Genomic DNA, 54040 nt, shown 5'->3' on the forward strand with positions numbered 1-54040 from the left:
TGCGCGCAAGAATAGACATGGCCTCGCCCAACATCAACCTGCGCGACCCCGCCATCTACCGCGTGCGCCGCGCCACCCACCACAACACCGGCGACAAATGGTGCATCTACCCGATGTACACCTTTGCCCACCCGATTGAAGACGCGCTCGAGCAAATCACCCACAGCCTGTGCACGCTCGAATTCGAAGACCAGCGCCCGTTTTACGACTGGTTGTTGGAAAAATTGTGCGAAGGCGGCCTCTTCGCCAGCCCGCCCCCGCGCCAATACGAATTCGCCCGCCTCAACCTCACCTATGTGATCACCAGCAAGCGCAAGCTCGCCCAGCTCGTGTACGACAACAAGGTCAACGGCTGGGACGACCCGCGTTTGCCCACCATCGTGGGCCTGCGCCGCCGCGGCTACACGCCCGAGAGCCTGAAGCTCTTTGCCGAGCGCATTGGCGTGACCAAGAGCGATTCGTGGATCGACTACGCCACGCTGGAAGGCTGCCTGCGCGAAGACCTGGAAAACAAAGCCCACCGCGGCATGGCCGTGCTCGACCCGGTCAAGTTGGTGCTCACCAACTGGGCAGAAGTCTTCGGCAGTGACGATTACACCGAAACCTGCGAACAACCCGCCCTGCCCCACAGTGCCATTGCGGAGGGCACCGAGCCGCCACCCGCCCGCCAATTCCAGATTGGCAAAGAAGTGTGGATCGAGCGCGAAGACTTTGAAGAAGTGCCGCCCAAGGGCTACAAACGCCTCTTTCCAGGCAATGTCGTTCGCCTCAAAGGCGGCTACGTGATCGAGTGCATTGGCGCTGGCGCCAAGACCGAGGAAGGCCAAGTGATCGAGGTACACGCCAAAGTGATCGCCAACACCAAGAGCGGTACAGCTGGCGCCGACAGCGTGAAAGCCAAAGCCGCCATCACCTGGGTGAGCGTGGCCGACGGCGTGCAAGCCGAAGTGCGCCTGTACGACCGCCTGTTCTCAGACCCGAATCCCGATGCGGGCGGGAAGGATTTCATTGAAGCGCTGAACCCTGACAGCTTGAAGGTCGTCACCGCGTTCGTGGAGCCTTCGCTGGCTTTGGCCCAGCCCGATCAGAAGTTCCAGTTTGAGCGGTTTGGGTATTTTGTGGCCGACCGGGTGGACCATGTGGCGGGTAGCAAGCCTGTTTTTAATCGGGTGACGGGGTTGAAAGACAGCTGGGGAAAGTGATGGCAACCAAACCACGACTGAACAGCAGCTCCAAGCGAGAGAGAAGCTATTGGGATCCCGTCTATAACCCAGGAAAAATCACTTCAAATTTTATTGAATTCGACTGGAATACACAAAACTTCCCATCAATTAGCAAAGCCGTTTGCCATTCAGATCAGCTAAAAACAAAGGTTGGCCAGTACGCATGGCACACAATCATCAACACAATCTTTGAAACTTGCGATTTCGAGGGCACCTTCGACTTCATAAATCTAACCTTCAGAAATTGCACATTCAAGAATTGCGACTTCAAGACAGCGATATGGAATGATGTGAAATTTTCTCAATGCACATTTGACGTAGCCTCCATATCCACATCAAAATTCATTGACTGTCAGTTTAATCAGTGTGCCTGGAAGAAAATTGGCATCTCATCAAATGAAATGCGATTTACAAAAACAATAATAACTAATCCGCATAGTTTTATTAGAGCCGCATCTACAAACATGGACAAGGATCTCCTAAGTCAATTTAGTACATCCCCCGACTACCAAAGATATCGCCTCGAAGGCACAAAATCGAAGGTTGCTCGAATGTTGCTCACCAGCATTCAAGATCAAGGTGATGACGATGCATACTTTGAAGCTGTAAAAGCGCACACCACCCAAGCACTAAAAGCAAAAATATCAAATCAAGAATTCCAACGAAAGCAGTCAAAATCCGTTTCACGGAAATTGCTTCATGGTGGAATTGAAATTGCACTTCAACTCGAGCGCGCAGTAACACAAATATCAGGGTCAATAAATGGATGGGGAGGAAAGCTTGGTAGAGCGATTGTCGCGGGAATAATATTGATGTCGATTTTTGGAATAATCTACTCAATTACTGGCACCTTCCAAGGCATTCCTCAATCTATTCTAGCAGCGATAGAGATCACTCTCTTAGTTGGGTATACAAAATATGCATCATTGACCAGCTCTCTACCTATGCAATCACTAATTGCTGTCAATATGCTTCTTGGCTTATGGTGGTACACAATATTCGTGCCAACAATAATAAACCAAGTAAATAGAATAAAATGATTAACATTTCATCCCTCATCATTTACGGCAGTTGCGCAAGAGGCACCAATACATCCACGTCAGATGTTGATCTATTATCGATCACATCGGAAGGGGAGTACCGAATGGTTGTGCAAAACAAGATTAATCTTGCCCTTTACCCAAGAAGTCTAGCTATAAAGATGGCAAAGAACGGTGAGCTCTTCATGCTACATATTGTCCGAGAGGGTCGCCCATTAATTGACTTCAACAACGATTTTGAGTTTTTACAAAGTAATTTCGAGTTCAAAAAATCCTATAGCAAAGAAATTGAGGACGCTACGAATCTCGGCGGTGCGATTCTCCAGTTCGGCTCAAATGTAAAAAATAAATCATTGGTCAACAAAAGACTGGCTTGGTGCGTCAGAACCATCACTATCGCCAAGGCAGCCGAACAAAAACTTTCCATATTTTCGGCCGTTGGTCTGAGTGAGTTCCTTCATGACAAATCGATATTAGATCTCATTGAGAACAAGAACAACCTCTCTGAAACTCCAAAAATTATGAAGAAGTTCGAAAAATTTCTTCATACTCATGGAAGCTCTACCAGAATCCTCTCAGCCAATTCCCTACTAGAGTATAAGTCGCTATTCAACACAAATTCGAACATCGTCGGATCGAAGACAATTGATGCATTCATCAGCGATAGAGAGTTTGACACCTACTAATCACATTTCATCCAGAATCCGCGGCTTCATAATTTATGAAGCCAGAAGCATTATTGAAAAAATTAGATTATTAATATGAGTGAATTTTTGCATTTTGCCTCTTGAATATTATTTAAAATAAAACTCAAGGTAGATACATGGGGAACTAATAAAGGTTAGTTTGATTTAATTTTCAGATAAGGAGGAAACCAATAAATGGCAAAATTCTTAACGACCACTGGCACCAACTACCAACTGGAAGAGTTGATCAAAGGTGCATCTGAAAGGCTGATTCTGATCAGCCCGTTTCTCAAGCTCAACGACCGCATGAAGGAGTTGCTGGAGGACAAGAACCGCCTGAAGATTGATGTGCGCATCGTCTACGGCAAAAGCGAGTTGCAGCCACAGGAAATTGAATGGCTGCGCGGGCTCAGCTTCGTGCGCACCAGTTTCTGCAAGAACCTGCACGCCAAGTGCTACATGAGCGAAGAGCTCTGCATCATCACCAGCCTGAACCTGTATGAGTTCAGCCAGGTGAACAACAACGAGATGGGCGTGCTGATCCAGCGCAGCGAAGACGGCCAGCTCTACAAAGACGCCTACGAAGAAGCCCAGCGCATCATCCGCATCAGCGATGAAGTGCGCATTTCGCTGGAGCGCGTCTCTGCAACCGCTGCCGCGACCACTGCGCCGACCGCTACAGAGTCCGAGAAGGACAGCGAAACAGAAAGCAGCGGCGACAAGCTCACCTCATCAAAAATCGCCGCCAAGCTGGGCATGAAAACCGCCCAGTTTCTGGATCGCGCAGCATCGCAAGGCTTCTTGGCACAGGAAGGCGACAAACACGTGATGACCCCCAAGGGCGAACAAGCAGGCGTCGAGTTCGTGGCCAAGTCCCGCTTCGGCCCCTACTTCCTCTGGCCGCAGGATTTTCATCCGGTTTGACATCATTCATCAATATCAAATGCACGACTGAAGGTTCTACGATGGAAGTTGCGGAGATAGAGGATCAAGATTGGCAGCGACTCCCTGCACCTTGGGTTTCAGAAAAAAGCAATATTACAAACCTAGTCGTCCGGGTACGTCCTTCGCAGAGATGGCGACGGGTGTATCTGTATTCAGGAGAGCAGGGATCAACAATAAATGGGAAGAAAATGTTCTGCTACGTAAAGACCAAGGACGACATTTGGACTGAGGTTGTTCTTCCTAGTGGGGTTTATCCATAGAAAGTCCTTGGGGTCAGATACCGTCTTGAAAGTCAAGCCGATTCCCCAAGAAAGTGGCATCAAACACGGTGCGTGACTTGAGCACCCCGTAGATCTGGCGGATCAACTTGTGCATGCAAGCCGCGATCACCGCCTTGGGTGCCAGGCCATCGGCTTTGAGGCGCTCGGCGAACACTTTCATCAACGGGTTGTATTTCAGCGCCACCATCGCGGGCTCGAAGTGCGCGTAATAATTGAGGTTAGACTCGAATTGTTCTACAACAAACTTTACCTTCGATATAGGGGCAATTTTCATCAAAGATACCTATAGACCCGACATTCTCAGCATGAACTTTTCCAAATCTGATACGGGAAAAAATTTATGATAAAAAACCTCTTCAGCTGCTACCTCGCAAGAGCATGAAATCCAATAGCTCATTGAAACTATATTTCGGCTTGTTTTGCTGCTTGACGCTGCTGGGAATTTTTACCAAACAGTGGATGGGCGAAGGTGATATCCCGAATCTTGATGAGCTTCACCAAATTGAGGGAAAGATTGAAACCGTCTGGGCTTCTGGAAAATATGGCAATACGATCAGAATCAAGCTGGAAAATGATCCCAGATATTTCGTGTACGGTTCAATTTCGGGAGAGATTGGATTGGTAAAGAGGCTAGCTCTAGTCGGATCAACTGCAAAACTGAATTTTCGCCCTTCAAATACACACACTCCCATATTTGACGACAATACATACCACACAATATATCAACTCACGATCGACGAAAAGCTCGTACGGGCTTACAGCCAAATAGCTCGTAAATATAGAGAAAACGCATCAGGCAGTGGAAGATTCGCCATCATTTTGGCGATCCTCGCATTTTCCATTTTTAGATCAATCGTTAAAGAAACGCGCACTCGGGGTCGGATACCGTCTTAAAAGTCAAACCGATTACTTGAGAAAGTGATATCAAACGCGGTGTGAGATCTGAGCACACCGCAGAAAATTGGGTGCAGATTCTAATTGAATAATTGAGGTCAGACTCTAATTAATTTGCATGATGTACACCCCAACTTAAAACTGACAACGGCCGCCCTCGCACAACACTCAATTCCTTAGATCATGAATACGCAAAAGCTGCTCTATGGCATTGCAGGAGGTCTGATTGCTTTCCCCTTTGGACTTGCCGTTGGCGGTTACATGGTAGAAGCTGAGTTCTGGGTGTCTCTGATGGGAATAGAATGGGTAGCCTACAAGTCAGCCGTTTCGGGCGTTGTAATGATTGGTTTTGCCCTCGGCATTTCTCTCTGTTCTCAAACAGGAAAAGCTCCAACTAAGGAGGACCAAGTAGACTCTTTTTACTAGGGAATCAGAAAATCCAAGCAGAGAATTGGGGTCAGACTCCAATTGCCTGAAGTTCACGCTACAAATCGCGTCGCAAACTGCCCATCCCCACTCAAGCCAATGATCAGCCGCTGCGTGGCCCGGGTCGCCCCCACATAAAACAGCCGCGCTTCATCTTTCTCGCTCTGGTTCGCCGCAGGCATGTGGCCCACGCCCACCAGCGCCACCACCGGAAACTCCAGCCCTTTGCTCACGTGCATGGTCAAGACCTTGATGGTGTCGGCGGCGGGGTAGAAGGTGCCTGAGCCTTTGCGCACATGGTGCGGCAGGCCGTGCTGTTTCAGCGCCCTGCCGCAGGCTTCCATCTCGCTCCATGTGCGGCAGATCATGGCCTTTTCGCCCACTAATTGGCTTCCCGGTGCGCTCAATCCACCTTCTCCCATTTGTTATTCGGATTGCTGTAGAGAAACGGTGCGCCGCCTTCACGACTGGTTGGTTTAACCAAGAGTCGAAATCGTGAGCCGACAGGAGCCGATTCGCGCATAGCCCGCGAGCATTCGACACGCATGCCCGTAGGAAACTCCTGACCATCGACCGGGCGCACGCGAACCTTCGCCGATGACGATTCGCCGCCCGAATAGAACGTCTCAACAATCACGTACACAAGGCCTCCTTCGAGATCAAATAGCTAGAGTCATCGCAAAGAAACGTCTTCGCAAGGGGTCAGCGAACAACTCGCTTCATTCGAATCTGCATGTTGTTCAGCACAACCCCGTCGGGTCGACTGAACGGCACATCTTTTGTCTCAACGTAGCCCAAAGCCCGCACCAGATCGCTCAGTTTCTTGAATCCAAAGTTGCGGGCATCGAAAGATGGGTCAATTTTTCCGATGTAACTACCCACGCCTCCCAGCGGCGCCCAACCGTCTTCTCTCGCATTCGCATCTATCGCAGCGATCACCAGTGGTTGAAGCTCCGCAAGCTCAGTTGTGGGCTCTGCACTGGGCTCGGCCTCAGGTGTTTCCACAGGCTTTTGTTTAAGAATTTCCGTATAGATGAACTTGTCGCAGGCTGCCACAAAAGGCTCTGGCGTGTGGCGCTCCCCGAATCCATATACAGCCAAGCCGGCCTCACGAATTCGAGTGGCCAGGCGCGTGAAGTCGCTGTCAGATGACACCAAGCAGAAACCATCAACGAGACCCGCGTGCAGCACGTCCATTGCGTCGATGATGAGCGCCGAGTCCGTCGCGTTCTTGCCTGTCGTGTAGCGGAACTGCTGCATCGGCTGGATCGCGTTGGCGTGGAGCACGTTCTTCCACTGCTGCAAATTGGGCGTTGTCCAGTCGCCATAAGCCCGCTTGATGGTGGCGGTGCCGTAGCGCGACACTTCCGACATGAGCTCGTGGACCAGCGATGCCTGCGCGTTGTCGGCGTCGATCATCACCGCCAGCCGCTCGTTGTTTGGCTTTGTTGCCATCTGCGTTTTCTCCCCTTTTGTATTTTTCGAATCGATCAGGCCGCGAAGCGGTTCGCAAACTGCCCATCCCCACTCAAGCCAATGATCAGCCGCTGCGTGGCCCGGGTCGCCCCCACGTAAAACAGCCGCGCTTCGTCTTTTTCATTCTGGTTCGCCGCCGGCATGTGGCCCACGCCCACCAGCGCCACCACCGGAAACTCCAGCCCTTTGCTCACGTGCATGGTCAACACCTTGATGGTGTCGGCGGCGGGGTTGAAGGTGCCTGAGCCTTTGCGCACCTGGTGCGGCAGGCCGCGCTGCTTCAGCGCCCGGCCGCAGGCCTCCATCTCGCTCCACGTGCGGCAGATCATGGCCATGTCGCCCCAGGCGTGGCCTTCCTGGTGGGCGGCGCTGAGCTGGTCCACCATTTGCGCCACTTCTTCGTGCAGGCTGGGCAGGCGAATGATGATGGGCGCTTCGCCATCGCGCCCGCCGCTCACGGGCTTGAGCAGCGGAATGCCGTCTTCGTCTTTATCTTCGGCGGTCAACAGCTCAGCGGCGATCAAGTTGGCCGTTTGCAAAATCTGCCGGGTGTTGCGGTAGTTGATCTTGAGGATGGTGGTGCGCCCCTGAGCCTGTATGCCCACGCTCTTGAAGCTGAACTGTTTGCTGCGGCTTCGCTCGTAAATGCTTTGCGCATCGTCGTAGAGCACGAGCAGGCTGTTGGTCGTGGGGTCAACCATTTGCGTCACGAGCTTGAGCCATTCGGGCGCGAAATCGTGGCCTTCGTCGATGAGCACGGCCTGGTATTGCCCGCTGGGGATCTGCTTGCGGTCCACGCCTTCGATCACGCGCTGCACCATGTCGTCGAAGAAGACATTCTTCGGCAGGTTGTTCGCCGGCAGGGTCTGCCCAAACGCCACCAGTTGATCGCGGCACCATTTGTGGAAATGCCGGGCGTGCACCTGGGCTGCCAGGCCTTTGGCCTCCATCACGCTCGCCAGCTTCACGGCCAGCGGCTCGTTGTAGCAAAGAATGAGAATGGGCTTGCTTGCCGCCGTGTGCGCCTTGGCCAGGTATTCGGCGCGGTAGCCCAGCACCATGGTTTTGCCCGACCCCGCCACGCCATGGATCACCCGGTGTCCATCGCCCAGACTGCGTGCCAGCTGCTCTTGCTGCAGGTCCATCACGCGCATGATGCTGGGCATTTCGGCTTCGGGGTCGTTGTCATCAAACAGGCTGCCCTGATCTGGCACCCGCACTTCAGGAAACATGTTCCAGCGGGCGCGGTCAATCTGCGGCAATGACATCACGCTGCCAAACGCATGGGGAAACATGTTCCACAGGCGCTGCTGGAAGGCTTCAACGTCGACCGATTCCGTCATCTCGTCGGAACAGATCACGTAATGCGGCTCAATGGCCTCACCCAGGCCCGCCATCTCGAATTGCTTGCGGGTGATGCGCGTGAACACCACGCCATGGCCCCAAGGGAAGGCCAGCTTGCCTTGGTGGGCGCCGCGGGGCTGAACCAGCTGGGGGTCGCGCTCCAGCGCGTTGACCACCTGAATCGCGCAATGGCGGGCCTGCGCCAAGGGGTTGATCACCACCTTGGCCTGGCCATCGGGCGTTATCTCCCACATCTGCCGCGTGGCCCGCTGCACCGTCTCCAGGCGCCAGTCTTTGGTTTCCAGAATCAGCAAGCCGCGGCGCGGATGCAAAACCACAAAATCGGGGTGCGTTTGTTTGGGACCAATGGGCACGTCGTACCAAAGCAGATAGTCGTCATCCAGCTTTTGTTCCAGCCGCTCGGCCAAGCGCCGCTCCCCGCTGGTCATGCGAGAAACACAACTGCCCAATGCCGGTATCAGCGTCGCCATCCCTTGAGAATCCCTGTAACGAGAAGTTATCAGCGCAGTTTGCCAAAGAAACGCCCACGATAGTGCAGCACCCTGTCACATCTGGCAACATTTTGACGACGTGACGCTGAAACTCAAGGTTCATCGGGCTCAGATTCCAGGTTGGCATCGGAACCTTGTGCCCCACCGAGGCTCAACAGCTAAGCCTGTGCAGCTGGGTGCGTTATTTTCCTTGCGGCATGCTGTGTGGCTCGATCATCAACCCGTTGTGAAGGAATCCCCATGCCCCGACTCACCGCTGCCGATTTCGACCAGGAACTGCTCATCTTGTTTGACGCCTATGTGCATGGCGACCTGTCCCGCCGGGGGTTTCTGGACCGCGCGGGCAAGTTCGCGGTGGGCGGCATGACGGCGGCTGGCTTGCTGGCCGCGCTCAGCCCCAACTTTGCCGCCGCGCAAGTGGTGCCCAAAGACGACGCACGGATCTCCACCGAGGTGGTGGACGTGCCCTCACCGTCGGGCTATGGCAGCTTGAAGGCCTATGTGGCCAAGCCCGCTGGCGCCACGGGCAAGCTGCCCAGCGTATTGGTGATCCATGAAAACCGGGGCCTGAACCCGCACATTGAAGACATCACGAGGCGCATTGCGCTCGAAGGCTACCTGGCACTCGCGCCCGATGCGCTGGCGCCCCTGGGCGGCTACCCTGGCGACGAAGACAAGGCCCGAGCCCTGTTTGCCACGCTCGACCAGAGCAAGACCCGGCAAGACATGCTGGCTTCGGCCAAGGCGCTCATGGGCCGCGCCGACAGCACCGGTCGCGTGGGCGTGGTGGGGTTCTGCTATGGCGGTGGCATTGCCCACATGCTGTCCACCCAGATACCCGATCTGGCCGCGGCCGTGCCTTACTACGGCAACCATCCACCAGCCGAAGACGCGGCCAAGGTGAAGGCGCCGTTGCAGATTCACTTTGCCGGTGTGGACGACCGCATCAACAACGCCTGGCCCCCCTACGAGGCTGCCCTGAAGGCGGCGGGTGTGCGCCATGAGGCGCACCAGTATCCGGGCACCCAGCACGGCTTCAACAACGACACCACCCCCCGTTTTGACGCCGCCGCCGCCGAACTGTCATGGGGACGGACCATGGGGTTTTTCAAAGAACATTTGAAGGGGTGAAGGCAGCAGGGGTTTCGGTGTCGGGTCCCCGGGTTTCCAACCAGCCACTGAGCGAGCCGCGCAACAGAGCGGCAAGCTTGGGCTGACGCGGGTTTTGGCCATCGGGCTCAGATACCGTCTTGAAAGTCAAGGCGAGCTCTCGATAGATGCGCATCAAACGCGGTGCGTGACTTGAGCACACCGCAGATCTGGCGGATCCGCTTGTGCATGCAAGCGGCAGTCACCGCCTTGGGTGCCAGCCCGTCGGCTTTGAGCCGTTCTGCGAACACTTTCATCAGTGACTTCGCGCGGCGAACAGCGGGAGCCAACTTTGGTGGACGATGTGGACCGGCGGGCTTTGCTGGATGTGTTGGGCTCGGGCCTGGAGCGCTTCAATAGCTTCAGGCTTATTCCTCTCCAGGCTCATCCAGCTCGATTTTTCCTTCGTCCACGTAACGCTGGAAGTCGGCAACGGGAATGGCTGTGGAGCCATGTGTATCGCCCTCCACCCAGCTCAAGGTGACGTCGAGTTCTGTGATCGCCACCTCCACAGGCCCTTCGCGAATCTCCATGGCTTGGCCGTCGCCCTCGCGGTATTCGATGGTTCCCACAATGCGTGCAGTTTGAGTCATCGGTGTTCCCTTGAATGGTTCGTGAACCGTGCATTTCAGTATGCCCCGGTTGCCCATCCCATGCAAACCAGCACCAGCTCCCTGCGCCAGGCCTTGGGTCCCGGGACCGGGGTCATCGGGATCGGGGCAGGTCTTGGTGTTCAGCCCGAAACTTCTCACCGGTCGAAAAAAACTTACCCCCACCGCCTGTGGGTGGACTTGTGGATAAGCTTGTTCACAAGCCGTCAAACCCTTGCGCCTGCTGGCTTTGCGAGCGGTGCTTAAATATTGAGCAGTGCCACGCCAACCCAACCTGGGGCCTTGGGGGTGTGGTAAGCGTAATGGAGCCGGCTTTCGCTCCACCCCATCTTTCAAGGCACGGTGTGCATCACAGGGAAGTCGGAGTGCGTCCGCTCAAGCTTTTCGTGCCCGCACGCCGGCTCTCCCGCTTGAAGGGCTGACCATGAACGTCAGACTCCAACGTTCACCGTCACCCGATGGCGAGACAGTTGCGCCGCCTAGGTCTCCAGCCACATGGCACGGCGCCTTTGAAACGGCCTCCGCGCTCAAGGTTCGACAAACCCTGTCGTCCGACACAAAGGTGCAGTTGAAGCTTTTTGCCAGAAAGCACATAATTTCGTCCGGGCCAACGCCAGGGTTTTGTCTGGCGCTCTCAGCGCAAGGTGCAACTGTCATGAAGCTCCTGAAATGGATCCTGCCGACCCTGCTGGTTTGCCACGGTGGCGCCCTTTGGGCGCAGCAAAACACCGCCTTGGTGGAACGCGGGAAATACCTGGTCAACGGCGTGGTGGCTTGCGGCAACTGCCACTTTCCCCGCGGCGACAAAGGGCAGCCGCTGTTTGAAAAGGGCCTATCGGGCGGCATGCCCTTCGACGAGCCCGGGTTCAACGCCATTGCCGCCAACATCACGCCAGATCCGGAAACGGGCATTGGCCGGTGGACCGATGCCGAACTGGCCAAGGCGATTCGCGAAGGCGTTCGGCCTGATAAAACCATCATTGGCCCGCCGATGCCGATGGGTTTTTACCGCAACATCTCAGACGACGATCTCGCGGCGATCATTGCCTATTTGCGTGCGCAACCACCGGTCAAACATGCGGTGGCCAAGTCCACCTACCGCATGCCCTTGCCGCCCAGTTACGGCCCCCCCGTCATGCATGTGAAAGCGCCGCCGCTGGCGAACAAGCAAAAGTACGGTGAGTACCTGGCCAATGTGGGTCACTGCATGGAGTGCCACACGCCGCGCAACGACAACGGCATGCTGGAACTCAACCAGCTGGGGGCTGGCGGACAGGTGTTCCCCGGGCCATGGGGCGAAAGCGTTTCACGCAACCTCACCCCGCATGCCACCGGCCTGAAGGGCTGGACCGACGTCCAGATTGCCACGGCCATTCGCGACGGCATGGACAAGAGTGGCCACCCCCTCAGGCCGCCCATGGGCTATGGCTTCTACAAGAGCATCAACGACGCCGATATGGGCGCGCTCATCGCTTACTTGCGTTCGCTGCCGCCGCAGGCCACGGTGGCGAAGAAATAGTGGGGTGGTGGCTGCGAGCACGGTACGCCAAAATCGACCCCCCATAAGCGGAACCTGACGGGTGATCCCGACCCGGATTGAACAGCCGGGAGAAAGACCACCGCGCGCAGACTCCGTCTTGAAGGGCCATCCGGGTTTCCAAGCCATGGGCATCTAACGCGCGGGCTGATACGAATACGCTGCAGATCTGGCGCACCAGGTGGTTCTTGCATGCAGGTATGCGATCACAGCCTTGGGCCTCAACCCCCCTCCCATGGGTCGCTTCGCCAGGACCTTCATTTAAAAGCTCGGGGTCCGTGGTATTCAGGGTCCGCTATTGGGGGTCAGACACCACAGAAATCGCTGCCCGATCCATCTGCCCTTTCGCCGATGGGTTGCCCCCGGTGGGCTCCAAAAATGCCATCAAGCGATCTATACTGCCTTTGATTCAACAAGTCGGCAAATGGGCTCGGTACACATTTGTTCAATCCGTCGGGTTCAATTTGGGGAGTTTTTATGAGAGTTTCACTGGCGCTCACTTCTTTCCTTTTTTGCCTGTGCAGTGCATCTGCCCAGACCACCTTTCCCACGGAATACCCCGCCGAAGCCACTGCCATCGCGGGCACCGACCTCACAGCCCGACTGGCTGGGAAGGTGTTCACGGTGAAGTCGGCAACCAATGGCAACTGGCGCCTTGAATTCGACAACAGGGGCTACGTATTTGTTGATACCGACCAGGGTTTTCGCGACAACGGGCCGTGGCTGGTCGAGGGCGAAAAGTGGTGCACCAAATTGCCCAAAGCTGGAGACAACTGCTCAGAACTGTATGCGGTGGGCAATGTGCTGTACTACAAACGCGCCAGGAATGGAGAAGTGGTCCCGATGACCCTTCGCTGACTCGGGGGCCAGCCCCCGAGGCCAAGGCCTCCAACTTCGCAGGGCTGCGACGACCCTGCCGATGGGGTCAGATTCAAAGCCTTCGGCTTCAAGCCAGGGTTGACCGGTCAGGGGCAGTCGACCGTCAAGTCAACGTCGTAGGCCGTGAGTTCGGGCTTGTCTCGCGAAGGCTTGAAGTTTGCTTTGAGGGCCAGTCCGGTGGGCGTCAGCTTGATGGCCTTGGTGGTGCCGAATTTGTAGACCCTGCCACCGGCGAGCACGTTGAAAGCACCCCCGAGTTGGGTCATGTCAGCGGAAACCGAGACGGCGATGCCATCGCCGTTGCGGTCTTTGGCATCGGCCTCCATGCCCGGGTCAGACATGGCCTTGAGTCTGTCCGACGTTCCGAGCTTGCTCCGCTCGCAGACGGCCTTCACGTCGATCGGTTTCCCGTCGACGGTCCCCTTGATCGTGCCGTTGTAGCTGGGCGCCGCGTTGGCGAACCCGCTCAACAACAGACAGCATGCTGCCGCGAGGGTCTGAATGGCTTTCATTTGTCGGCTTCCTGGTGAGTGAACGACATTCACTCTACTACCACCGCAAGACCTGGGCAATGGGCCAAATCGCCACCCGTCGAAGCCATCTGGGGCTGGTCTCGCCCTTTTTTGCCTGAAAACGCTCACTGGTCAAAAAAGACTTACCCCCGCCGCCTGTGGGCGAACTTGTGGATAAGCTTGTTCACAAGCCGTCAAACCCTTGCGCCTGCTGGCTTTGCGAGGAGCGCCTAAATATTAAGCAGTGGCAAGCCAGCCGAATGCGGTGGCTGGGGTGTGTGGTATGGGCTGCTCAAAGGCCGCTGAGGCCCATTTGACACGCAGAATCAAGCAAAAGAAGCGCTGCATTGACCGGTACAGGCTGGCGCGGGGCCCACCCCGGTCGCACCACCACGGCAAGAGGCGCCGCGGGTGGTGATGGCTCAAAACCGGGCGTTATTTTTTACCGCCTCCGTTGCCATTGCCATTGCCCTTTCCCCCGCCGTTGCTGTTGCCATTGTTGCCATTGCCGCTACTGCCGCCTCCGTCGCCCTTGCCGCTGCCGCTGCTGCCGCCTCCGTCGCTGTTGCCCTTGCTGTTGCTGCTCCCGTTCCCGCGTTCGTTGCCTCTTTTATCGCTCTGGGTTTCGCTGCCTTTGCGGCCGTCGCTTTTGCTTGTGCTTTTACTCTTGCGGCTGTCAGCAACTTCGGTGCGTTTGGGGTCGTCAGCGCGCTTGGCGCGATTGGCCGCGCTCACGACCGGACCCAGCTTAAGACCCAGTGAGTGGGCAATTTCGCCCCAGCCCATGCCGCTGGTTCGTTGCGCCTGAATGGATTGGACTGCTGCGTTCACCTCAGCCGGGGTGGGGTTGGTGATGCCTTGTTTGCTCAAGTCCGCCAGGGCGAGGTGGGTGGCGAAGTCTTGCTTGGGTGCAGTTGCCTGCCTGATTGGCGCTTCTGGCGCTTCTGGCACGGCCGGCGTTGTCACCGTTACCTGCACGGTGGTGGCCGCATGGGCCCCCAGACTGGCGAGCAGGGCCGCGGATACAAGGACCTTGAGCATTGAATGGGGAGCGAGGCGCATGGTGTCTCCGTGTCGTTTTGAGATAAAACGTTGTCGAAGGGCAGTGTAGGGCCGGGACCGTCAGCACCAGCAACCAACGTGTAACAAATCAACGTGGCCCCAGGGACGCCCCACCCCGGACTCAGGTTTCGCCTTTTGCCTCTCCGGGCGGATACCGGGTAGAGGTCGCTGCGAGGTGTCGACCCCTTCGCCGTGTCTGCCGCGCTCAGTTGCCAAAGAACCCATTGCACAGTTGCTGCTCACAAGGCACACCGTCCCCATCGCCGTCCATTTTGGGATCGGGACAATTTTGCAGAAAAAACTTGGCCTCTTCGCAAGAGCTCATCTGCGAGCAATGCTGCCGCCCATCGCATTGGAAGGCGGGTTGTTGCGGCTGCCGCGTCACCGATACGGCTCCACCCATGAGCGACTGCGGCACGCCCCTCACCCCTTCGGACACACCTGCATAGCGGGAATACACATACCAACCCAAACCGGCGAGAAGCGCGATGGCCACCAGCACCGAGCCAAGGGAAGTGGACTGAGAGCTTGAATGGGTGCGCCGATGCGCGCGCAAGTCTTGCGCCTGAGGCGAGTGGTTGGGGCGGGCAGCTCTTGCCGCCCGTTTTGCCCCGGGTCGCTGAAGGCGCACGGCCCGTTTGCGCTGGTCGCGGTCCAGTTCGATCTCAAAGGTCAGCGCCTCGCCCACGGTGGGTGGCCGTCCGTCGCGTGGAAAAGCCGACACGTGCACAAACAACTCCTGGTCGCCATGCTCGGCCACCAGGAAGCCAAAGCCTCGCTCAACGTTCCATTTTTTGAGCGTGCCGTTGAATCGGGGCGTGGGGGTGTTCATGGCCAAGGGCAAGGGTAAGGGGTCATTGAGGAAAAAAAGGGTGCGCTGCTAGACGCTTGACCAGAGCGAGCGGTGGCAGGCCGCATCAACCTCCGCCTTGGGCATCCACGGCCAGTTCGATCAGCCAGCGGTCACCCCAGTTGGAAAACACCTGCGCCTGGTTGAATGTAGGGATCAGTTCTGACGCCAACGCGGGCTTGCGCTGTTTCGAGCCCAATGCTTCAACGTCTTTCGCCGAATGGGTTTCTTCGCTAACTGCGTCTTCTCCCATAATTGGGCGATTCTAAGGAGTTGAAACGGCGACACCGCCATCACCACTGACAAGGCTGCTGGGTACAGTTCGCGGGATTCAAATGTGGATTTCTGGGGGCAGCCTCCTATTTGAAGACCGCAAGTCTTCGCTGCGGGCCACGGCCGCCCAGGCTTCTGGTTGATACAGCCTTTTCCCGAGGCATGCTGGACGCCAAAAAACCTGCATTTTTTTGGGCGCGGCAGCACCTGGGTGTGCCCTTGACACCTTGCGATCCACGGCGTTGGCGCAAGGCCCTGCGGTGGGCGCAGGCATCTGTGACACGCCAGCCATGGCACGTTGCGCGGGTACAAAATGCGTCCATGCCAATACGCCGCCTCATGCTTTCGCTGGGGGTCTTGCTGACCCCTTTTGCTGCCATGCCCGCGCTGGCCCAAGTGCCGCCCTGCCCTGGCCTGCTTTCACACAGTTTTGCCCGCTTGCAAGACGGCGCACCGCAAAACCTTTGTCAGTACGCCGGCAAACTGGTGCTGGTGGTGAACACCGCAAGCTATTGCGGCTTCACCCCACAGTACGAGGGGCTGGAGGCGCTGTACGCGAAGTACGGGCCGCGCGGTTTGGTGGTGCTGGGTTTCCCGTCGAACAACTTCGGCCAGCAAGAGCCAGGCAACGCCAAGCAGATTGCCGATTTGTGCTTCAACACCTATGGCGTGAAGTTCCCGATGTTCAACAAATCCGACGTGGTGGGCGCGCAGCGCAACGCCTTCTACACCCAGCTGTTTCAGGCCACGAAGGCCGCACCGCAGTGGAACTTCCACAAATACCTGATCAGCCGCGACGGCCAGCGCGTCGCCAGCTTTGCCAGCGAAGTCGAGCCGGGCAGCGCGGCGATGGTGACGGCGGTTGAGGCGGGCTTAAGCCAGAAACCTTGAAGCGGCTCGAGCGCGTGGGCGCACGCTGTCACTCACGCACGCGCGGGGTCCGGTTCGGCACAGGCCAACGTTATATAGCCCGTCTCGCGGAACACCACGCCGCCTTTCTCCAGCGCGGCCAAGGTGCGGTAGAGCGCTTCGTGGGTCACGGCCAGCTCGGTGGCCAAAGACTTCAGGCCAGTCCCGATGCGAAGGCGGCCATCCACACCTTCGGTTTCAATCATGTGCAGCAGCCGTTGGTCCACACCCTTGAGCGACATGCGCTCACACTGCGCCCGCAGCCGGCGCACCTCTGCGTTGAGCATGGCGATCCAGCGCAAGGCGAAGGCCGGGTCTGACGCCAGCGCTGCCCTGAGCGGCTCGATGGGCAGCGACACCGCCTGACCCGCGGCGATCACCACCGCGTCGCAGTGGTAGCTGCCCGATTGCAGGCTGGCCTCGGCCACAAAACCCTCGCGAACCCGCTGAAGCACCACGGTATTGCCCTGTTCACCCAGGCGCTCCAGCGCGATCTCGCCGCAGACCACGAAGACCATGCGGCGGGGTCTCTGGCGTTGCAGAAACAGGCGCTCTCCCTTGCGCAGTTCAACGCCAGATGCAAGGGCGGTGAGGCTGGCTGGGAGCAACTTGCGCAGCGTGTCGGGTAGCTGAAACGGTGGGCTCATAGGAACGTTGATGAATGCCGATGAAAGTTGGGCCGTATGATTCGAATCATATGTGAGCGGCCGCTTCGTACCGATAATCAAGCGCATCGGCACACGTTCAACCGGGGAAACCACATGCACATGTTCAAAACCACCCTCGCATCGCTTGGGCTTTTTCTGATGGGAACAGGCGCCGCGCATGCCCAGGCCATGGACCATTCCCAGATGGACCACAGCGCCCACATGGCCACTGCGGCTTCAGAGCAGCGTCAGGCAGGCGTTGCGCAGCGTGGCACAGACGTGATGCCCTTCAACCTGGCTGCGACCACCCATATCTTCACCAAGACGGCGCAAGGCGGTGTTCAACAGGTGGTGGTCAAGCAAGCCGACAACGCTGAGCAAGTCAAGCTGACGCGCCTGCACCTGCATGAGATTCGCGATCAATTCCTCAAGGGGGATTTTTCAGGGCCGGAGCGCATTCATGGACAGGACATGCCCGGCCTGGCCGCATTGAAGGCGGCCCGCCCGGGGCAGATCGCCATCACCTACAGGGAACTCAAGGACGGCGCCGAACTGAGCTACACCACAACCCAGGCCGCCCTCGTGGTGGCGCTGCACGCTTGGTTTGACGCACAGCTGTCCGACCACGGCAAGGACGCCATGGCGGGCCATGCCGCTCACGGTGCCATGCACAAACCGTGAGGGCGCTTTGAGGGAAGATACGAGGCTTGGCCTGGCCAAACCCCTGGACCGCGAAACCATGGCGCGGTCCGAGACGGTCTTCAGATCTGGGACTTGAAGTACTTGAATGAGTGAGAGAACGCGTCACGGACTTTTTCCATCTCAGCGACCGTTTTGTCCCAGGCATCGTCCCCAGCCGCCTGAAATTCCTTGAAATTGTCCATGGCCAGCTTGGACTGGGCCCGCAGCTTGACCATCTCAGCCTTGTAGGCGTCGCGGGCATCCTGCTTCGCCTCATCGGCCTTGGCCTCCAGCTCGTCCATCTTTTTGTTGAGGTCATCAAGCTGTTGCTTCATGCTGGCGGTGTATTCGTCGCGTTTCGTGGACATGTCGTGGTTCCTTGAAGTTGTTTGAGTGGGGATCGAAAGCGTCTTGCTTGCGACCGCAACGAACAACCAGCATAGGCCCTCGCGACCGGTCGAGGTTGCGCTAGGTCAATGGCCGCTCATGCGTGGTGTCGAATACGCCCAGCAGTGCTTTGATTCAAGTTGAACCCCGCGCCCAAGGCGCCGCCTGCCTCGGCAATCTTCGCGGACAAAAGCGCCAAGGGTGCGGCGCACCGGGTGTCGCACTCAGTGCAGCGTATTCGCCAAGATCTGGTGCATTTCCTGCTCAAGGCTCTTGGAGGGAATGATCACCATCTGCTTGCCGCCCACTTCTGTCGAGTAGCGCGGCGTCTCGCTGGCGTGTTGATAGGCCTCGCCGAGCCGGGCAATCAATCGCCCGACTTCGATTTGCGACAGCTTGTGTTCTTCGGCGAACTCCTTGAGGCCGGTGACCTCGCCATCGTGAATCCAGGCGATGCCAAAGTTTTTGGGCGGCTTGCCGAGGAACACAAAGGCTTCGTGCTCTGCCGGAACCACCTCCAGGTGGTCAGACACCTTGTGCGCCAGTTCCTCCAGCGGCATTTTGAGTTCATCGAGTATGACCATGGCCTCGTTGCCGGCCGGCAGCGGCGGATACTCAACCTTGCTGCCAAAAATCTTGTTCAGTAGTCCCATGTTGTTCTCCTTACGGAAGAATAAAAGAGAGCCTGACAACGGCCTACGCGCTCGGAGCGTGTGAGGGGCAAATGCGTCGCCAGACGCTTCAACCTTAGACCAACAGCGATCATTTTTCAAATCGGACCGACGAAATGCGATCACTGCCTCAGGGCATTCGAGATCGGGTCATGCCTTTTGCCTTCAACCCCCTTGCCCATGCCGCCATGTCACGCCCTTCTGGCATTGAATGCCTTGGCGCGATTCTTCACGTGACTTCGCGCGAGAACCGGCAGGCAACACGCTTGGTAGACGGTATTGACCACAGGTCTGGATCGATAGGTGTTTGTGTGTCAGCGCCGACCCCGTTTTGACCACCCGTGGCAGATCAGTGGTTCACCAAGCGCAGGGCAAAGGCTCGCTCGCCTGGCTGCCACTGCGCGCCGCTCAAACTTCGACCTGCTCCGGGCCATCCAGCTTGACTTCTCCTTCTTCGACATAGCGGCGGAAATCATCGACGGGCAAGGCCGCAGAGCCATGCGAATCGCCACTCACCCAGCTCAGGGTGGCGTCGGTTTCCGTGATCGACACCTCAACCGGACCTTCAGGAATCTCAACGGCAGGGCCGTCGCCTATGCGGTATTCAACCTTGCCCACAATGCTTGCTGTTTGAACCATCTGTATTCCTTTCAACGAACCACGAACTTTGCACACCAGTATGCGCCCGCAAGGTTTGCCAAGCACACCGCCACCCGCGCCACATGCAAGGTCTTACACCTGCGAACGGGGCATGGGCTGGCTGGCAAACAGAATCGCATGTGTTTGGAACCCGGTGTTTGAAGGCAACAGTCCATCCGGGCAATGTGCATTCGCGCAGCAAATTGATGGCCGGGTGCCGGCTGTAAGACTTCCCGCCTTCGTTTGACCAAAAGATGTACACCGCTACACACCATTTTTCGAATGCAACGGATCCCCCCATGTTCTTGATAAAAACCCTCTCTGTTTTTGCACTGGGCTTGGCCCTGTTCGCTCCGGCCTTTGCCGCTGAGCCCGTGAGCACCAGTTATTTTGGCAACACCGCGATTGGCGGGAAAGACACGGTGTCTTACTTCAGCGTCAAGGCGCGCTCAAGCCATCAGGTGGTCGAAGGCCTCGACCGCTTTGAGGTCGAGCACCTGGGCGCGACTTGGCGATTTGCATCGCAAGCGAGTGCCGACAAATTTACCGCCAACCCCGCCGCTTACGTGCCCGAATACAACGGCTATTGCTCCAACGCACTGGCAAGCGGCGAAGGTTTGATCAAAACCGATGGCTCTGTTTGGGAGTTTTTTGGCGACAAGCTGCACCTGTTCTACGCAGAGGCCGGCCGCCAGCGCTGGATCACCGGCGACTGGAAGGCCTACAACCAGGAGGCCGCCAAGGCTTGGGCTGCCATTCTCAAGAAGCACTGACAGCACGCCGGCGTTGGGTGCGCAGGCGCTGTCGAATCTTTTGACGTTGTTACTGCCTGAGCACCTGCCGGATGGTGGCGGCCAGTTCGCTGGCCACAAATTTGGCCACGTATGCGTCGGCCCCTACGGAGCTCACGTGTGCTTCGTTGGCCGTTCCGGTCAGGGACGAATGGATCACAACCGGGATCGACTTGAAGCGCTGGTCTTGCTTGATGTTGCGCGTCAGCGTGAATCCATCCATCACCGGCATTTCCAGATCGGTCAGCACAAGCGCCACTTTGTCCTGTGCGGACTTGCCTTCGGCATTGGCCTCAACTTCAATGGATTGCAAGCGCTCCCAGGCCTCTTGCCCGGTCTTGGTCATGATGTAGGGCGTGCCCATGGCGGCGAGCCCTTGTTCGATCATCATGCGCGCCACCGGCGAGTCGTCCGCGGCGAGGATGATGGATCCCTCGGGCAGGTTGACCGCCGCGCCAACCGACTGCGGGGTGATGGCTTCTTCTGCCGTGTGCATGACGTTGCGCAGGATCTGCTCCACGTCCAGCACCTGGACCAGGCGGCTCTTTTCAGCATCGCCGTCCAGCTTGGCGATGCTGGTCACCAGATCGCCGCCATTGCCTTCGGCGGCCAGGACGTTGCTCCACTCCAGCCGCACGATTTCGTCCACTTCTTCAACGGCAAAGGCCTGGGTTGTCCGGGCGTATTCGGTCACCATCAGAATCGTGAGCCCGCGCTTGGGAACACAGCCCACCACAGCGGGCAGGTCGATCACGGGGATGATCTGGCCGCGGATGTTGGCAATACCGAGCACGTTGGCCGGGGCGTTCGCCATGGCAGTGATGGTGGGCATGACCAGGATCTCGCGCACCTTGAAAACGTTGATGCCATACAGTTCGCGGCGTTCCGTTCCAGGGGCTTCTCCCAGGCGGAACAACAGCAGTTCAAACTGGTTGTTGCCCGTGAGGTTGGTGCGCTCGTCGGCGTCGTGCAACGGGGTTGTCATGCGGGAAAGCTCCGGTTTTTGGGTTCACACAGGATAGGGGCCGAAGCCACAAACCGAACCGCACAAGAGCCCCCCAAACGCGTCGCTGTTCGGGTTTTAGCCCCGCGGTGGTGGGAGAACAGCGCTGCCAGAATCCCCGGCCGCAGGGGTCTGGCGAGGGATGTACGCCAACTTTGGCTGGCAACCGCCCCCTCGACAGCCCCAGCGTGTTGCATTCCCGCATAAGACGCACACCACACAACACGGGGGCATTGGAAAATATCGGGTTAAATTATTCCCTTTTGCCTTCGATTGCGCAATCTGGTTCAAAGGCCTGCCCTCTTCCCATTGGATTTCCCCGCGCGGTTGATCGCGGCTGTTTGGGGTCGGGCTCCGGCATTTGATTTCACTCTCTAACATTCTTCAACATGAGCGCTTTTCGCTGGCTGTTTTTAACATTTGCCTTCGCGCTGGTTTTGGGCGGCGGCGGCAATGCGCTTTCTGAGGTGTACCGTTGGAAGGACAGCAACGGAACCGTTCACTTTAGCGATCAACCGGTGTCCACTGACCCGCAGGTGGTCAAAGAAGTGGTTGTTCCAGGCCCCAACCTGGTGGGAACCTTCAAAGCCAGCCCACCCCCACCCGAGGCCGAGCCGACCGCGCCCGATACGGGCGGCGTGATCTATCTTCCAGCCAAGAAGCCCGGCATCACCGCAACAAGCCAAGACAGTTGCCAGGCAATGGCCGCGGCTTTCGCAGCCAGTCGGGCTTGCTTCAATGCTTGCGGCCGAGACAACCGCTTCGGGAATGGCAGAAACAACACCGCTTGCGGCCACTGCACCGATCTGCCCATGCCGCGTTGTTGATGATCCAAACATGGCGCATGTTCGTGCCCGTCAAGGCTTTCGCGGGATGAAGCGCGAAACGCGATTGTTGGTGTGAATTCAAGGGGGCGCAGTCTCCTTGCCTTTGGGCTGGCGCTCAGGGGCAGTGCAACCGGCGTTGTCGCCTTGCGCAGCGCCCCGCGCTCAAAGATTCACCGGCCGGCTCGGTATGTTGGCGGCGTAGATCAACTCCACCGTCTTGCCATCGACCATCTGGAGCTGCACCGTCATGCGCCGAAACGACCACTTCAGGTCAACCGCTCCAAGCGCCGCGCCCGGCCGTGTCTTGGTGCTGATGGGCAGTCCGTAGCGCGCGCGCAGCGAAGCCTGCAAGGTTTTCAGCAACGCCTGGATGCGCTCGCGGGTGGCGGGTTGGGCCTGCAGGCGGATCCGCTGCAGGCGCTCAGACTCGAAGTGGAAAGTCACGGCGAAGGTCTCATCCGCAATCGAGGTGCTGGGGATTTCCAGCAACGCGCTGGGGTCCACTGAACGCTGGGTGGGCGAGGTTTCGCGGGCGTCGGGCATCAGGGCGCGGATCTCGGCCGGACTGGCTTGCATCGGTGCGTCGCGCCACAAGGTCTGGGCCGAGGCAGTCAATGCCATGCAGGTCAGCACAAGGCAGGTGAGGAAATGCTTCATGGTGCCAAGTGTGACGCAAGTGCCCGGTTCCGGCACATTTGGGGTTGGAAGCCCAGAGCCGTGGGCCCATCCGACTCGCTCGATCATCAGAAAAGCCCACGTTCAAAGCGCGTGGGCGTTTTCTTTGATGGCGCTCAGACCATGCGGGCTGGAGAGACCTCTGCCCTGGAGCGACAGGTTGCGAAGCGCTCGCGATGGCCTCTGACTGGGGGTTACTTGGGCAGCAACACTTTGTCGATCACGTGGATCACGCCGTTGGACTGAACCACGTCGGCAATCGTGACCGTGGCGGCACCGCCCTTTTCGTCGGTCAGCACGACTTTGCCGCCTGCGGATTTGGCCGTCAGGGTGCCGCCACTCACGGTTTTGATCATGGCCGAGCCTTTGCCGTCCATGATCATCTTGCGGACGGCAGCGGCGTCCCATTGGCCCGCGACCACGTGGTACGTCAAAACGTTGGTCAGCATGGCCTTGTTTTCGGGCTTGAGCAGGGCGTCAACCGTGCCGGCTGGCAAAGCAGCGAATGCAGCGTTGGTGGGCGCGAAGACGGTGAAAGGACCGGGGCCTTTCAGCGTGTCAACCAGACCCGCAGCCTTGACGGCGGCAACGAGCGTGGTGTGGTCTTTGGAATTGACGGCGTTGTCGATGATGTCTTTGGATGGCAGCATGGCTGCGCCACCGACCATGACATCGGCCATGGCAGCGACGGAGGCAGCCGACAAGACGGCGGCCAGGCCGACGGAGGTGAGTTTGCGGGAAACGACGGTCATGGAAAGATCTCCTGATGGGTTGAATGTTCACCGCTGTTGTGTGCGGCTTATCTGGATACGCAGCAGGTGCGGCGCTGGATTCAGGTGTTTCCCAAAAACTTTCACCCCCTCCTGAAACACCCGCAAACCGGCTTTGCCCCCTCGCGCGGAGGCCCGCCTGTCTGTTGAGACTGAAGCTTTGCTCAGGGCTCCGGTTTCATGGCGGGTTGAGGCAACACCGCATTGGATGAGGCTGGCGACCCGCACTGCGGCGGGGCGCGAGCGTCATTTCAGTGCGGCGTCCAGCATCAGCATGAACACGAAACCCGCCATGAGCATGGCCGAGGCCAGGCCCTCGAACCCGTTGCGGTGGGTTTCAGGAATGATCTCGTGGCTCACCACGAAGATCATGGCGCCCGCCGCCACCGCCAGCCCCACCGGGTAAAACGCCGGCATGCTGCCCAGCGCCCACAGGCCCAGAATGGCGCCCAGAGGCTCAGCCAAACCCGAGAGCGCCGCCACGCCCCACGACAAGGCAGCCCCCTTGCCCAGCGAACGCAGCGCCATGGCCACGATCAGCCCCTCGGGCATGTTCTGCAGCCCAATGGCCAACGCCACCGAAGCCCCTGCGGCCTGCGCGGCGCCGTCGGCCCCTGCCCCCAGGGCAGTGCCCGAGTACGCAGCACCCACGGCCAGGCCTTCGGGCACGTTGTGAATCAAGATGGCGAGCACCATCATCCAGGCGCGTTGGGTCTGCCCCAAGTCCCCAGCCGCCGCCCATTGCGTGGCATGGCCCTGCGCGGCCGGCGGCAACACCGGGTGTTCGTGCGGCATGGCCTTGTCAATGGCCAGCATCAAGCCCATGCCCAGCAACAGGCCCAAGGCCGTGAGCCCAGCCGAGCCCGTTTGCACCGCACCCGTGTTGGCCAGCATGGCCCGACCGGCTTCCAGCGAAGGCAACAGCAAGGCAAAGATGGCCGCCGACAGCATCACCCCGGCCGAAAATGCCATCAACGCCGATTCCTGCCGCTTGCTCACCCGCTGCACCAGAAACACCGGCAAGGCCCCCACCGCCGTGGCCAACGCTGCGAGCAGCGAAGCCTGCACCCCCGCCGTCATGGCGCTGCTGGCACCCGTGGCGTCCCACCACAACCGGGTTGGCGCCCAGAACGTGCTGCCCGCCATCAACCCCGCCATCAACAGCAGGCCCGCGCCCAAGGCCAGCAAGGCATTGCGCAAGGCAAACGGCGGCAATGGCCGTTCCAGCTGTTGAAGCTGGAACCACACGGGCTGGATCTGGCGGATAAAGGCGGTCATGAGCAAAGCGCTTGGAAGCGAAGTTCTTTATTGAGAATGATTCTCATTCTATTCAAACCATGGCGCTTGTCCATTTGAAAGTGGCAATGGGGGCGATAGCGGGCACAAGGTGGCGCGCTGGCCAGCGCTCGACACCGGTTCTGCGTGGCGGCATCGCGGACTGATGGCGGGTTGGGGGTTGGGTTCCGCAGGCGCTTTGGATGGGGCGTGCAGGGGGCGCAGGTCAAAAATGGGCCGCTTCAGCCCATGCCTGGGCGCACATTGTGCAGCCCTACCCAGTCTGAAGGCATTCCACATGCCTACAATCGCGCCCAATGAAAATCATCAACTCCATCATGGTCGTTATTGGCTGGGTCTTCGCCATTTGTGCGGTGCTGTCTGCCCTCGGTCTGGGCTCGGTGCACCTGCATTTTGGCCCGTTCGATTTCCATTTGCCGACGCATTTCCGCTGAACCTGCCCAACCCGGTCCACGCCCTCGGGGCCAGATACGGTCTTGAACGGCACGGAAATTTATCGAAAAATGGGCATCAAGCAGGATGGGTAACTTGAGTGCACCCTAGTTCTGGCGCCCCAGCTTGCGCATGCAGCCGGCAATTGCCGCAGTGGGCGCCAAAGACCGATAACGGGAACATGTACAGCACAGGTCGATACAACCACTTCAGGCCACTACCCTGAAGAGCGCGGCCGAGGCCTTTGGCTCAAAAGGTCACGGCTTGACAGTCAGCTCATCGTGAATCGTGTGGGCGCCCTCTGCGACCCGAGCGGCGCTGAGGGCTGTATCGATATCCCTTTGGCTTTGCATCTCACCCGTGAGCCGAACGTCGCCCTTGGTGGTAACGACTGTGATGTCCAGTCCCGCCAAGCTGGGTTCGCTGTTAAGCGCGGACTTGACGTGGGCGGTGACGTCAATGTCCGAGACGTTGTCGGCTGCGCCTTCACTTGCAGTCGGCGCGTGAAGGGACATCCTGGCCTCAGGCTTGCTGCATGCGGTCAGCAGCATCGTGCAGCAGGCAGTCAACAAAAGCAATTGGGTGGTGGATTTCATGGGTGACTTTCGTGGGGTTTGGGTGTGAATCCGTTCGCACAGTGGATCTACTCGGAAGGAGTGAAGGTGCGGGCTGTCACAGTGCAGTGTTCGTCGCAGCGCACCAGGAGACGTGAACGCAAACTGGCGTGCTGGCGTGCTGGCATTGTTGAGGTTGCGCGGCAGCTGCTCCAACCACTGCGGGCTTTTCTATTTCCATCGCGCGCATGCAGGTCGGGGCCGCCAGGGCAGCAATGGAGTCAACAGAGTTGATGAACGTCCATTCGACGGCCACCGAGACGACGCGCACGGGGTCTTGCAGGACCTGAGTTGGTGCCTGGGCCCACAACCCTCCGAACTGGACAGCTGCAAAAGGACCATCAGGCGGCGAGCCAATCGGGTGATCACGGGGCGTCCTCGTGGAAAGGTCGAAAGCACCGGATTCTGCAAGGGGTATGTGCGCTGTCGAACGAAGTCAGGGAATGCATGTCGGTCAACCCAAAGGGGGGTTTCATTTTTTCTCGAGCCTGAAATCAGCTCGCAAACCGCCAACGGAAGCGCCTGGGGTCAAGTCGTCGCTCTGTAGACCTGCTCGGCTGTTGTGGTACGCACCTGCATGCCCGACGGCACTGCGTGCCTGAGGGTTCAGGTCATGTGGCGCGGCCCGGATTGCTGCGCATCCACCAGCGTGTCGCCCGGGTGCTGGCCCAGCACGTACGGCACCGACACAAAGGCCACGGTACAGACGGCAAACAGTGTGGCCGCAACGACCCGGACAATGGGTTGGAGGAAATTCTTGAGATCGGTGTTCATGTTAAATCCTGTAATCGCTGAAGGGGTTGAAGGGGATGAAGTGCAATGGTCCACGCTGGACCTTGGGACCCATATTGCGGGCGTGCTGCTGAACAGAAGCTGAACGACCCATGCAAGCAATGTTCAGGCACGGGCAGTCAGGTCCTTGAGGGAGGTGACATTCCGTCTTGTGGGTCAAGCCGGTGGGCCTGAAACAGAGGAGCAAACGCGGCGCGCAACTTGCGCATACAGCCAATCGCAAGTACACCGTTTGAGTGCAAGAGATTCGGGATCAATGATGGGGAGGCAAGATTGCTTGCCAGACACCCATTTGCCGAATCATCCTGTCCAGCCTGAGCCACGGGACTCAGCGACAACCACCTCAAAACCAGAACGCGATGGACGCCCGCAGCGGCTAACGGATTCCTTTTGATGGATATGAGGCATCAACAGCCCATTCTGGAAACCTCGGAGCAGAAGCCAGGAAATGCCCACATCGACGCTGGTAGCGCGCTGCAGTCCCACAAGACGACAGAGCGGGAAGAGATAAGCGGGCCTTAATGCTGGCGCTCTATGCTCTCGCGCCATATGCAAACACCGCTTTCAAAACGCCCGCCCGCAGCCCGCAGCCCTTCGTGGCTTCTCTTTGGCGTCCTTTGCGCGACCACAGCCGGATGCGATCAAGTCGAACGCTGGGACACCGAGTTCGAATGCAAGGGTCAGGAGCAGTCCATCGCGACGTTCGCAGGCGATGCGCCCGACAAGGCCGCGCGCAAGACCTACCCGTTCAACATCGATTTTCATCTGCGCGGCCAAACGGGCATGGTCCGGAGTTCACTTGTTACAGTCGGCCCCGGGCCAGGCGACATGGTGCGTTTCGAAGCGAAGGGACAGGATGTGTGGGTCAGCGGCCAGTTTGACAAACGCTCTAATACGTTGTCGCTGGTAGAAAACCGCACGCTGGACATCGAGGGCCGCCCGCAACAGGTGCGCCTCACCGGCCAATACATTTGCGAAGCCGTAAGCGCCCGCAGTCCTTCTGCATGAACAAACACCAGTTGCTCATCATGGCCATCCCCACGATGGTCGCCACCGCTGGAGGGGTGATCGCCGCGCTCTGGAATCCTTCCCACCAGTTTCGAAGCCTGGTGCAGCATTTCGCCGCGGGTGTGATCCTGGCGGCGCTGGCCGTGGAGTTGCTGCCCGAAATCGCCAATGAACACGCGACACCGGCAGTGATCATCGGCTCGTTCGCCTTGGGCAGCCTCTTCATGTATGGCTTGAAGCTCTGGACGATGCGGCTGGAGCAAAGGGCAGCAGCAAGTCCGGCTGTGCCAACCTTGGGCGTAGGGCTGCTGGTGGCGACGTTCATTGATGTCGCTGTTGACGGGTTCATCATCGGTGCGGGTTTCGCAGCCAATGGCGAAGCGGGCACGATCCTGGCGCTGGGCCTGTCGGTCGAGCTTCTGTTTCTGGGGATGGCGCTGACATCGGAACTCGTCAAGGGCTGGCGCGTGGTGGCCTTGTCGACCGCGCTGGGCCTCACGGTGCTGCTGTTTGCTGTGTTGGGCAGTCTGCTGCTCGCAGGTGCTTCTGGGCAACTCATCGGCGGCGTGTTGGCGTTCAGCGCGGCCGCGCTGTTGTATCTGGTGACCGAGGAGCTGTTGATCGAAGCGCACACCGTCGAAGAAAAACCGATTTCCACCCTGGTGCTTTTTTCGGGCTTTCTGGTGTTCTGGAGCATCCAGCTGCTGGCCAGCTAGGGCCATCGCCACAGCGACTGGGCTGAGGGTCTTTGAGGTGATGCGTTTGGGGCCAGCCTCCGATTCGCTCACGCTTCAAACGGCAGTTCGGCCGGTATCTCTAGCCCTGCAACAAGATGTACCGCACCTGGTTGGGCTGTTTGGCAGGCTTGAGCTCAAAGGACTCGGCATGTTTGCCAAAAAACCGACTGGATGTCGCGCTCTTGCCCATCAGCTTTTTGTCGTGCAGCGCTTTGACAATATCGCCAAGAGGCTGCCAATCACCCGGTTTTAGCGAGGGCGCGGCCGCCAATATTTGCGCCACCGTCACACCGCGGCCAGATGTGGAAGCGCCAGACGCAGTAGCGGCCTTCATGGCCACCTTCTTGGCGGCTACCGCTTTCTTCGCGGGCTTGGGCGCAGCAGGCGCCGCTGATTTGACTGCCGTCGTTGCATGGGTCACAGAGCCGGCCGCGTTTGGGGTTGTTTTCTTGGCCGCACCGGCCGTTGAGCCCAATGGCGCCCCACGGGTCGGGGCTCTGGACGCACGCGCACTTTTCCCCTTGCCCACGTAGATCACCGCGTCGTACGCGCGCACCGCCTCTTGAGCCATCTTGCTGTACTCCGACACACAGACGACTTTGATGCCGCGTTCACGCAGGCGAACAACAAGTGGCACGAAATCGGCATCCCCTGAACCGAGCACGATCATGGAAGGCGCTGGTTTCTGGCACGCCAGCTCCATGGCATCGGCGGCCAAGGCAATGTCGGTGGTGTTTTTGGTCAACGAAAGGTTCACAAACGGGCGGATGGCCCAGGTGCGAAGCGTCTCGGCCAGGCCCTTCAGATTCTCCGCACTGCCATAGGCCCTTCGGACAGCAATGGGTCCGCTGGAGGCCTCAAGCGATTTGAACGCCTCATCAACCCACGCCGGGGCAGACAAATTGTCTGCATCCACAAGAAATACGATCATGTTTGACCTCCTGATGTTGTCGCCACTTTACACAAGCTTGTGGCCAAAGCGATGCAGCACCAGACACCGCCCAGGCAGCCGGCAGGGCATGGCGCGCCGGTGTCGTCGCTCGGCAAGGCGCCGCCGGCCATGAATGGGTGCTCATTCCAAGCCCGCGGCCCATCCCGAGGCGCGAGCGCCTTCGAACCGGCTTTAAGCTGCCAAGGGCAGCTCGGCCATGGGCTCATGGGGATAGGCCAGCGACCGCCCCTGGAACAACAAGATGTGGGGCTTTTGCACCACGCCTGCGTCAATGTTGATGGCGCGCCGAATGGTTTCGCTGGCATTCCATTGGGTGGGCCCGCCCAGCACCACGTCCATGTACACAACCATCGCCGCCGAGATCGAGCGCGATGCGCTTTCCCACAAGAAGTTGGGGGTGTGGTCCACTGCGTAGTAGTCGACCTTGCCCACCTTGAACATGGGCTCGCGAAAGGTGGTGGGCTTCGCAAAGTAGAAGCCCATGCCCTCGTCGCAACTCACGTCGATCACCAGGCTGCCGGGCTGGAGGCAACTGAATTCACTCTCGTTGACGTACATGAACGGGTTGGCGGTGTCCTGGTAGGTGCCATTGATGATGATCTCTGACTCGGCGATCAGCTCGGTGAGCGGGCGGGATGTGCCGTCGTGCTCGACCACCAGCATGCGCGCTTCACCTGGCCCGCCTTTCTGAATCCGCACATAGTGGCAGTCGAGCACCTCTTCACGCACTTCATGGTCAGGCCGCTGGATGCAGATCGTGATGTCACGAAAGCCGTGCGCCTTCAACGCGTAGATGGCGCCACGGCTCACCGCGCCAAAACTGAAGATGATGGCTTTGCGCTGGTTGCCATAGTGGCCGTCAATGCCCTTGAGTTGCAGCGCGTGCAACACGGCGCAGTAGCCCGCCATTTCGTTGTTCTTGTAAAAGGTGTGGCGGCCCTCTTGCCCGGCGGGGCCCCAGACGTACATGTCTTCAAACGCGATCAGCGTTTGTTTGCGGTCGATGCCGGCCTGGGTGATGGCGCGCTGCTGGGCGCAATGCACGTAGCCCCACATCACACCGCCCACTTTGAGCTCTTCCAGGTCAGCGAGCACGGGCTTGGCCACGATGACGTTGCCCAGATCGGCCAACAGCGAATGGCGGCTTGCCGTGCCTCCGGCCAGGGAAGCCAGCTCGGCATCTGACACATCAAACGGCTCGCCGTAGCCGGCCTCAAACACGAGGCGTTTTCGAATCGCTTCTGGCAGGCGCGACAAATGGGCTGGGTGCAGCGGGACGCGCTGCTCGTCGGTTTTTCTGGATGTACCGATCACACCAAATGACAAAGGTTTCATGGGTTTTCCTGGTTGAATGCGTCCACAGCGATCCGCTGCGAACGGCAAAGCGCAGCACCCAGACACGGTGTCTGGCGCCAAAACCACTTTGCGAAAGATGAATGGGGATTCGTGAGCCGCGCCAAGCACCGCCCTGCACGTCGCGCAGAGCGACAGCATGGGCGGAAGACCTCGCGGTGCGCGAGCGAAGCAGACACTCCACGGAGGCGGTATGTCGGCGATCTGAAGGGAGGCGATACAGGGGTGGTGCGCAACGGCCGAATGGCCGAGAAGCGACGATGGCAGCACTGCCTATGGGCTGCCAAGCCTTTGCCCGTTGCATGTGAACGGACCAGTGAGGCCATGACCCACTATACGCCCCCGGGTTTTGGGCACTCTATGGGTTGAGGCGTGTTCGCAGTCCGGCCCCAAGCTCGCGTTGGCCTGTGTCGGGGAAAGAGATGGTTTCCATGCCCCACCGCGCACGCACGTCAGAAGGGAGAAGTTCATGCGAATCACGCACTGAACGCACAGGGTGTGCATTTGGCTCTAGGATCGAGCGGCCCGCTACCGAAGCCAATGCACATTCCCATGAACAGCTGCCTCGACCACTCTGACAAACCCGATTCGCCCTTGGCCTGGTGTGCAAGCGGCGCCATTCTTTTCGGTGCAACTTTGCTCGGTGCCTCTGCCACCTGGGCACAGGAACGCCCTGCTGAGCCCCCCGCGTCCAGCTGGTCCGCGGGCGCCTTTGCCAGCACCGAAACCTCACCCTACCGGGGCGCAGATGACACGCGCCGATGGCTCCCGCTGGTCGCATTTGAAAACGCCTATGTGCGCTGGGCCGGACCCATGCTCGACATCAAGCTGCCATCCACAGGCGCGGTGTCTTTCGCTCTGCGCGCCCGCTACACCGATGCCGGGTACAAGGCTTCTGACTCGGTTTCGCTGGCCGGCATGGTCGAGCGCAAGAGCAGCATTTGGCTCGGCGCGAAGGCCGAATGGCAACACGATTTCGGGCAACTCTCGGCCGAGTGGCTGGCCGATGCCGCCAACCACAGCGGCGGTCAGCAGATCAAGCTGACCGCTGAAAAGCCCATGGGGTTTGGCCGCTTGCGGCTGGCGCCGCGTGTGGCGCTGCTCTGGCAAGACAGCGACCAGGTCGACTACTACTTCGGTGTGAGGAGCAGCGAGGCCAGGACCGGGCGCTCGGCCTATGCGGGCCAATCAACCGTGAACACCGAGCTGGGATTGCGCGCCTTTTATGGCCTGGACCGGCAGCAATCGCTTTTCATGGATCTGCATGCCACTGCGCTGGGGGCCGCCATCAAGGACAGCCCGCTGGTGGATCGCAGCTGGGTATCGGGGTTGCGCCTGGGCTACGCCTACCGCTTCTAAAACCAGCCTTCAAGCCTGTACGCCCGGTCTGGCGTACCAGCTCTCCGCGCGGAAAGCCTGCCGACAGCACCGAGCCGCCATCAACGGATGGTTTTTCTCACCAGCACCAGATTGTCGAGCACCAGGTTGGACGACCAGGTGAGCTGGGCATCGGCTCCAGGGGTGTCAAAAACACCGGCGAATTTCGTGTAGGCGGGCTGGTTGTCTACGCCCTCGGTTTGGTTGGTGAAGGTGGCCGCCATGGGCCAGGCGGAACCGTCAAAGCTCGGGGGTTCCCGGTGGTCTGGCAGAGCCCACTGCGCGCCCGAAAAAGTGGATGCCTCGTCGCAGCCGGAGATATCGCAAGCAGCGCTGTCCCGGACTTGCCCGACGACCTTCAGGCCAGAACGGTCTTTGAGCGGGGCGGGGTAGAACGCTTGGGCGTGCCAGCTGCCGTCGGCAAGCAAGGCGCTGCTTCCTGCGGCGTCTTTGATGTGCATCACCATGCCACCATCACCGGGTAAGTTACAAGCAGAAAATTGAACACAACAAGTCCCCGAACATGTACTCACACTGAAGGCTGAAAGTCGCGCACCGCTTGTTTGATAGATACTCCCCAGTGTAATGACACGTGGGCTCGCTTCCACCTCACCGTTTCACCACCACAAGGAGTTGTATGGATTTCGAAGGTTTCTTTCAGCAGTATTGGCCGCTCATGGCTTTGGTGCTGTGGTTTGGCTATAAATGGTGGAACGCACGAAGAGTCAAAGCGATGCTGCCTGCGCTCAAACAGCAAGGCGCGCTCTTGGTCGATGTGCGGTCCGCTGCGGAGTTCGCGAGCGGGAACGCCCCGGGCACGGTCAACATCCCTCTCGGGGAGCTGGGCAGCCGGCTCAAAGAGATTCCGAACTCAGCGCCCGTGGTGCTTTGCTGCGCCAGCGGAACGCGCAGCGGCATGGCCAAGTTGGTGCTGAAGAAGAACGGCTACCAGCAAGTTTTCAATGTGGGCAAGTGGGGCAATTTGCTGGACTGAATGCGCGTGCGGGGGAATCGCTGGAGCACACCTCAAACCCGCTCAGCTCATGGTGACCCAGTGCCATGCAAGGCGGTTATTGCCCGTGTGATCGCAGGTTTCGATCTGCGATCAAACACGCCAATCCTGGGCATCAAATGTTCTATGACCGCCAGATCAAAGGTTTTCTGTTTTTGATCTAACTGGCTGGCTATGTAGTGCCCGAATTCTCTTTGGTCCCTCTTTTTTTGGGAAGGGGGTAAGGCCAGCCTATTTGACGGGGAGTTCGAACGTGTGGTTGCTCGTCTTTACGCCGGTTTCCCGTCAATGTCCAGATGGGTTTTGAAGGGAAGTTCTGATGCACGGCATTGACAGCGTCCAGCACCTTTCCATCAGCATAGGACTCGGTAACACCGATTTCGGCGCCGGGATCGTGAAAGAGATGGCCGTGCAAATCCCCATTGGGGCTCTGGCAACTCTGGCGAGCAAGGTGCGCGCAAGCGAACAATGAAAAACGCAAAGCCAAACGCTGCAGCCATGGGGCGGCCCTGCGCATCTCGCCGCTCAGGCACCCCCAACCAGACAGGGACTTGCGAGAGCGAACAAATGCCTCATTTTTAGGCACACCCTGCCAAGCCAGTGGTGGCGCGGGTTTCGGCGCTTGTCCCCATGCTTATCCACACCGTGGTGCACATGCAGCGGGGACAAGTATGGACCCCTGCAATGTCGGAAATATCTACCCTCTCCCCTGCTGCGATACCAGGCCTGGCGCTCACACCTGGCACACCTGCTTCCATTGCTCGATGGCGGCAGGGTCGCCATTGCGGCACTGGATGAACAGGTTGAGCAACGCCATCTCGGGGCATTGGAACTCCTGCGTGGGTGAGCATGGCACTTCGATCAGGCGAATGCCGCTGTTGGCTTGCAGGCATTCCTGGTAGTAGCTGGAAAACGCTTCGACTGTGGTGCAGCGTTTGCCTTCGCCACCATAGGCGCGCACCAGGCCGAGCACATCGAATTCCTGGCTGGAGCAATGGTACACAGGCCCGTCGCCGCTCTTGCCGAGGTGAAAAATGTCGTTGCGCATGTAGACAATGGTCAGTGGCAGGCCCTGCTTCTGGAAATGGATCAGTTCGTTGAGCTGAAAGTGAAAACCACCGTCACCGGTGATGACCACCACGCGATCACTGAGATCCTGGCGAACAATGTTTTCGGCGACGACGCGGGCATAGGGCAATGAAGTGCCCATGGCGGCGTACCAGGGGTTGGTCAGCCAGTTGATGCCCAGTTCCGTGGCCTTGGGCCTGAGGCCGTAGCTGGCAAAAAACGAGTTGCCCACCTCAGGCACGAACACACTGCCAAAGGCTTGCCTGGCTTGGCACGCGTTGAGCGTGGCGGCCAGGGTGTGGAAATCCATCTTACCGGTGGGCGCCGGGGCCACCGGAACGAAAGGCGCCGGCGCAAACGGGAAGGGGCGGCGCTCGCTGCCGAGCAGTTGTTCAAAAATGGTGCAGAGATCGGCCTCGTGGGGCACGGTGGACTTGACCACCGTTTTGTTGTCGATGGTGGCCACCCGGTGGGTGCCGGTGTGAAAGGCGCTGGCGGTGTCTTGGGCAAAGACGCTGGTGCCGATGTCGAGCACATAGTCCACCTGATTTTCCACATACTGCCGCACCTCAGTGGCGCTGAAGACGCCGTTGTAGGCGCCCAGGCACAGCGGGTGGGTTTCGTCGAAAACCCCTTTGGAGAACCAGGTGCTGATCAGCGGGATCTGGTATTTCTGGCAGAAGTCCCACACCAGTTTTTTCAAAGCCGGGTTGCGCTTGACCTGTTCGCCTGCATAGACCAGCGGGGCCCTGGCGGAGCCGAGCTTTTGCTCAATGGTGTGCACGATGTGTTCGAGCCCTGTGAACACCAGGTCGGTGCTGTTCAGGCGATCCAGGGGTGGCAACGCCAGGGGCTGGGTGAGAGAGAAAACGAGGTTGCGCGGCACCTCGATGAACACCGGCTCGCGGTGCAGCCAGGCGTGTTTGACCAGCTCAAAGAAGCGGTAACCCGCGATGTTGGGTTGGCCGCTGGCGCGGTCGCCTTGCAGGCGCTCGCTGCGCAGCCCCAAGGCGGCAAACGCTTGCAAGGCGGCATCGTAGTTGGCTCGCCAGGCGTGCGCGGGTTGCACCATGTGGTGAATGCTGTGCTGGTGCACTTCGTCTTCGCCGGGCGCGCCCGAGATGAACACCACCGGCAAGCCTTCGGTCTTGGCCAGCGCGGCTGCCGACATGCAAGGCAGCGAGCCCACGGTGTAGGTGGTCAGAGCGAAACCCACACCTTCAACTTCGGCCTGCGCGCAGGCGCAAAAGCCGGCGTGCATTTCATTGCTGGCCGGTGACACGGTGAGGCCTTCCACGTCCAGCGCACGGATCAGGTTGGCTGCGAAGTCACCGCCCACGCTGTAGATGCGTTGGGCACCGAAATGCCCGATGGTCTGGCGCATGCTTTCGCCCAGTGTGCTCAAGGTGCTTTCGTAAGCAGGGCCGAAGTTGTGCTCGTAAGTCGTCGTGGTGGTCATCTGTCGCGCTCAGTAGGTTGAGGATGCGGCAGTGTTCCAGCTTGGAGACTCACTGTGGTTGACCTCGGTCAAGTGAAGTGAAGTCAATCCCAGTCAGCCCGTCCCCCCCGGAGCCGGCGACGCTTCTGCTAGCATGCACGCGATTTCTTTTTCAGAGCAAGAAGACCAACCGCTTCGAGGCTTTGCGAAGGAATGAAGCAAGCAATCTACCAATCAAATCAGGGAGTTTTTTTATGTTCCGTCCTATTCGTTCAACGCTGGCCGTTTTGTTGTTGCCTGCATTCCTGGTGGCTTGCGCCTCCAGCCCATCGGTGAAAACCACCGCTGAACAGGCACCGGTGGCGCGCATGTACACCACCGCGTACATCGGAAAGATCAGCACCACCCTCGTTGACGACACCAATCCCGATGAAAGTCGGTTGACCGACAAAAAGAAACTCGATGCCAAGATTCCGGCTGTTTTGAAAGAAGAGCTCGAAGACAACGGCTTTGCTGTGCCCGCGGCCATGCCCGCCAACAAAGCTGGCGCGGTTGTGATCAACCTTGAATTCCAATACAACCCTGGCAATCGGGCGCTGCGTTGGACAGCGGGGATCTTTGGTGCTGGAAAAGGCATCTTGAATGGCAAGATCGAAGCGCTTGACGTCACAACAGGTGCCTTGATCGCCACCCGCTCGGGCAGTGACGCCACCCGCATGGGGGCTTTCGGCGGCGATTTTTACGGCAGCGTGGAAGACATGGTGGAAGAGCTGGCTGAAGAGCTGGCCGAAGAGCTGAACGCCAAAGGCAAATAAGCTCCCCCAACGGCGCCCACCCCAACGAGGGGGCGCCACTTCCAAGACCGGGTTCACTCCATGCGCAGCGGGTGAACCCGGGTTCAAGTTCCGACCCGATATCCAGCGCCCTTTCCCTTTTTTCCAGGCTGTTGTCACAGTGCCGGTGCACAGCACTCGTCCATCAAAACGCTGACCCATCAGGCATTGGTCAAAGAAGTCACTTGCTCGATCAACGCCGGCGATATCGACCGGCCCGACAAGCCGGTACGCTGCGTTCGGACGGCGCGCTGACAGTTTGCGCTCGGCGCTTTGGCGCGCAAATTGCTTACCCCCAAAGCATGAAAACCTTTATCCGCATTGCCGAGGTGTGGACACCCACCGAGGACGGCCGCTCTCTGGAGCTGTCCAGTGGCCTGTTCCCCGAGGCGCCGGCGTTTGAAGCCATTACCCGCGAGATGGTGTTTGCGAAAGGCGAAGGGCTGCCAGGCCGGGCCTGGGAGAAAGGCCACCCACTGATGATGCGCGAGCTGGTGGGCAGCTATTTCAAGCGTGCGGCGGCGGCCCGGGCCATCGACCTGACGTGCGCCGTGGCCTGCCCCGTGTTTCAGGGGCAGCAGCTGCGCTGCGTGGTGGTGTTGCTCATGGGCGGCGCGCCTTCGACCATGGGTTCGGTAGAGTTGTGGCGCAACGATTCACGGCTGTCCTCTGACATGACCCTGGTAGACGGGTATTTCGGCACATCCGGACGGGCCGAAGAGCTGGAGGCGCTCACCCGGGAAGGCTGGCTGCCACGCGGTGCAGGCGCACCAGGCCTCGCCTGGCAAAAGGAAGAAACGATCTGCATCCCCGACATCGCCAGTTCAAAACACTTTTTGCGCACGGAAGCGGCAGTGGCGCTGGGCATCGGGCGGGCGCTGGCGACGCCTTGCACTGTGAGAGACAACAGCACCTGGGTGCTCGGTTTGCTTTCGGCGCCCGTCGCGCCCATCGCCTTGCGTGTCGAGGTTTGGCGGGACCACGAAACCCAGCCTGGCACACTGTTCCGCACCGCAGGCTTTTGCGAGTCCATGGGCGAGCTGCCTTGCGGCGGCGGCCAGGCACGAAAAGTGGAGGCCTTGGGCCCCATCGGTGAGGCTTGGCGCTCCGCCGTGGCACAGGCCGACGAGCAACTGCCCGCCTGGAACACCCCAACCGACCTGCAATCCCTGCGGGGAGCGGGCATCGGTTCGGTGCTCACGCTGCCGGTGGTGGTGGACGATGAAGTGCACGAGGTGGTGGCCCTGTACTTCTAAAGCGGGGCGCCTCACAAAGACCGCCCATCTGCCCCGATTGCCTGCACCACACAAAATACGGGAAAATCACCGGTTGTCTGCGCAAACGCAGAGCGAGGCGATCTGGCTTGGGAACACCAACGGACCAGGGCCTCACACCGCACAAGGCGCCAGGGCCCGGTCTGTCAAAAGCGCCGTGTTCGGTGTTTCTTGGATCGCGCCAGGCGCCCTGTCAGTGCCTGTGACGGCACGCCCCCACCCGCTCAACCGACTCACCGCCCCTTGAGGGCCATGGCCTCCCATCGTGACCTACGCTGTCAAAGAAATCTTCTATACCCTGCAAGGCGAAGGCGCCAATGCAGGCTGCCCGGCCGTGTTTTGCCGTTTCGCAGGCTGCAACCTCTGGAGCGGGCGCGAGGAAGACCGCGCTTCCGCCATTTGCCGGTTTTGCGACACCGAATTCGTGGGAACGGATGGCACAGGCGGCGGAAAATTTGCCACCGCTGAGGCCTTGGCAGAAGCCATCGCCCGCTTCTGGCCCACAAATGACACCCGCAACCGCCTGATCGTCATGACCGGCGGGGAGCCCTTGCTGCAAATCGACTCCGCCCTGCTCGATGCGGTGCACGCACAGGGCTTTAAAGTGGCGGTGGAAACCAATGGGACAATCGCGGCCCCCGAGGGCATTGACTGGCTGTGTGTCAGCCCCAAGGCGGGCGCCGAATGGGTGCAGCGGCGCGGCGACGAGCTCAAAGTGGTCTGGCCACAACCTGGCACCGATCTGGCCGCCATGGAAGCTGCCGATTTCAAGAACCGCTTCCTGCAGCCCATGGACAACGCCCACCAGGCCGACAATATTCAGACGTGCATCGAACTCTGCAAGGCTCGCCCTGCCTGGCGTCTGAGCCTGCAAACCCACAAGATCACGGGCATCCGATGAAATTTCAATTGAGCCAGCGTTTTTACTTCGACGCCGCCCATACCCTGCAGCGCGCGCTGGAGACCGAATCGAGCCGCCGCATCCACGGCCACACCTACTCGGCTGAAATCACCGTGATTGGCACACCCGATCCCCAGACCGGCATGGTGCTCGACCTGGGGCTGGTGCGCATCGCGATCGCAAAGCTGCGTGAAACCCTGGACCACCACTTGCTCGACGAAGTGCCCGGCCTCGGCATTCCCACCCTGGAAAACCTCTGCCTGTTCATTCTTGAAACTGTCGAGCTGCCGCGCGACCTGATTCAAAGTGTGCGGGTGTGGCGCGAAGGCCAGGGCGATGGCTGCCTTCTGCTGGCCCACGATGCGGCTGGTGCCTGAACAGCATCCCGCAACACCGCCGGTTCCGCGCAAGGCCGACGACCGCCAAACCGCAGCGCCTCAGACCGTACAGGACATCGATGGGTCGGTTCGGGATCAGGAAGGATCGACGGGGACCACCATTTCCTTGAACACGCCCCCGCCTTCCACCGAGCCTTGGGACGCGCCTTTGCCCTGAGCCATGCCTTCACAAGACGCGCGATCGACCGCATCTTTGTGGACCGCACAGCGGGCCAGCGCATTGCGCCGCAGGTCACTTGGCGAGGCAGACCCGGCCAAGGTTCCGCGCAAGGCCGCCTGACGGGCAGCGCCCGCTTCTTTCAGGCACACCTTTCGTGCGGCTGGATCGTATTTTTCATCCATGCAGAGCTTTCGGTCTGTTTGGTACTGCGCCTGAATAGCGTCGCGGTCGGGCGCTGCCAAGGCATGGCCGACCGGGGCGGCCAGCAACACGGCACACAACAAGCTGTGAAGGGGTTTCAAATTTGAGGTCAACGTCATGGCATATCTCCTGGGGTTGGGTGGTGCACACAAAGGCGCTCGCGGTTTAGGTGCCAGATCTGGCCCAAGCGTCATAGAGCTCATCTTAGGCACACCGTCGCCCCCGGCAAGTCCGACAATACCGATGGCACGTGTAGGACAGCGCCGCCCCCCGGGGTGCTCCACTGGCGAAAAAATCCACCCGGCGCGTCCGCTCCGATCTATTTCAATTCAATCCATGCCCCGCCGCAAACGCCTGCACCACAGCGTCTATGTGATCGAACTGCACACCGATGTGCTGCACGAAAGCAAATTCCGCAAATGCAACCCCGGCTACCTCGACGGCAAGCCCTGCGTCTATGTGGGCATGACCGGCCTGGACCCGGATCTGCGCTTTGACAAACACAAGGCAGGCATCCAGTCCAACGCCTATGTGATGAAGTACGGCCTTCGCCTGTTGCCCGACCTCTACGAAGGATTCAACCCCATGGACTACGAGGCTGCCCAGCTGATGGAAGTCAACATCGGCATCGATTTGCGTTCAGCGGGTTTTGGCGTCTGGCAGGCATGAAGTTCACCTGGCTCTTCACGGCATGGATGGCCAGCGCCGTTCTCGTCAATTTGACAGCGCCCAACGCAGCAAGTGTTTCAGGGGCAAGGCACAGGGCAAAGAGACCCCATCAACCTCGCCAATTCCCTGGCGCCAGACCTTCCAGCGCATAAGGCCCAATGGCCGCTCGGATCAGGCGCAAGGTGGGGAACCCCACCGCGGCCGTCATGCGGCGCACCTGCCGGTTGCGCCCTTCCCGGATCACCAGCTCCAGCCAGCTCGTCGGGATCGATTGCCGAAAACGCACCGGCGGGTCTCGCTCCCAAAGCTGGGCTGGCACAGGGATTCGCTGCGCGCGTGCGGGGCGGGTGGGACCATCGTTCAGCGTGACGCCAGCGCACAAAGCAGCCAAGGCTGCGTCGTCGGGTTCGCCCTCCACCTGCACCCAATAGGTCTTTTCCATTTTGTGGCGCGGGTCGCTGATACGGGCTTGCAGCTGCCCGTCGTTGGTGAGCAGCAGCAATCCCTCGCTATCGGCATCCAGCCGCCCGGCCACATACACGCCAGGCACATCGATGAAATCTTTCAGCCCGCGCCAGCGCCCTTCGGGCGTGAATTGGCTCAAGACGCCATAGGGCTTGTTGAAACAGATCAGGCGGGAAGCATCGCTCACAAAAGCCCCCAAGGCACAGTACACACACTCATGGCGCGCAGCATATCAGCGGCATGAGACGCGCCACCAAATCAGCTTTGAGCCACGGCGTATTCAATGGCCGAACACACCGCTGCGACCTGAGCGGCCACACACTGCTCCGGCGTGGCGCGCGGGCTGTCGGGGTAGACCTCGGTGGTGGTCGTGTAGCGTGCGCCGGTGATGCCCGCGCACAGGCCCCAGGCCTGGAAGGCATACCGGATGACACCGCGCCCAAACAGGGGCGAACCAATGATGGCGCCCTGCGCGTCGGGCGGCGCGATGTGCGTTACACCCTCGACGGCCTGGATGATCGCTTGCTGAAAATCGGGCTGGGGGTTCTCCGTGTCATCGACCAGGTAGAAACCATCCGGAATGGAGCCCGGTTCAAACGGCAGGCCGTCGCGCGCGGCCAACGCGGGACGGTACTCGGACTCGTCGGTGTCGGTGGTTTCGTGCAGATCGATGTGCGCAAGGAACTGACCTTTGAGCGGCGCCACCAGCCGCATCAGCGCTGCCGATTCCAGTGCAGGGCTGGCTTCCTGAAAGGATCGGTTGGGGTCGATGGCATCAAAATTCCAGCGGTGAATGCGCTCATAGGCCCAAGGGCTCACACACGGTACCACCAGCAAATTGACCCGGTCCACGAACGCAGCTTCATTCTTATCCAGAAACCTCAACGCACCATGAACACCGCTGGTTTCATAGCCATGCACCCCGCCCGTCACCAGCACGGTGGGCCGACCCGACACCCAGCCCTGGCTCCGCAAAGCCACCAGGCGAAAAGTTTCACCGGCGTAGGCGATCTCGCCGTAAGGCACGGCATCAAAGCGCGAAGCCAGGCGTTGAATCTCGCTCAGCACATCGTCGGCATAACTGCGCTGGCGCGTTTGAAGGGCCCGCCATTGATCGACCTCCTGGCCGCCCCAGCGCTGGCCAGGTGTTCCGATGGGATAGAAAGACAAGGCAGGAGAGGCGCTCATGAAAGAAAAAAAGGTTAGGGTTTGGCCACAAGCAGGCGAATTTCGCTGAGCTTGGCCTGCAAGCGGCGCTGCTGCGCAGGCCCCATGCGCATCAGCATCTTGCGCCCAGCCGACATCGACTCCAACGCGGGATCGGCCAGCTCGTAACGCACCCAGGGGCGCAAGGACGTCACCGAGCCTTTCACCTCCACCAGCGTCACGGCCAGAGACCCTGCCGGCACCGGTGTGGCAATCAGGTGGTCCAGCACCTGAACCAGCCGGTCGTTGAAGTAGCGACCGGGAAACCCCAGCTCTTCATAAGACTGCTGAAACAGCGGATACAGCTGGCGGTACAGCGCCACCGCCTGTTCGGTATTGACCGCTTCCACCATCGTCACAAAGGGTGCATAGCGGCGGCTGTTGTCGGGGTGGATACGTTCAACACCGTCAGGCCCTTTGAGGGTGCTGAAACGCTGCGGGGTCGGGACCACGGGCCAGCGGGTGGTCGAAGCCTGCGACCGGGCGAGGTTGTCCACGGTGGCCACCGCTCGCCGCACAAAGCCGTCGAGCTGCAAAAAAGTGAGCACGTTCTTGCGGCTGATGAGCTGCGACAGCCGCTCCGTTACCACCGCATCGGAGTCGCCGAGCACGGGCAGGGCCACAGGCGCTGCCTGAGCGTCAGCGCTGTCCAGCGCCTCCACGGGGTTTTCGATGGCCGGCGGCTCAGACAGGGCCGCGTCAGCCGCAGCCACTGGCGCAGCTGGCTCTCCCGGTGGGGCATCGGTTGCGACCGACGCCGGCATGTCAACCGTTGCCGGCGTCTGGCGGCCATCAAAATAACGCCAGCCGAAATACCCCAGCAAGGCCAGCACCACCGCAATGGCCAGGGCGGAGAAACGATCAAACGAACGGGTTTCGGGCTTCGGTAGCGGACGGTTCATGGTCTCATGGCCTTGGTCGGAATACAGAGGCTTTCCATCCTACACCGCCGCTTTCCCCGCTCTGTCGCCCCAGCCAGCCAAGACCCGAAGGGCGAGGTGGCGCCCCTCGGCCCGTGCAGCCACATTGGGTGCACCACTCCACCCGGGTCACCCGGAGCGGCCTACACTGAATAATGACAGAAAGAACAAACGACAGTCCTCACGCCCATTCTGAAAGGCATCGCCGTGTCAACCAAGTCCACTGCCAAGAAGCCAAGCCCTGCCGAGGCAGACAAACCCTCCTCCAGGATGGGTGTGCTGATCGCTGAAGCTATTCTGCCTTTCATGGGCCAGGTCCCCAATTCAGACGAACGCAAAAGCCAGAAACCCGAAGAAGCCTCGCGCAAGCTGGCCAATGCCGCGGCTTCAAAGGCCGCCATGGCGGCCGGCGCGCTCGCTCTGCCGCCGGGCGCCATCGGCTGGCTCACCATCCTGCCGGAGATGATGGGGGTCTGGAACATCCAGAAGCAGATGGTCGCCGACATTGCTGCGGTGTACGGCAAACAGAAGACGCTGACGCCCGAGCAGGTGGTGTATTGCCTGTTCCAGCACACAGCGGCTCAGGGTGTGCGCGATTTGGTGGTGCGCGTGGGCCAACGCACCCTGGTGCGGCGCGCATCCCCGCGCCTGATCGGCGCCATCACCCGGCGCATCGGCGCCAAGCTGGCACAACGCGCGCTGGGCAAGGGCATGGCCCGCTGGCTGCCCATCGTGGGCGCAGTGGGCGTTGGGGCTTACGCTTACTACGACACCGCCCAGGTGGCCGCCACCGCCATCGACCTGTTTGAAGGCGTGATCGAAGTCGAAGCCATCGAAACCGACCTCTGAGCGGACCCTGCTTCGCATCCCTTTTAATGACCGATTTTGATGGCTGAAACAACGACCATGACTGCTGCACCCTCTGCCGACCCCACCGGAACCCTCACATCGGTCGCGGCTTTGCGCGCCCTCTATGGCCCCAAGCGCGGCCGCTCGGCACGCAAAGCGATGCCCCGTCTGGACAGCCATGCCACGCGCCTCATCGGCCTCTCGCCCTTTGTGGTGATTGCCAGCGGCCACGCCGATCTCGGCGAGATGGATGCCTCGCCCCGGGGTGGTGAACCCGGTTTTGTGAAAGCGCCCGATGCCCACACACTGCTGATCCCCGATGCGCCCGGCAACAACCTGCTAGACACCCTGGAAAACATCGCCAGCCACGGACCCAACGGGGCCCCGGTGGGCTTGGTCTTTCTCTTGCCTGGCATGGACGAAACCCTGCGGGTCAACGGCCTGGCCCGGCTCTCCACCCAGGCGCCCGACCGGCAGCGGTGCGCCGAAGCCCAGCGCCTGCCGCCCCTGGCGATCCGCATTGAGGTGCAATCCTGCTATGTGCATTGCGCCAAGGCCTTGATGCGCGCCCAGCTGTGGGATCCAGGCCGCCATATCCAGCGATCCGAGCTGCCCAGCTTGGGCGAAATGCTGCGGGACCAATTGCGCGAGTTCCACGGGGAAGACGTCGCCGCAGAGTCACAGGCCGAGATGGAAGAACGCTACCGCCAGACCCTCTAGAGAAGCGCTGCAAAACCCGAATATGCAACAGGGTGTATCGAAAAAATCGGCGTCCCACACGCGAAGGACTCTGTCCGCATATCCCGGACGTTACACAGACCCGTCTTAGGTCTTTCGACTTAAGGCAAAATCCCTCCTGCACCGGATTTTGGGGAGGAATACGAATGGCACAGCCATCGAGGCGCCAGCGCGGCCGCAAGGCCGGAAAACAATTGTGGAAAAACGGACTGATCGTCACGGTTACGGGTGCCGGTTTACTGATGCTTGCGTTCGCCGTGAGCGGACGACATCCGTTCGTCGCCACGGCGGTCAGCATGCCTGCCTGGTGGGCCCTGGGCTTTGGTGCGCTCATGATGCTGCTGCACCTCGCGACTCGGCTGGCGGGCAAACGCCGCACCTCACGTATCGAAGAACCCGCGCCAGCACCCGGGCGCAAGCCCACCCAACCCGCAGCAACCGCCATCAAGGCTTTGATTGACCAGATTGAACGGGAAACCCTGGGCACTGACACACCGCCATCACCATCGCCGGCACCAGAGCACGGACTGACCCAGCCGGTCATTTGGCGCGAAGAGATGCTGACAGGTCTCGACAACAACCGCTTTGTGGCCTTGTGCGAGACGATTTTTTCACAAGCGGGTTTTGCAACCCGCCTGTCTGAACAGGACCACGGCAGCGGCGTGGACATCTGGCTGGAAGTCCCGACCATCCCCGACGCCGTGGCGGTTGTGCAATGCCTGACTGAAAAGGATTCACCGGTCGACGTTGCAAGCATCCGTGCTCTGCAAAAAAGGATCAGTACCCTTGGGTTGCGATGGGGTGCCTGCATCACTTTGGCCGACTACACGACACCCGCCTTGACTTTGGCCGCCAGCTTCGGCATCCACGTGCTGGAAGCCCAGGATCTGCTGCTTTTGATCAGCCGACGCTCCCTTGAGCAACAAGCCTTGTTGCTCAAGGTCTTGCAAGGAGAGCCGCGTTGAGTGCAACTGAATCAACACCAGCTCGCCAGCCATCCCGTTCTGGATCCGAACGCGCTTCGCAGGGGTTGTGCAGCGCTTACCCCTGTGTTCTATTTCAATAGGTTCATCACCCGGAAAGCGCTGGGAGACTGGCATTGGCTCGCGGCTGCACAATCCGCATCTTCATGGGGCACTGATGCTGAGGGCCCTATTCCAAGAAATGACCCTTGAACGCTGGAAACGAGCCAACACGAAGGTGTTTTCAGTTGCGAAGTCTGGCCATTCGGTTGCCCAACAACATCGACATCAGCACGGCTCCCGCGTAAGCCAACCGCACAGAGAAAAATATACCGCCAGCAGCGGCACGCTCCAGCCAGCGCGCGTGCGTTGAGCTGACGAACACGCCAAACGATTGGCGAATATTTCGCTTGATCGCCACCAGCCATTGCGTGTTCCAGGTCCGGGACAGCACCATCTGAAAAAACAGCCGCAAACTGGATCGCACCTTGCGGTAGCCCAGGAAGGCCACTTGAAAGGGCACCGTGCGATCGATGTGGTGCTCCATTTCGTCCAATGCCATTAGAATGCTGGCCGAACCCTGATGGACCTTTTTTTGCGCAAAGGCCGACTCGGTGGCGGATACCTCGTTGTACCGGTAGTGATAGAGCGTATCGCCGATGTAGTACGCCGTGCGGCAGTGCTGGTAGTACTGAACAAGAAACAGCAGGTCTTCACCCACCGCGATGCGTGTGTCAAAGCGCAATGCGTGTTTGCGAATCGTGTCCATGCGAAAGGCCTTGTTGCAGCAACCTCCGCCGATCAGCAACGTGCACAACGTGTGTTCGTACAAAGCGTCCAGCGCCAACGCTCCTGAGCCGCACAGCACAAAGGGCTGCGCGCTGTCCGCCCTCACACGGTTGTAAGCGCAAACCACCACATCATGGTCAACCATCCTGTCGCCCATCCGTTGGACGAATGCAGGCGCCACATAGTCGTCGGCATCAACGAACACAACATATGCGCCTGTAGCCAATTCAAGCGCCAGATTCCTGGCGGAGGAAACGCCGCCATTGGCCTTGTGCGTCACGCGCATCCGTGAATCCTGAGCCGCGTAGTGATCACAAATAGCCCCACTGCCGTCAGTGGATCCGTCATCAATCAGCAGAATCTCGATATGCCGCTCGCTTTGCGCAATCAGCGATTGCAAGCATTGCTCAAGAAAGCTTGCGCAGTCATAAACAGGAACAACAATCGAAATCAGGGGCGCAGCGGGAAGGTCCCCACATCCGCCGGAGCGCGCGCTTGAGTTCTGGGGGGTTTCAGCCATGCGATATCATAGAGGACTAACTTTTGAGCGCCGTGAAACTCTGCATGGCAACGCCGGACTTGGCCACACAAAGCCATTGACAAAAGTCCGTCGACGGTGGAGTTGCAGGCTGTCTCAAGATCAGCCTGTCGCGATCGCCCAGCCAAAATACAACATCCATTAGCCTGGCAGCAATCTCCCCATGAAAATTCTCTATATCGCTGGACGGGAAGAAAGCTACTCCAGAACCCGGATTGTCATACGCGCCTTGGAGTTGCGAGGGCATCAGGTCGTCAAGTGCCTGCCCGCTGACAAGTCATTCAAGCACTACCCTCGAATTCTCTGGCGCGCCATGCTGGCGGCGCCCTCTTGCGACATCGTCTTGACTGGCTTCTACGGCCAACTGCTCACGCCCGCCATGCGCTTGCTGACGTGGAAACCCATCGTCTTCGACATGTACATCACCACGTACGACACGATGGTGTTCGATCGGCAGAAGGCGAAACCGGGGTCGATCATGGCCAAGGTCTACGCTTGGGCAGACTGGTTGTCGTACAAATGCGCAAGCCTCTCCATCCTGGACAGCGACCATGTGATCCAGCACTTTGGTACCTATGCACGCACCAGCACCGATCGGATGCGCCGCCTTTTTCTTGCCGTGGACGACTCGGTCATCCATCCCCGCCCCATGCTGCGCACCACGGACGAATTCCTGGTTCACTTCCACGGTGAGTTCATACCGTTCCATGGCGTTCGACACATACTGCACGCAGCCAAGCTGCTGGAGAGCGAAGGCGTCCAGTTTCAAATCGTTGGTCGGGGCTTGACGTTTGAACAGGACATGGCGCTCATGAAAGAGCTTGACTTGCACAATGTTCGAATCCTTGACCCCGTGCCGTATGCCGGACTGGCCACACTCATGGCAGAAGCCGATATCTGCCTGGGCATTTTTGGCGACAACGACAGGGCCGAGCTGGTCATCACCAACAAGGCCAATGAAGCCATCGGCATGGGCAAGCCCTTGATCACCCGGCGCAATGCCCCTGTGCAAGAGCTGCTGACACATGGTGAAAGCGCCTATTTCGTCGAGCCTGCCGACCCTCGTGCATTGGCCGATGCAATTCTGCACCTCAAAAACGACCCCGAGCTTCGCGAGCGCATCGCAAAAAATGGGCACGCGCGATTCCAGGAATACGGAACGGTTGAAAAGCTGGGCGAAGGGCTCGAACGCATCCTCGTAGAAGCCATCGGCCAAGCCTGAGCGCGGCGACCCCGACTCGCCCAATCCCCCTGCCATTCACCACGCCTGTTTATGCGCCCACCTCGTGCCATCTATGTGTTGTCTGTGCTGTTTTTCTTGCAGGCGTGGTTTTTTGGAATCTTCGTCACGCTTCAAGGCGATATCCCAGATGAAAGCGGCCACTACGCTTATGTGATCGACATCACCAAAGGCCGCCCTCTGCCGGTTCTTGGGCAAACCGACAAAGGCAGGGGCGTCATCTCGAACAACCTGTGGCGCGACTGGGGCCTTCCAGACGGGGACCGGTACAACTACATCGTTCAGCACCCACCGCTTTATTACGCCGTCGCGGCGATTCCTTACAGCATCGCCAAGCACTTCACCAACAACAAGGTAAGACTGGCGCAAGCCACCAGGGTGGTGTCGGCCATTTGCCTGGGGCTGTTGATTTTTGTGTGCTTTCGCATCCTGACCGCAGTGGGCGTTGAGGAACGGTTGGCCATTGCCGTCGCATCCTGGTTTGGGTTCATCCCCACCGTGACGCACCTCGCCTCAGGCATCACCAACGACATTTTTCTCACCCTGATGTGTGCCTTGGCCTCGCTTCAGCTGGTGCGCTACCTAGCGTCCCACCGTTTGGCAAATGCCTATGGGTGCGCGTTTTGGCTCGCGTGCGTGGGCGCCACCAAGATGACAGGCTGGGTTCTCATTGCCGGGATTCTGGGCATTCTCATCTTTGAATTGCGGCGCACAGGCTGGAAATGGCTGCTCCATGCTGCCATCCTGAGCCTGATTTCGTGCAGCACGGCGCTCTGGTGGATGCGCAGAAACATCTTCTTCTTTGGCGACCCGTTTTACGTTGGCGGGAGCGATGGGGCGGTCCTTGCAACCCACTACACCCGAACCAACTACCTCGAGCAACAGCCCTTCTTTGACTGGCTCTTCCTTCACTTCTACGGACTGGAAGGTTTTTCAGGCTTTTGCAACTCCGCAGAGTCGCTGGCGGTCCTGGAGCGTTTCTGCCACGGCGTCAGAATAACGGTCGTCCAAGGTATCTCACTCAACATCTTCATCTGGGTGGGTGTAGCCTGCGCCACCCTGTTGCTGGGCGCCACACTGTTTCGGGTTCTGCGCACGGCACCAGCCAATCACGAAGAGGCCTCGATAGCCTCAATGCAGGGGTTGATTCATCGTGGGCTGACACGCATCCATGCCAACAAGTGGCTCCCAGCTACCCTGCTCGTATTGGCTCTGGGTGGCACGGCTTGGGTGTACGCGCACGCGTTCAAACTCGATCCGCGATACGCCTACCAGATCCAGGCGGTCGCGGCCCTGCTCGCCATAACGGGCATCGCAGGCTTGGTATTGGTCTTTCTTTCTTCCTCCGCTGATTCTCGGCTGCTGGCCTACGGGCCGATCTTGCTGTGCTTGTTCACATTGCTGCTTTTCCTCAAGGGACATGAAGCCTATGTGATCGCGCAACGTGCGGCGGGCATCCAGGGGCGCTACCTCTACCCATTCATTCCATTGCTTCTCGCTTCATTTGGTATCGCCATTCGCCAGATGCGCTTTGCGCTGCCCCTCTGCGGGCTGGTCACAGCGCTTCTGGCCTGGGCGCATCTAAACGCCGAGATCAACACGCTGATTCCCTTCTTCAACATGGTTCGCCTATGAAGACGTTCTTGCGCTTGGCAGTGATGCCCCTGGTTTTGACTTTCGCCATGGCCGCAGGCCTCTATGTGGCGGCGGAAGGGTCGTTTCAAAACCACTTTCACGGATCGATTTCCGATCACACCCCCCAAGCTTCGATCCACCCGATGGTCATCGACTCAGGCTTTACCCTGAGACAAGCCATCGACACCAAAGATTTGAACCACGTCAAGCGCCGGCTGCGTGAAGCACCGATTTGTCTGTGGTTGCGCCTCGAATACGACCGGGGTGGCAAGTGGACCACCGAAGGCACCCTGCTCCTGCGCCTGTCTACAGACTCGAAAGCCTGGACCACGCAAGTAAAATCCAGGCAAATCACCACCTATTTTCAGCCATTCTGCTTTGAAGGGTCGCACGCTGAAGAGGTGTTTGACAGAGACACGTTCCTCGACCTGTCCGTTGTAGAGCCCGGCCTGAAACAGGTTGCGATGATCGCACTGGGGCCCGCCAAGGGGCCTACCCACGCGGTGATCAACGGCAAACCCAGCGAGTACGCCGCCACCTACAATTTCACGGCCAATCCCGGTCCGAGCACCAAAGATGGCGTCGTGGTGGCCATGGTTTGCTTGTTCACACTGGCATTGCTGCTGACTGTTCTGATGGTCCTGACCAGACCACCAACCGTTCCAAAAGACAACCGGCCTGCCGGTCAACCCTCAAGAGGTGAACACGCATGATTCTCGTAACCGGAGCCGCAGGTTTCATTGGCGCCAATTTTGTGCTGGACTGGCTCGCACAAAGCGATGAACCCGTCATCAATCTCGACAAGCTGACCTATGCCGGCAACCTGCAAAGCCTGGCCAGCTTGCAAGGGGATGAACGCCACATTTTTGTGCAAGGTGACATCGGTGACCGTGCGCTGGTGGACGGAATCCTGAGCCAACACAGGCCACGCGCGGTGGTGAATTTTGCCGCTGAAAGCCACGTCGACCGCTCGATTCACGGCCCCGAAGATTTTATACAGACCAACGTGGTGGGCACCTTCCATCTGCTGGAATCTGTGCGCGCCCACTGGAGCGCCCTGGACGACGAGGCCAAAGCGTCTTTCCGGTGCCTGCATGTCTCCACCGACGAGGTCTACGGCACATTGGGTCCAGATGAAGCCCCATTCACCGAATCCACAGCGTTCGCGCCCAACAGCCCCTACTCGGCCAGCAAAGCGTCCAGCGACCACTTGGTGCGTGCCTACCACCACACCTACGGCCTGCCCGTCCTGACGACCAATTGCTCGAACAATTACGGCCCTTACCATTTCCCCGAGAAGCTGATTCCGCTCATGATTGTGAACGCCCTCGCTGGCAAGCCTTTGCCTGTCTATGGAGATGGCATGCAGGTACGCGACTGGCTCTTTGTCAAAGACCATTGCAGCGCGATTCGCAGGGTCCTTGAATCGGGGCGAACAGGTGAAACCTACAACGTTGGGGGATGGAACGAAAAGCCCAATCTCGACATCGTGAACACCGTCTGCGCCTTGCTCGATGAGATGTCGCCGCGTGCGGACGGGCAAAAATATGCAACCCAGATCACCTACGTGAAAGACCGGCCCGGGCACGACCGGCGCTACGCCGTCGACGCCACAAAAATTCACCGCGAGCTGGGGTGGAAACCATCGGAAACCTTCGAAACCGGTATTCGAAAAACGGTGCGCTGGTATTTGGACAACCAGACCTGGGTCGACCAAGTGCAGAGCGGTGAATACCGCAACTGGATGGGCCAACAATACGGAACCGCCTCATGAGGATCCTGATGACAGGCAAGAACGGCCAGCTGGGTTTTGAACTGCAGCGCGCGCTGGCTCCACTTGGAGAGGTCGTCGCTGTGGGCACTGACGATTGCAATCTGGCCGATGGCGCGGCCCTGCGCGAGCTGATTCAAAAGGTCCACCCGGATGTCATCGTGAACGCGGCGGCCTACACCGCAGTGGACAAAGCCGAAACCGACCAGGATATGGCCCACGCTGTGAACGCCCAAGCGCCCGGTATTCTGGGCGAAGAGGCGGCCAAGCTTGGCGCATCGGTGATCCACTTTTCCACCGACTATGTCTTCGATGGCGAAAAAGCCGGAAGCTACACAGAGACCGATCCAACCAACCCTCAATCGGCCTATGGGCGCACCAAGCTCCAAGGTGAGCAGGGTTTGGCCGAGGCCACACCGCACCATTTGATCCTGCGCACGAGTTGGGTTGTGGGCGCCCACGGTGGCAATTTTGCCAAGACCATGCTGCGCCTGGCCGCTGAGCGCGACGAGCTCAAAGTGGTCGCAGATCAGTTTGGGGCGCCTACATCAGCAGCTTTGCTCGCGGATGTCACTGCCCACCTGGTCCGACAACTGGCCCGCGAGGGTGCCGAAAAATTCCCTTACGGGCTGTATCACCTAACCGCCGGCGGAGACACTTCTTGGCACGCTTACGCCCAGTTCGTGATCGACCACGCCCTCAAAATGGGCAAACCGCTCAAGACCAGGCCAGAACGCGTGCTCCCGATACCCGCGGCAAGCTACCCTACCCCAGCCAAACGCCCACACAACTCGCGCATGGACACCACCCGTTTCCAAACGGCGTTTTCGCTGGTTTTGCCAGATTGGCGATTGGGCGTTGGCCACATCCTTCAAACCATTCTTTGATCTGGACTTCGCAATGAAAAGAAAAGGCATCATCCTGGCCGGCGGATCGGGCACGAGGTTGTACCCTGTGACCCAAGCCGTGAGCAAACAGCTCATGCCTGTGTACGACAAGCCCATGATCTATTACCCGCTGAGCACCCTCATGCTCACCGGTGTCCGAGATATCCTGATCATCTCCACCCCCATGGACACGCCGCGGTTCCAAGACTTGCTTGGCGATGGCAGCCAGTGGGGTCTCAACCTTCAGTACGCGGTGCAACCCAGCCCGGATGGCTTGGCACAGGCATTCATCATCGGTGAGAATTTCATCGGCCAGGACCCTTCGACATTGGTGCTCGGGGACAACATTTTCTACGGCCACGACTTTGCCGAGTTGTTGCGCAACGCCAATGAACGCGAAAGCGGCGCCACCGTCTTTGCCTACCACGTGCACGATCCCCACCGCTACGGCGTCGCCGAGTTCGATCCAGCGGGACGCGTGCTCAGCCTCGAAGAGAAACCGGCACACCCCAAAAGCCATTTCGCCGTCACCGGCCTGTACTTTTACGACAACCAGGTGGTGCAGCTGGCCAAAGACCTGAAGCCATCGCCACGAGGTGAGCTGGAAATCACGGATCTCAACCGCTTGTACCTGGAGCGAAACCAGCTGCATGTCGAGCTCATGGGGCGCGGTTATGCGTGGTTGGATACCGGCACCCATGACAGCCTGCTGGAAGCAGGCCAATTCATCGCCACGCTGGAAAAGCGCCAGGGTTTGAAAGTCGCATGCCCAGAGGAGATCGCCTTTCGCCATCGCTGGATCAGCGCGGAGCAACTCGCAGCCCTCGCACACCCACTCGCCAAAAATGGCTACGGGCAATACCTGCAGCAGATTCTCAACGAATCCAAAACCTGAGTCACCCCATGAAAGCTACCCCTCTGGCCATTCCCGACGTCATCCTCTTTGAGCCCAAAGTGTTCGGAGATGACCGCGGTTTCTTTTTCGAGAGCTTCAACCAGGCCAAGTTTGAAGAAGCTGTCGGCCGTCCTGTGCACTTCGTTCAAGACAACCACTCCAAGTCCACCAAGGGCGTTCTTCGCGGTCTGCACTATCAGATTCAGCAGCCCCAGGGCAAACTCGTGCGCGCATCACAGGGCGCTGTTTTTGATGTCGCGGTGGACCTGCGAAAGTCGTCCCCGACCTTTGGTCAATGGGTTGGCGCGCATCTGAGCGCCGAGAACAAGGCGCAACTGTGGGTACCCGAGGGCTTTGGTCACGGGTTTGTGGTGCTGAGTGAAACCGCTGAGTTCCTGTACAAGACCACCGACTATTACGCGCCCGCTTTCGAGCGCAGCATCCTTTGGAATGACCCAGATCTGGCGATCGACTGGACGACCGACCTGGCCCCCGTGCTTTCGGCCAAAGACCAGTCGGCCTCAACACTCAAGTCAGCCGACCTTTTCGATTGAACGGGTAAAGGAGGTTGCGCCAATCGCACTGGCGTCACCTGACCCAGTACGACACGTTGCCCATGAAGGTCCTCCACATTTACCGCACCTACTACCCTGATCCGCCTGGCGGACTGCAACAGGCCATTCGCCAAATTGCAGCAGGGTGCCAAGCCTTGGGTGTGGAATCCATGGTGTACACGCTCTCGCCCACACCCCATCCCATTCGAATAGAGCGGCCAGAAGCCACGGTGTGTCGTGCGCGCTCCTACTGGGCGCCCGCTTCCTGCGATCTGGGGGGCGTCGACGCCTTCAAATTGTTTGCCGAATGCGCTGAGTGGGCCGATGTTCTCCACTTTCACTATCCTTGGCCCTTTGCCGATGTGCTCAACCTGCT

The 54040-nt window shown here is 59.3% G+C and carries 65 protein-coding genes (2 of these 65 only partly in view); 35 read left to right on the top strand and 30 right to left on the bottom strand.

What is annotated here, in order from left to right:
* The 4 genes from E5678_RS09705 to E5678_RS09720 all read left to right on the top strand — a co-directional run.
* On the top strand, nt 1-1202 hold the 3' portion of the coding sequence (locus tag E5678_RS09705) for a glutamine--tRNA ligase/YqeY domain fusion protein (RefSeq protein WP_136178334.1). Its footprint begins 673 nt before the window's first position; 1202 of the gene's 1875 nt are visible here — the last part of the coding sequence; the start codon falls outside the window, past its left edge; the stop codon is at nt 1200-1202.
* Entirely contained in the window at nt 1202-2263 is a 1062-nt protein-coding gene (locus E5678_RS09710; protein ID WP_136178335.1) for a pentapeptide repeat-containing protein, read from the top strand. Before E5678_RS09705 ends, E5678_RS09710 begins: the two co-directional genes overlap by 1 nt.
* Nucleotides 2260-2949, top strand: a complete 690-nt coding sequence (locus E5678_RS09715; RefSeq protein WP_136178336.1) for a nucleotidyltransferase domain-containing protein — start codon at nt 2260-2262, stop codon at nt 2947-2949. The genes E5678_RS09710 and E5678_RS09715 overlap by 4 nt, the downstream gene beginning before the upstream one ends.
* Before the next feature lie 195 nt (nt 2950-3144).
* Nucleotides 3145-3873 (top strand): phospholipase D family protein, encoded by a 729-nt coding sequence (locus E5678_RS09720; RefSeq protein ID WP_136178337.1) that lies wholly within the window; start codon nt 3145-3147, stop codon nt 3871-3873.
* A 294-nt stretch (nt 3874-4167) separates the two neighbouring features.
* On the opposite strand, the gene E5678_RS09725 is transcribed toward E5678_RS09720, so the two are convergent.
* Nucleotides 4168-4449 carry a hypothetical protein gene (locus E5678_RS09725; protein WP_210732018.1) on the bottom strand — a complete coding sequence of 94 codons (282 nt, stop codon included), beginning with the start codon at nt 4447-4449 and terminating at the stop codon, nt 4168-4170.
* Between the two features lie 104 nt (nt 4450-4553).
* Between E5678_RS09725 and E5678_RS09730 the strand changes: the two genes are divergently transcribed.
* Entirely contained in the window at nt 4554-5069 is a 516-nt protein-coding gene (locus tag E5678_RS09730; RefSeq protein WP_136178338.1) for a hypothetical protein, read from the top strand.
* A gap of 183 nt (nt 5070-5252) precedes the next feature.
* Entirely contained in the window at nt 5253-5495 is a 243-nt protein-coding gene (locus tag E5678_RS09735; protein ID WP_136178339.1) for a hypothetical protein, read from the top strand.
* A 53-nt stretch (nt 5496-5548) separates the two neighbouring features.
* Here E5678_RS09735 and E5678_RS09740 read toward each other — a convergent pair whose 3' ends face one another.
* The 4 genes from E5678_RS09740 to E5678_RS09755 form a co-directional block, all read right to left on the bottom strand.
* Nucleotides 5549-5863 carry a 3'-5' exonuclease gene (locus tag E5678_RS09740; RefSeq protein WP_168708527.1) on the bottom strand — a complete coding sequence of 105 codons (315 nt, stop codon included), beginning with the start codon at nt 5861-5863 and terminating at the stop codon, nt 5549-5551.
* Between the two features lie 35 nt (nt 5864-5898).
* The gene (locus tag E5678_RS09745; RefSeq protein ID WP_136178341.1) at nt 5899-6138 is read right to left on the bottom strand and encodes a hypothetical protein; all 240 of its coding nucleotides are present in this window, start codon (nt 6136-6138) and stop codon (nt 5899-5901) included.
* A gap of 59 nt (nt 6139-6197) precedes the next feature.
* A complete protein-coding gene (locus tag E5678_RS09750) occupies nt 6198-6914 on the bottom strand; it encodes an NYN domain-containing protein (protein ID WP_247596971.1) in 717 nt (238 codons plus the stop codon).
* Between the two features lie 71 nt (nt 6915-6985).
* On the bottom strand, nt 6986-8806 hold the full coding sequence (locus E5678_RS09755; RefSeq protein ID WP_210732019.1) for an NERD domain-containing protein/DEAD/DEAH box helicase: 1821 nt from the start codon (nt 8804-8806) through the stop codon (nt 6986-6988).
* Between the two features lie 261 nt (nt 8807-9067).
* Here E5678_RS09755 and E5678_RS09760 point away from each other — a divergent pair, with 261 nt between their 5' ends.
* Nucleotides 9068-9958: a dienelactone hydrolase family protein gene (locus E5678_RS09760; RefSeq protein ID WP_136178343.1), complete on the top strand. Its 891-nt coding sequence runs from the start codon at nt 9068-9070 to the stop codon at nt 9956-9958.
* 107 nt (nt 9959-10065) lie between these two features.
* On the opposite strand, the gene E5678_RS09765 is transcribed toward E5678_RS09760, so the two are convergent.
* Both E5678_RS09765 and E5678_RS09770 read right to left on the bottom strand, forming a co-directional pair.
* The gene (locus E5678_RS09765; RefSeq protein ID WP_210732020.1) at nt 10066-10233 is read right to left on the bottom strand and encodes a hypothetical protein; all 168 of its coding nucleotides are present in this window, start codon (nt 10231-10233) and stop codon (nt 10066-10068) included.
* A 111-nt stretch (nt 10234-10344) separates the two neighbouring features.
* Complete coding sequence (locus E5678_RS09770; protein WP_136178344.1) at nt 10345-10569, bottom strand: hypothetical protein; 225 nt, start codon at nt 10567-10569, stop codon at nt 10345-10347.
* A 673-nt stretch (nt 10570-11242) separates the two neighbouring features.
* Between E5678_RS09770 and E5678_RS09775 the strand changes: the two genes are divergently transcribed.
* Entirely contained in the window at nt 11243-12106 is an 864-nt protein-coding gene (locus E5678_RS09775; protein WP_136178345.1) for a c-type cytochrome, read from the top strand.
* 495 nt (nt 12107-12601) lie between these two features.
* Entirely contained in the window at nt 12602-12982 is a 381-nt protein-coding gene (locus E5678_RS09780; protein WP_136178346.1) for a hypothetical protein, read from the top strand.
* A gap of 107 nt (nt 12983-13089) precedes the next feature.
* Here the strand turns inward: E5678_RS09780 and E5678_RS09785 are convergent, their stop codons facing one another.
* The 4 genes from E5678_RS09785 to E5678_RS09800 all read right to left on the bottom strand — a co-directional run bounded on the left by E5678_RS09785 (nt 13090) and on the right by E5678_RS09800 (nt 15680).
* Complete coding sequence (locus E5678_RS09785) at nt 13090-13515, bottom strand: hypothetical protein (RefSeq protein ID WP_136178347.1); 426 nt, start codon at nt 13513-13515, stop codon at nt 13090-13092.
* Nucleotides 13516-13950: 435 nt separating this feature from the next.
* On the bottom strand, nt 13951-14577 hold the full coding sequence (locus E5678_RS09790; protein WP_136178348.1) for a hypothetical protein: 627 nt from the start codon (nt 14575-14577) through the stop codon (nt 13951-13953).
* A gap of 205 nt (nt 14578-14782) precedes the next feature.
* Nucleotides 14783-15409, bottom strand: a complete 627-nt coding sequence (locus E5678_RS09795) for an excalibur calcium-binding domain-containing protein (RefSeq protein ID WP_136178349.1) — start codon at nt 15407-15409, stop codon at nt 14783-14785.
* Nucleotides 15410-15494: 85 nt separating this feature from the next.
* On the bottom strand, nt 15495-15680 hold the full coding sequence (locus E5678_RS09800) for a hypothetical protein (RefSeq protein WP_136178350.1): 186 nt from the start codon (nt 15678-15680) through the stop codon (nt 15495-15497).
* Nucleotides 15681-16078: 398 nt separating this feature from the next.
* Here E5678_RS09800 and E5678_RS09805 point away from each other — a divergent pair, with 398 nt between their 5' ends.
* The gene (locus tag E5678_RS09805; protein WP_247597015.1) at nt 16079-16591 is read left to right on the top strand and encodes a glutathione peroxidase; all 513 of its coding nucleotides are present in this window, start codon (nt 16079-16081) and stop codon (nt 16589-16591) included.
* 32 nt (nt 16592-16623) lie between these two features.
* Here E5678_RS09805 and E5678_RS09810 read toward each other — a convergent pair whose 3' ends face one another.
* A complete protein-coding gene (locus tag E5678_RS09810; protein WP_168708528.1) occupies nt 16624-17256 on the bottom strand; it encodes a Crp/Fnr family transcriptional regulator in 633 nt (210 codons plus the stop codon).
* A 189-nt stretch (nt 17257-17445) separates the two neighbouring features.
* On the opposite strand from E5678_RS09810, the gene E5678_RS09815 reads away from it, so the two are divergent.
* A complete protein-coding gene (locus tag E5678_RS09815; RefSeq protein ID WP_247597016.1) occupies nt 17446-17937 on the top strand; it encodes an aspartate carbamoyltransferase in 492 nt (163 codons plus the stop codon).
* 80 nt (nt 17938-18017) lie between these two features.
* On the opposite strand, the gene E5678_RS09820 is transcribed toward E5678_RS09815, so the two are convergent.
* The 3 genes from E5678_RS09820 to E5678_RS09830 form a co-directional block, all read right to left on the bottom strand.
* Nucleotides 18018-18305: a hypothetical protein gene (locus tag E5678_RS09820; protein WP_136178354.1), complete on the bottom strand. Its 288-nt coding sequence runs from the start codon at nt 18303-18305 to the stop codon at nt 18018-18020.
* Nucleotides 18306-18548: 243 nt separating this feature from the next.
* Nucleotides 18549-18977, bottom strand: coding sequence for a hypothetical protein (locus E5678_RS09825; RefSeq protein ID WP_136178355.1), 429 nt, complete (start codon nt 18975-18977; stop codon nt 18549-18551).
* A 426-nt stretch (nt 18978-19403) separates the two neighbouring features.
* Nucleotides 19404-19634 (bottom strand): hypothetical protein, encoded by a 231-nt coding sequence (locus E5678_RS09830; RefSeq protein WP_136178356.1) that lies wholly within the window; start codon nt 19632-19634, stop codon nt 19404-19406.
* A 299-nt stretch (nt 19635-19933) separates the two neighbouring features.
* On the opposite strand from E5678_RS09830, the gene E5678_RS09835 reads away from it, so the two are divergent.
* Complete coding sequence (locus E5678_RS09835; RefSeq protein ID WP_136178357.1) at nt 19934-20407, top strand: YHS domain-containing (seleno)protein; 474 nt, start codon at nt 19934-19936, stop codon at nt 20405-20407.
* 49 nt (nt 20408-20456) lie between these two features.
* Here E5678_RS09835 and E5678_RS09840 read toward each other — a convergent pair whose 3' ends face one another.
* A complete protein-coding gene (locus E5678_RS09840; RefSeq protein WP_136178358.1) occupies nt 20457-21410 on the bottom strand; it encodes a chemotaxis protein in 954 nt (317 codons plus the stop codon).
* 407 nt (nt 21411-21817) lie between these two features.
* Between E5678_RS09840 and E5678_RS09845 the strand changes: the two genes are divergently transcribed.
* On the top strand, nt 21818-22255 hold the full coding sequence (locus tag E5678_RS09845) for a DUF4124 domain-containing protein (RefSeq protein WP_136178359.1): 438 nt from the start codon (nt 21818-21820) through the stop codon (nt 22253-22255).
* Between the two features lie 162 nt (nt 22256-22417).
* Here the strand turns inward: E5678_RS09845 and E5678_RS09850 are convergent, their stop codons facing one another.
* The 3 genes from E5678_RS09850 to E5678_RS09860 form a co-directional block, all read right to left on the bottom strand.
* On the bottom strand, nt 22418-22912 hold the full coding sequence (locus E5678_RS09850) for a hypothetical protein (RefSeq protein WP_136178360.1): 495 nt from the start codon (nt 22910-22912) through the stop codon (nt 22418-22420).
* Nucleotides 22913-23124: 212 nt separating this feature from the next.
* The gene (locus E5678_RS09855; RefSeq protein WP_136178361.1) at nt 23125-23682 is read right to left on the bottom strand and encodes a fasciclin domain-containing protein; all 558 of its coding nucleotides are present in this window, start codon (nt 23680-23682) and stop codon (nt 23125-23127) included.
* 264 nt (nt 23683-23946) lie between these two features.
* Nucleotides 23947-24978, bottom strand: coding sequence for a ZIP family metal transporter (locus tag E5678_RS09860; RefSeq protein ID WP_136178362.1), 1032 nt, complete (start codon nt 24976-24978; stop codon nt 23947-23949).
* Between the two features lie 314 nt (nt 24979-25292).
* Here E5678_RS09860 and E5678_RS22280 point away from each other — a divergent pair, with 314 nt between their 5' ends.
* Nucleotides 25293-25430, top strand: coding sequence for a hypothetical protein (locus tag E5678_RS22280; protein WP_168708529.1), 138 nt, complete (start codon nt 25293-25295; stop codon nt 25428-25430).
* 255 nt (nt 25431-25685) lie between these two features.
* Here E5678_RS22280 and E5678_RS22630 read toward each other — a convergent pair whose 3' ends face one another.
* Nucleotides 25686-26024, bottom strand: a complete 339-nt coding sequence (locus E5678_RS22630; protein ID WP_247596972.1) for a BON domain-containing protein — start codon at nt 26022-26024, stop codon at nt 25686-25688.
* A gap of 624 nt (nt 26025-26648) precedes the next feature.
* A complete protein-coding gene (locus E5678_RS22285) occupies nt 26649-26816 on the bottom strand; it encodes a hypothetical protein (RefSeq protein ID WP_168708530.1) in 168 nt (55 codons plus the stop codon).
* Nucleotides 26817-27383: 567 nt separating this feature from the next.
* On the opposite strand from E5678_RS22285, the gene E5678_RS09870 reads away from it, so the two are divergent.
* The gene (locus tag E5678_RS09870) at nt 27384-27842 is read left to right on the top strand and encodes a hypothetical protein (RefSeq protein WP_136178363.1); all 459 of its coding nucleotides are present in this window, start codon (nt 27384-27386) and stop codon (nt 27840-27842) included.
* The gene (locus tag E5678_RS09875) at nt 27839-28558 is read left to right on the top strand and encodes a zinc permease (protein ID WP_136178364.1); all 720 of its coding nucleotides are present in this window, start codon (nt 27839-27841) and stop codon (nt 28556-28558) included. Before E5678_RS09870 ends, E5678_RS09875 begins: the two co-directional genes overlap by 4 nt.
* A 100-nt stretch (nt 28559-28658) precedes the next feature.
* Here the strand turns inward: E5678_RS09875 and E5678_RS09880 are convergent, their stop codons facing one another.
* Nucleotides 28659-29510 carry an NYN domain-containing protein gene (locus tag E5678_RS09880; protein ID WP_136178365.1) on the bottom strand — a complete coding sequence of 284 codons (852 nt, stop codon included), beginning with the start codon at nt 29508-29510 and terminating at the stop codon, nt 28659-28661.
* Nucleotides 29511-29702: 192 nt separating this feature from the next.
* The gene (locus E5678_RS09885) at nt 29703-30866 is read right to left on the bottom strand and encodes a N(5)-(carboxyethyl)ornithine synthase (RefSeq protein WP_136178366.1); all 1164 of its coding nucleotides are present in this window, start codon (nt 30864-30866) and stop codon (nt 29703-29705) included.
* A gap of 570 nt (nt 30867-31436) precedes the next feature.
* Between E5678_RS09885 and E5678_RS09890 the strand changes: the two genes are divergently transcribed.
* The gene (locus tag E5678_RS09890; protein ID WP_168708531.1) at nt 31437-32243 is read left to right on the top strand and encodes a MipA/OmpV family protein; all 807 of its coding nucleotides are present in this window, start codon (nt 31437-31439) and stop codon (nt 32241-32243) included.
* Nucleotides 32244-32323: 80 nt separating this feature from the next.
* Here the strand turns inward: E5678_RS09890 and E5678_RS09895 are convergent, their stop codons facing one another.
* Nucleotides 32324-32728 (bottom strand): hypothetical protein, encoded by a 405-nt coding sequence (locus E5678_RS09895; RefSeq protein ID WP_136178368.1) that lies wholly within the window; start codon nt 32726-32728, stop codon nt 32324-32326.
* Nucleotides 32729-32898: 170 nt separating this feature from the next.
* Here E5678_RS09895 and E5678_RS09900 point away from each other — a divergent pair, with 170 nt between their 5' ends.
* Nucleotides 32899-33255, top strand: a complete 357-nt coding sequence (locus E5678_RS09900; protein ID WP_136178369.1) for a rhodanese-like domain-containing protein — start codon at nt 32899-32901, stop codon at nt 33253-33255.
* Nucleotides 33256-33592: 337 nt separating this feature from the next.
* On the top strand, nt 33593-33745 hold the full coding sequence (locus E5678_RS22290) for a hypothetical protein (protein ID WP_168708532.1): 153 nt from the start codon (nt 33593-33595) through the stop codon (nt 33743-33745).
* Between the two features lie 261 nt (nt 33746-34006).
* Here the strand turns inward: E5678_RS22290 and E5678_RS09905 are convergent, their stop codons facing one another.
* The gene (locus E5678_RS09905; protein ID WP_210732021.1) at nt 34007-35800 is read right to left on the bottom strand and encodes a thiamine pyrophosphate-dependent enzyme; all 1794 of its coding nucleotides are present in this window, start codon (nt 35798-35800) and stop codon (nt 34007-34009) included.
* A 233-nt stretch (nt 35801-36033) separates the two neighbouring features.
* Here E5678_RS09905 and E5678_RS09910 point away from each other — a divergent pair, with 233 nt between their 5' ends.
* From E5678_RS09910 to E5678_RS09925, 4 genes are all read left to right on the top strand, one after another.
* On the top strand, nt 36034-36594 hold the full coding sequence (locus E5678_RS09910) for a DUF4410 domain-containing protein (RefSeq protein ID WP_136178370.1): 561 nt from the start codon (nt 36034-36036) through the stop codon (nt 36592-36594).
* Nucleotides 36595-36914: 320 nt separating this feature from the next.
* A complete protein-coding gene (locus tag E5678_RS09915; protein WP_136178371.1) occupies nt 36915-37868 on the top strand; it encodes a hypothetical protein in 954 nt (317 codons plus the stop codon).
* Between the two features lie 283 nt (nt 37869-38151).
* Nucleotides 38152-38787 carry a 7-carboxy-7-deazaguanine synthase gene (gene queE / locus E5678_RS09920; RefSeq protein ID WP_136178372.1) on the top strand — a complete coding sequence of 212 codons (636 nt, stop codon included), beginning with the start codon at nt 38152-38154 and terminating at the stop codon, nt 38785-38787.
* A complete protein-coding gene (locus E5678_RS09925; protein WP_136178373.1) occupies nt 38784-39164 on the top strand; it encodes a 6-carboxytetrahydropterin synthase in 381 nt (126 codons plus the stop codon). Before queE ends, E5678_RS09925 begins: the two co-directional genes overlap by 4 nt.
* A 96-nt stretch (nt 39165-39260) precedes the next feature.
* Here the strand turns inward: E5678_RS09925 and E5678_RS09930 are convergent, their stop codons facing one another.
* Complete coding sequence (locus E5678_RS09930; RefSeq protein ID WP_136178374.1) at nt 39261-39665, bottom strand: hypothetical protein; 405 nt, start codon at nt 39663-39665, stop codon at nt 39261-39263.
* A gap of 217 nt (nt 39666-39882) precedes the next feature.
* Here E5678_RS09930 and E5678_RS09935 point away from each other — a divergent pair, with 217 nt between their 5' ends.
* Nucleotides 39883-40215, top strand: coding sequence for a hypothetical protein (locus E5678_RS09935; RefSeq protein ID WP_136178375.1), 333 nt, complete (start codon nt 39883-39885; stop codon nt 40213-40215).
* Nucleotides 40216-40324: 109 nt separating this feature from the next.
* Here the strand turns inward: E5678_RS09935 and E5678_RS09940 are convergent, their stop codons facing one another.
* From E5678_RS09940 to E5678_RS09950, 3 genes are all read right to left on the bottom strand, one after another.
* Nucleotides 40325-40867 (bottom strand): pseudouridine synthase, encoded by a 543-nt coding sequence (locus tag E5678_RS09940; protein WP_136178376.1) that lies wholly within the window; start codon nt 40865-40867, stop codon nt 40325-40327.
* A gap of 71 nt (nt 40868-40938) precedes the next feature.
* Nucleotides 40939-41868 carry a M14 family metallocarboxypeptidase gene (locus E5678_RS09945; RefSeq protein ID WP_136178377.1) on the bottom strand — a complete coding sequence of 310 codons (930 nt, stop codon included), beginning with the start codon at nt 41866-41868 and terminating at the stop codon, nt 40939-40941.
* 14 nt (nt 41869-41882) lie between these two features.
* The gene (locus tag E5678_RS09950; protein WP_136178378.1) at nt 41883-42788 is read right to left on the bottom strand and encodes a DUF3014 domain-containing protein; all 906 of its coding nucleotides are present in this window, start codon (nt 42786-42788) and stop codon (nt 41883-41885) included.
* A gap of 225 nt (nt 42789-43013) precedes the next feature.
* On the opposite strand from E5678_RS09950, the gene E5678_RS09955 reads away from it, so the two are divergent.
* The 3 genes from E5678_RS09955 (at nt 43014) to E5678_RS09965 (ending at nt 45358) form a co-directional block, all read left to right on the top strand.
* The gene (locus E5678_RS09955) at nt 43014-43655 is read left to right on the top strand and encodes a hypothetical protein (protein ID WP_247596973.1); all 642 of its coding nucleotides are present in this window, start codon (nt 43014-43016) and stop codon (nt 43653-43655) included.
* Nucleotides 43656-43712: 57 nt separating this feature from the next.
* The gene (locus tag E5678_RS09960) at nt 43713-44375 is read left to right on the top strand and encodes an MSMEG_1061 family FMN-dependent PPOX-type flavoprotein (RefSeq protein WP_136178379.1); all 663 of its coding nucleotides are present in this window, start codon (nt 43713-43715) and stop codon (nt 44373-44375) included.
* A 164-nt stretch (nt 44376-44539) separates the two neighbouring features.
* The gene (locus E5678_RS09965; protein ID WP_136178380.1) at nt 44540-45358 is read left to right on the top strand and encodes a restriction endonuclease; all 819 of its coding nucleotides are present in this window, start codon (nt 44540-44542) and stop codon (nt 45356-45358) included.
* A 241-nt stretch (nt 45359-45599) separates the two neighbouring features.
* Here the strand turns inward: E5678_RS09965 and E5678_RS09970 are convergent, their stop codons facing one another.
* The gene (locus E5678_RS09970; RefSeq protein ID WP_247596974.1) at nt 45600-46544 is read right to left on the bottom strand and encodes a glycosyltransferase; all 945 of its coding nucleotides are present in this window, start codon (nt 46542-46544) and stop codon (nt 45600-45602) included.
* A 301-nt stretch (nt 46545-46845) separates the two neighbouring features.
* On the opposite strand from E5678_RS09970, the gene E5678_RS09975 reads away from it, so the two are divergent.
* The 8 genes from E5678_RS09975 to E5678_RS10010 form a co-directional block, all read left to right on the top strand.
* Nucleotides 46846-47904, top strand: coding sequence for a glycosyltransferase (locus E5678_RS09975; RefSeq protein ID WP_136178382.1), 1059 nt, complete (start codon nt 46846-46848; stop codon nt 47902-47904).
* Between the two features lie 51 nt (nt 47905-47955).
* Nucleotides 47956-49557 (top strand): DUF2142 domain-containing protein, encoded by a 1602-nt coding sequence (locus E5678_RS09980; RefSeq protein ID WP_136178383.1) that lies wholly within the window; start codon nt 47956-47958, stop codon nt 49555-49557.
* The gene (locus tag E5678_RS09985) at nt 49554-50270 is read left to right on the top strand and encodes a hypothetical protein (RefSeq protein ID WP_136178384.1); all 717 of its coding nucleotides are present in this window, start codon (nt 49554-49556) and stop codon (nt 50268-50270) included. Before E5678_RS09980 ends, E5678_RS09985 begins: the two co-directional genes overlap by 4 nt.
* Nucleotides 50267-51331, top strand: coding sequence for a dTDP-glucose 4,6-dehydratase (gene rfbB / locus E5678_RS09990; protein WP_136178385.1), 1065 nt, complete (start codon nt 50267-50269; stop codon nt 51329-51331). Before E5678_RS09985 ends, rfbB begins: the two co-directional genes overlap by 4 nt.
* Nucleotides 51328-52215, top strand: coding sequence for a dTDP-4-dehydrorhamnose reductase (gene rfbD / locus E5678_RS09995; RefSeq protein WP_247596975.1), 888 nt, complete (start codon nt 51328-51330; stop codon nt 52213-52215). The genes rfbB and rfbD overlap by 4 nt, the downstream gene beginning before the upstream one ends.
* Before the next feature lie 13 nt (nt 52216-52228).
* Nucleotides 52229-53110 carry a glucose-1-phosphate thymidylyltransferase RfbA gene (gene rfbA, locus E5678_RS10000; RefSeq protein WP_136178387.1) on the top strand — a complete coding sequence of 294 codons (882 nt, stop codon included), beginning with the start codon at nt 52229-52231 and terminating at the stop codon, nt 53108-53110.
* An 8-nt stretch (nt 53111-53118) separates the two neighbouring features.
* Complete coding sequence (gene rfbC / locus E5678_RS10005; protein ID WP_136178388.1) at nt 53119-53664, top strand: dTDP-4-dehydrorhamnose 3,5-epimerase; 546 nt, start codon at nt 53119-53121, stop codon at nt 53662-53664.
* Nucleotides 53665-53726: 62 nt separating this feature from the next.
* Nucleotides 53727-54040, top strand: partial view of a glycosyltransferase gene (locus tag E5678_RS10010; protein ID WP_136178389.1) — the start only. It continues 817 nt past the right edge of the window; the window shows 314 of its 1131 coding nt (coding positions 1-314); the start codon lies at nt 53727-53729; the stop codon falls past the right edge of the window.

Source organism: Hydrogenophaga sp. PAMC20947, assembly GCF_004795855.1.
GTDB lineage: Bacteria > Pseudomonadota > Gammaproteobacteria > Burkholderiales > Burkholderiaceae_C > Hydrogenophaga.

Coding starts and splice junctions, on each gene's coding strand:
- E5678_RS22290 (WP_168708532.1), top strand. CDS start 33,593: ATGCACGGCATTGACAGCGTCCAGCACCTTTCCATCAGCATAGGACTC.
- E5678_RS22630 (WP_247596972.1), bottom strand. CDS start 26,024: ATGAAATCCACCACCCAATTGCTTTTGTTGACTGCCTGCTGCACGATG.
- E5678_RS09930 (WP_136178374.1), bottom strand. CDS start 39,665: ATGACGTTGACCTCAAATTTGAAACCCCTTCACAGCTTGTTGTGTGCC.
- E5678_RS09825 (WP_136178355.1), bottom strand. CDS start 18,977: ATGGGACTACTGAACAAGATTTTTGGCAGCAAGGTTGAGTATCCGCCG.
- E5678_RS09730 (WP_136178338.1), top strand. CDS start 4,554: ATGAAATCCAATAGCTCATTGAAACTATATTTCGGCTTGTTTTGCTGC.
- E5678_RS09770 (WP_136178344.1), bottom strand. CDS start 10,569: ATGACTCAAACTGCACGCATTGTGGGAACCATCGAATACCGCGAGGGC.
- E5678_RS09860 (WP_136178362.1), bottom strand. CDS start 24,978: ATGACCGCCTTTATCCGCCAGATCCAGCCCGTGTGGTTCCAGCTTCAA.
- E5678_RS09980 (WP_136178383.1), top strand. CDS start 47,956: ATGCGCCCACCTCGTGCCATCTATGTGTTGTCTGTGCTGTTTTTCTTG.
- E5678_RS09800 (WP_136178350.1), bottom strand. CDS start 15,680: ATGGGAGAAGACGCAGTTAGCGAAGAAACCCATTCGGCGAAAGACGTT.
- E5678_RS09875 (WP_136178364.1), top strand. CDS start 27,839: ATGAACAAACACCAGTTGCTCATCATGGCCATCCCCACGATGGTCGCC.
- E5678_RS22280 (WP_168708529.1), top strand. CDS start 25,293: ATGAAAATCATCAACTCCATCATGGTCGTTATTGGCTGGGTCTTCGCC.
- E5678_RS09935 (WP_136178375.1), top strand. CDS start 39,883: ATGCCCCGCCGCAAACGCCTGCACCACAGCGTCTATGTGATCGAACTG.
- E5678_RS09850 (WP_136178360.1), bottom strand. CDS start 22,912: ATGAAGCATTTCCTCACCTGCCTTGTGCTGACCTGCATGGCATTGACT.
- E5678_RS09890 (WP_168708531.1), top strand. CDS start 31,437: ATGAACAGCTGCCTCGACCACTCTGACAAACCCGATTCGCCCTTGGCC.
- E5678_RS09965 (WP_136178380.1), top strand. CDS start 44,540: ATGGCACAGCCATCGAGGCGCCAGCGCGGCCGCAAGGCCGGAAAACAA.
- rfbD (WP_247596975.1), top strand. CDS start 51,328: ATGAGGATCCTGATGACAGGCAAGAACGGCCAGCTGGGTTTTGAACTG.
- E5678_RS09820 (WP_136178354.1), bottom strand. CDS start 18,305: ATGTCCACGAAACGCGACGAATACACCGCCAGCATGAAGCAACAGCTT.
- E5678_RS09785 (WP_136178347.1), bottom strand. CDS start 13,515: ATGAAAGCCATTCAGACCCTCGCGGCAGCATGCTGTCTGTTGTTGAGC.
- rfbC (WP_136178388.1), top strand. CDS start 53,119: ATGAAAGCTACCCCTCTGGCCATTCCCGACGTCATCCTCTTTGAGCCC.
- E5678_RS09945 (WP_136178377.1), bottom strand. CDS start 41,868: ATGAGCGCCTCTCCTGCCTTGTCTTTCTATCCCATCGGAACACCTGGC.
- E5678_RS09795 (WP_136178349.1), bottom strand. CDS start 15,409: ATGAACACCCCCACGCCCCGATTCAACGGCACGCTCAAAAAATGGAAC.
- rfbA (WP_136178387.1), top strand. CDS start 52,229: ATGAAAAGAAAAGGCATCATCCTGGCCGGCGGATCGGGCACGAGGTTG.
- E5678_RS09895 (WP_136178368.1), bottom strand. CDS start 32,728: ATGGTGATGCACATCAAAGACGCCGCAGGAAGCAGCGCCTTGCTTGCC.
- E5678_RS09885 (WP_136178366.1), bottom strand. CDS start 30,866: ATGAAACCTTTGTCATTTGGTGTGATCGGTACATCCAGAAAAACCGAC.
- E5678_RS09765 (WP_210732020.1), bottom strand. CDS start 10,233: ATGAAAGTGTTCGCAGAACGGCTCAAAGCCGACGGGCTGGCACCCAAG.
- E5678_RS09855 (WP_136178361.1), bottom strand. CDS start 23,682: ATGACCGTCGTTTCCCGCAAACTCACCTCCGTCGGCCTGGCCGCCGTC.
- E5678_RS09725 (WP_210732018.1), bottom strand. CDS start 4,449: ATGAAAATTGCCCCTATATCGAAGGTAAAGTTTGTTGTAGAACAATTC.
- E5678_RS09815 (WP_247597016.1), top strand. CDS start 17,446: ATGGACCATTCCCAGATGGACCACAGCGCCCACATGGCCACTGCGGCT.
- E5678_RS09710 (WP_136178335.1), top strand. CDS start 1,202: ATGGCAACCAAACCACGACTGAACAGCAGCTCCAAGCGAGAGAGAAGC.
- E5678_RS09985 (WP_136178384.1), top strand. CDS start 49,554: ATGAAGACGTTCTTGCGCTTGGCAGTGATGCCCCTGGTTTTGACTTTC.
- E5678_RS09950 (WP_136178378.1), bottom strand. CDS start 42,788: ATGAACCGTCCGCTACCGAAGCCCGAAACCCGTTCGTTTGATCGTTTC.
- E5678_RS09775 (WP_136178345.1), top strand. CDS start 11,243: ATGAAGCTCCTGAAATGGATCCTGCCGACCCTGCTGGTTTGCCACGGT.
- E5678_RS09750 (WP_247596971.1), bottom strand. CDS start 6,914: ATGATCGACGCCGACAACGCGCAGGCATCGCTGGTCCACGAGCTCATG.
- E5678_RS09960 (WP_136178379.1), top strand. CDS start 43,713: ATGACTGCTGCACCCTCTGCCGACCCCACCGGAACCCTCACATCGGTC.
- E5678_RS09760 (WP_136178343.1), top strand. CDS start 9,068: ATGCCCCGACTCACCGCTGCCGATTTCGACCAGGAACTGCTCATCTTG.
- E5678_RS09915 (WP_136178371.1), top strand. CDS start 36,915: ATGAAAACCTTTATCCGCATTGCCGAGGTGTGGACACCCACCGAGGAC.
- E5678_RS09975 (WP_136178382.1), top strand. CDS start 46,846: ATGAAAATTCTCTATATCGCTGGACGGGAAGAAAGCTACTCCAGAACC.
- E5678_RS09840 (WP_136178358.1), bottom strand. CDS start 21,410: ATGACAACCCCGTTGCACGACGCCGACGAGCGCACCAACCTCACGGGC.
- E5678_RS09835 (WP_136178357.1), top strand. CDS start 19,934: ATGTTCTTGATAAAAACCCTCTCTGTTTTTGCACTGGGCTTGGCCCTG.
- E5678_RS09720 (WP_136178337.1), top strand. CDS start 3,145: ATGGCAAAATTCTTAACGACCACTGGCACCAACTACCAACTGGAAGAG.
- E5678_RS09880 (WP_136178365.1), bottom strand. CDS start 29,510: ATGATCGTATTTCTTGTGGATGCAGACAATTTGTCTGCCCCGGCGTGG.
- E5678_RS09910 (WP_136178370.1), top strand. CDS start 36,034: ATGTTCCGTCCTATTCGTTCAACGCTGGCCGTTTTGTTGTTGCCTGCA.
- E5678_RS09740 (WP_168708527.1), bottom strand. CDS start 5,863: ATGATCTGCCGCACATGGAGCGAGATGGAAGCCTGCGGCAGGGCGCTG.
- E5678_RS09870 (WP_136178363.1), top strand. CDS start 27,384: ATGCAAACACCGCTTTCAAAACGCCCGCCCGCAGCCCGCAGCCCTTCG.
- E5678_RS09925 (WP_136178373.1), top strand. CDS start 38,784: ATGAAATTTCAATTGAGCCAGCGTTTTTACTTCGACGCCGCCCATACC.
- E5678_RS09755 (WP_210732019.1), bottom strand. CDS start 8,806: ATGGCGACGCTGATACCGGCATTGGGCAGTTGTGTTTCTCGCATGACC.
- E5678_RS09845 (WP_136178359.1), top strand. CDS start 21,818: ATGAGCGCTTTTCGCTGGCTGTTTTTAACATTTGCCTTCGCGCTGGTT.
- rfbB (WP_136178385.1), top strand. CDS start 50,267: ATGATTCTCGTAACCGGAGCCGCAGGTTTCATTGGCGCCAATTTTGTG.
- E5678_RS09790 (WP_136178348.1), bottom strand. CDS start 14,577: ATGCGCCTCGCTCCCCATTCAATGCTCAAGGTCCTTGTATCCGCGGCC.
- E5678_RS09735 (WP_136178339.1), top strand. CDS start 5,253: ATGAATACGCAAAAGCTGCTCTATGGCATTGCAGGAGGTCTGATTGCT.
- E5678_RS09805 (WP_247597015.1), top strand. CDS start 16,079: ATGCCCGCGCTGGCCCAAGTGCCGCCCTGCCCTGGCCTGCTTTCACAC.
- E5678_RS09810 (WP_168708528.1), bottom strand. CDS start 17,256: ATGAGCCCACCGTTTCAGCTACCCGACACGCTGCGCAAGTTGCTCCCA.
- E5678_RS09900 (WP_136178369.1), top strand. CDS start 32,899: ATGGATTTCGAAGGTTTCTTTCAGCAGTATTGGCCGCTCATGGCTTTG.
- E5678_RS09905 (WP_210732021.1), bottom strand. CDS start 35,800: ATGACCACCACGACGACTTACGAGCACAACTTCGGCCCTGCTTACGAA.
- E5678_RS22285 (WP_168708530.1), bottom strand. CDS start 26,816: ATGAACACCGATCTCAAGAATTTCCTCCAACCCATTGTCCGGGTCGTT.
- E5678_RS09830 (WP_136178356.1), bottom strand. CDS start 19,634: ATGGTTCAAACAGCAAGCATTGTGGGCAAGGTTGAATACCGCATAGGC.
- E5678_RS09780 (WP_136178346.1), top strand. CDS start 12,602: ATGAGAGTTTCACTGGCGCTCACTTCTTTCCTTTTTTGCCTGTGCAGT.
- E5678_RS09715 (WP_136178336.1), top strand. CDS start 2,260: ATGATTAACATTTCATCCCTCATCATTTACGGCAGTTGCGCAAGAGGC.